The 57,671-nt window shown below is 64.8% G+C and carries 49 protein-coding genes and 1 tRNA gene; 34 read left to right on the top strand and 16 right to left on the bottom strand.

Translation table 11 applies throughout. The annotated features are described in order from the left end of the window. Window positions 1-48 precede the first annotated feature (48 nt). The gene (rpoH, locus tag DV027_RS01235) at window positions 49-945 is read right to left on the bottom strand and encodes an RNA polymerase sigma factor RpoH (RefSeq protein ID WP_130730145.1); all 897 of its coding nucleotides are present in this window, start codon (window positions 943-945) and stop codon (window positions 49-51) included. A 243-nt stretch (window positions 946-1,188) separates the two neighbouring features. After that, window positions 1,189-2,160 (bottom strand): RluA family pseudouridine synthase, encoded by a 972-nt coding sequence (locus tag DV027_RS01230; protein ID WP_130730144.1) that lies wholly within the window; start codon window positions 2,158-2,160, stop codon window positions 1,189-1,191. A 48-nt stretch (window positions 2,161-2,208) separates the two neighbouring features. Between DV027_RS01230 and DV027_RS01225 the strand changes: the two genes are divergently transcribed. From DV027_RS01225 to DV027_RS01145, 17 genes are all read left to right on the top strand, one after another. After that, window positions 2,209-2,562 (top strand): hypothetical protein, encoded by a 354-nt coding sequence (locus DV027_RS01225; protein WP_130730143.1) that lies wholly within the window; start codon window positions 2,209-2,211, stop codon window positions 2,560-2,562. 76 nt (window positions 2,563-2,638) lie between these two features. Next, window positions 2,639-2,714 (top strand) — tRNA-Glu (locus DV027_RS01220). Between the two features lie 27 nt (window positions 2,715-2,741). Further along, window positions 2,742-2,951: a hypothetical protein gene (locus DV027_RS01215; protein ID WP_130730142.1), complete on the top strand. Its 210-nt coding sequence runs from the start codon at window positions 2,742-2,744 to the stop codon at window positions 2,949-2,951. A 446-nt stretch (window positions 2,952-3,397) separates the two neighbouring features. Then, complete coding sequence (locus DV027_RS01210; protein ID WP_242621678.1) at window positions 3,398-4,396, top strand: glycosyl hydrolase family 8; 999 nt, start codon at window positions 3,398-3,400, stop codon at window positions 4,394-4,396. Further along, window positions 4,393-5,388, top strand: coding sequence for an endoglucanase (locus tag DV027_RS01205; RefSeq protein ID WP_242621677.1), 996 nt, complete (start codon window positions 4,393-4,395; stop codon window positions 5,386-5,388). The genes DV027_RS01210 and DV027_RS01205 overlap by 4 nt, the downstream gene beginning before the upstream one ends. A gap of 177 nt (window positions 5,389-5,565) precedes the next feature. Further along, window positions 5,566-7,830 (top strand): UDP-forming cellulose synthase catalytic subunit, encoded by a 2,265-nt coding sequence (gene bcsA / locus DV027_RS01200; RefSeq protein WP_130730140.1) that lies wholly within the window; start codon window positions 5,566-5,568, stop codon window positions 7,828-7,830. Between the two features lie 7 nt (window positions 7,831-7,837). Then, complete coding sequence (locus tag DV027_RS01195) at window positions 7,838-10,240, top strand: cellulose biosynthesis cyclic di-GMP-binding regulatory protein BcsB (RefSeq protein WP_242621676.1); 2,403 nt, start codon at window positions 7,838-7,840, stop codon at window positions 10,238-10,240. A 2-nt stretch (window positions 10,241-10,242) separates the two neighbouring features. Further along, a complete protein-coding gene (locus DV027_RS01190) occupies window positions 10,243-14,205 on the top strand; it encodes a cellulose synthase subunit BcsC-related outer membrane protein (protein WP_130730138.1) in 3,963 nt (1,320 codons plus the stop codon). Beyond that, window positions 14,205-14,675 carry a cellulose biosynthesis protein BcsD gene (gene bcsD / locus DV027_RS01185; protein ID WP_130730137.1) on the top strand — a complete coding sequence of 157 codons (471 nt, stop codon included), beginning with the start codon at window positions 14,205-14,207 and terminating at the stop codon, window positions 14,673-14,675. The genes DV027_RS01190 and bcsD overlap by 1 nt, the downstream gene beginning before the upstream one ends. Window positions 14,676-14,892: 217 nt before the next feature. Beyond that, the gene (locus tag DV027_RS01180) at window positions 14,893-17,100 is read left to right on the top strand and encodes a beta-glucosidase family protein (protein ID WP_130730136.1); all 2,208 of its coding nucleotides are present in this window, start codon (window positions 14,893-14,895) and stop codon (window positions 17,098-17,100) included. Window positions 17,101-17,111: 11 nt separating this feature from the next. After that, window positions 17,112-17,783, top strand: coding sequence for a hypothetical protein (locus DV027_RS01175; RefSeq protein ID WP_130730135.1), 672 nt, complete (start codon window positions 17,112-17,114; stop codon window positions 17,781-17,783). A 205-nt stretch (window positions 17,784-17,988) separates the two neighbouring features. Beyond that, complete coding sequence (locus DV027_RS01170; protein WP_130730134.1) at window positions 17,989-18,447, top strand: cupin domain-containing protein; 459 nt, start codon at window positions 17,989-17,991, stop codon at window positions 18,445-18,447. Then, on the top strand, window positions 18,444-19,073 hold the full coding sequence (locus tag DV027_RS01165; protein ID WP_130730133.1) for an NUDIX hydrolase: 630 nt from the start codon (window positions 18,444-18,446) through the stop codon (window positions 19,071-19,073). Before DV027_RS01170 ends, DV027_RS01165 begins: the two co-directional genes overlap by 4 nt. A gap of 195 nt (window positions 19,074-19,268) precedes the next feature. Further along, on the top strand, window positions 19,269-21,155 hold the full coding sequence (htpG, locus tag DV027_RS01160) for a molecular chaperone HtpG (protein ID WP_130730132.1): 1,887 nt from the start codon (window positions 19,269-19,271) through the stop codon (window positions 21,153-21,155). Between the two features lie 282 nt (window positions 21,156-21,437). Further along, window positions 21,438-22,529, top strand: coding sequence for an S-methyl-5-thioribose-1-phosphate isomerase (gene mtnA, locus DV027_RS01155; protein ID WP_130730131.1), 1,092 nt, complete (start codon window positions 21,438-21,440; stop codon window positions 22,527-22,529). 134 nt (window positions 22,530-22,663) lie between these two features. Further along, window positions 22,664-24,460, top strand: coding sequence for an aspartate--tRNA ligase (gene aspS / locus DV027_RS01150; protein WP_130730130.1), 1,797 nt, complete (start codon window positions 22,664-22,666; stop codon window positions 24,458-24,460). Between the two features lie 5 nt (window positions 24,461-24,465). Further along, window positions 24,466-25,356, top strand: coding sequence for an EipB family protein (locus DV027_RS01145; RefSeq protein WP_242621675.1), 891 nt, complete (start codon window positions 24,466-24,468; stop codon window positions 25,354-25,356). Here the strand turns inward: DV027_RS01145 and DV027_RS01140 are convergent. Together DV027_RS01140 and DV027_RS01135 are read right to left on the bottom strand one after the other, a co-directional pair. Further along, on the bottom strand, window positions 25,331-26,116 hold the full coding sequence (locus tag DV027_RS01140; protein WP_130730129.1) for an exodeoxyribonuclease III: 786 nt from the start codon (window positions 26,114-26,116) through the stop codon (window positions 25,331-25,333). The genes DV027_RS01145 and DV027_RS01140 overlap by 26 nt on opposite strands. Continuing rightward, complete coding sequence (locus DV027_RS01135; protein WP_130730128.1) at window positions 26,113-26,478, bottom strand: HesB/IscA family protein; 366 nt, start codon at window positions 26,476-26,478, stop codon at window positions 26,113-26,115. The genes DV027_RS01140 and DV027_RS01135 overlap by 4 nt, the downstream gene beginning before the upstream one ends. Before the next feature lie 167 nt (window positions 26,479-26,645). On the opposite strand from DV027_RS01135, the gene DV027_RS01130 reads away from it, so the two are divergent. From DV027_RS01130 to serS, 8 genes are all read left to right on the top strand, one after another. Further along, window positions 26,646-27,152 carry a deoxyguanosinetriphosphate triphosphohydrolase family protein gene (locus DV027_RS01130; protein ID WP_242621674.1) on the top strand — a complete coding sequence of 169 codons (507 nt, stop codon included), beginning with the start codon at window positions 26,646-26,648 and terminating at the stop codon, window positions 27,150-27,152. Between the two features lie 111 nt (window positions 27,153-27,263). Next, window positions 27,264-29,069 carry an arginine--tRNA ligase gene (gene argS / locus DV027_RS01125; protein ID WP_130730126.1) on the top strand — a complete coding sequence of 602 codons (1,806 nt, stop codon included), beginning with the start codon at window positions 27,264-27,266 and terminating at the stop codon, window positions 29,067-29,069. Beyond that, complete coding sequence (locus DV027_RS01120) at window positions 29,066-30,037, top strand: SPOR domain-containing protein (protein WP_130730125.1); 972 nt, start codon at window positions 29,066-29,068, stop codon at window positions 30,035-30,037. The genes argS and DV027_RS01120 overlap by 4 nt, the downstream gene beginning before the upstream one ends. 9 nt (window positions 30,038-30,046) lie before the next feature. Then, window positions 30,047-30,907, top strand: coding sequence for a segregation and condensation protein A (locus DV027_RS01115; RefSeq protein WP_408884439.1), 861 nt, complete (start codon window positions 30,047-30,049; stop codon window positions 30,905-30,907). Beyond that, window positions 30,907-31,608 (top strand): SMC-Scp complex subunit ScpB, encoded by a 702-nt coding sequence (gene scpB / locus DV027_RS01110; protein WP_242621673.1) that lies wholly within the window; start codon window positions 30,907-30,909, stop codon window positions 31,606-31,608. Before DV027_RS01115 ends, scpB begins: the two co-directional genes overlap by 1 nt. A gap of 79 nt (window positions 31,609-31,687) precedes the next feature. Then, on the top strand, window positions 31,688-32,251 hold the full coding sequence (gene tatB / locus DV027_RS01105; protein ID WP_130730124.1) for a Sec-independent protein translocase protein TatB: 564 nt from the start codon (window positions 31,688-31,690) through the stop codon (window positions 32,249-32,251). Between the two features lie 7 nt (window positions 32,252-32,258). Then, window positions 32,259-33,068, top strand: coding sequence for a twin-arginine translocase subunit TatC (gene tatC, locus DV027_RS01100; RefSeq protein ID WP_207303390.1), 810 nt, complete (start codon window positions 32,259-32,261; stop codon window positions 33,066-33,068). After that, on the top strand, window positions 33,068-34,333 hold the full coding sequence (serS, locus tag DV027_RS01095) for a serine--tRNA ligase (RefSeq protein WP_130730123.1): 1,266 nt from the start codon (window positions 33,068-33,070) through the stop codon (window positions 34,331-34,333). Before tatC ends, serS begins: the two co-directional genes overlap by 1 nt. A gap of 97 nt (window positions 34,334-34,430) precedes the next feature. Here the strand turns inward: serS and DV027_RS01090 are convergent, their stop codons facing one another. Beyond that, a complete protein-coding gene (locus tag DV027_RS01090) occupies window positions 34,431-36,899 on the bottom strand; it encodes a helicase-related protein (RefSeq protein WP_130730122.1) in 2,469 nt (822 codons plus the stop codon). A 293-nt stretch (window positions 36,900-37,192) separates the two neighbouring features. On the opposite strand from DV027_RS01090, the gene DV027_RS01085 reads away from it, so the two are divergent. Both DV027_RS01085 and gorA read left to right on the top strand, forming a co-directional pair. Beyond that, window positions 37,193-38,071 (top strand): ferredoxin--NADP reductase, encoded by an 879-nt coding sequence (locus tag DV027_RS01085; RefSeq protein ID WP_130730121.1) that lies wholly within the window; start codon window positions 37,193-37,195, stop codon window positions 38,069-38,071. A 128-nt stretch (window positions 38,072-38,199) separates the two neighbouring features. Further along, on the top strand, window positions 38,200-39,600 hold the full coding sequence (gene gorA, locus DV027_RS01080) for a glutathione-disulfide reductase (protein WP_130730120.1): 1,401 nt from the start codon (window positions 38,200-38,202) through the stop codon (window positions 39,598-39,600). A 100-nt stretch (window positions 39,601-39,700) separates the two neighbouring features. Here the strand turns inward: gorA and DV027_RS01075 are convergent, their stop codons facing one another. After that, the gene (locus tag DV027_RS01075; RefSeq protein WP_110566743.1) at window positions 39,701-40,045 is read right to left on the bottom strand and encodes a hypothetical protein; all 345 of its coding nucleotides are present in this window, start codon (window positions 40,043-40,045) and stop codon (window positions 39,701-39,703) included. 309 nt (window positions 40,046-40,354) lie between these two features. Here DV027_RS01075 and DV027_RS01070 point away from each other — a divergent pair, with 309 nt between their 5' ends. From DV027_RS01070 to gltX, 4 genes are all read left to right on the top strand, one after another. Then, window positions 40,355-41,758 (top strand): class II 3-deoxy-7-phosphoheptulonate synthase, encoded by a 1,404-nt coding sequence (locus tag DV027_RS01070; protein ID WP_130730119.1) that lies wholly within the window; start codon window positions 40,355-40,357, stop codon window positions 41,756-41,758. Between the two features lie 29 nt (window positions 41,759-41,787). Beyond that, on the top strand, window positions 41,788-42,957 hold the full coding sequence (locus DV027_RS01065) for a beta/alpha barrel domain-containing protein (RefSeq protein WP_130730118.1): 1,170 nt from the start codon (window positions 41,788-41,790) through the stop codon (window positions 42,955-42,957). Window positions 42,958-42,971: 14 nt separating this feature from the next. Further along, window positions 42,972-43,337 (top strand): hypothetical protein, encoded by a 366-nt coding sequence (locus tag DV027_RS01060; protein WP_130730117.1) that lies wholly within the window; start codon window positions 42,972-42,974, stop codon window positions 43,335-43,337. 142 nt (window positions 43,338-43,479) lie between these two features. Then, entirely contained in the window at window positions 43,480-44,817 is a 1,338-nt protein-coding gene (gltX, locus tag DV027_RS01055) for a glutamate--tRNA ligase (RefSeq protein WP_130730116.1), read from the top strand. Window positions 44,818-44,939: 122 nt separating this feature from the next. Here gltX and DV027_RS01050 read toward each other — a convergent pair whose 3' ends face one another. The 4 genes from DV027_RS01050 to rpsD form a co-directional block, all read right to left on the bottom strand. Next, on the bottom strand, window positions 44,940-45,722 hold the full coding sequence (locus DV027_RS01050) for an RNA methyltransferase (protein ID WP_207303389.1): 783 nt from the start codon (window positions 45,720-45,722) through the stop codon (window positions 44,940-44,942). Then, a complete protein-coding gene (cysS, locus tag DV027_RS01045; RefSeq protein ID WP_130730114.1) occupies window positions 45,719-47,086 on the bottom strand; it encodes a cysteine--tRNA ligase in 1,368 nt (455 codons plus the stop codon). Before cysS ends, DV027_RS01050 begins: the two co-directional genes overlap by 4 nt. A gap of 65 nt (window positions 47,087-47,151) precedes the next feature. Continuing rightward, window positions 47,152-48,714 (bottom strand): peptide chain release factor 3, encoded by a 1,563-nt coding sequence (locus DV027_RS01040; RefSeq protein WP_061271594.1) that lies wholly within the window; start codon window positions 48,712-48,714, stop codon window positions 47,152-47,154. A gap of 118 nt (window positions 48,715-48,832) precedes the next feature. Then, entirely contained in the window at window positions 48,833-49,450 is a 618-nt protein-coding gene (gene rpsD / locus DV027_RS01035) for a 30S ribosomal protein S4 (RefSeq protein WP_025437534.1), read from the bottom strand. A gap of 306 nt (window positions 49,451-49,756) precedes the next feature. On the opposite strand from rpsD, the gene DV027_RS01030 reads away from it, so the two are divergent. Continuing rightward, complete coding sequence (locus DV027_RS01030) at window positions 49,757-50,305, top strand: HdeD family acid-resistance protein (protein WP_130730113.1); 549 nt, start codon at window positions 49,757-49,759, stop codon at window positions 50,303-50,305. On the opposite strand, the gene DV027_RS01025 is transcribed toward DV027_RS01030, so the two are convergent. Continuing rightward, complete coding sequence (locus tag DV027_RS01025) at window positions 50,284-51,057, bottom strand: NADPH-dependent F420 reductase (RefSeq protein ID WP_130730112.1); 774 nt, start codon at window positions 51,055-51,057, stop codon at window positions 50,284-50,286. The genes DV027_RS01030 and DV027_RS01025 overlap by 22 nt on opposite strands. Before the next feature lie 122 nt (window positions 51,058-51,179). Between DV027_RS01025 and DV027_RS01020 the strand changes: the two genes are divergently transcribed. Continuing rightward, on the top strand, window positions 51,180-51,527 hold the full coding sequence (locus DV027_RS01020) for a hypothetical protein (protein ID WP_130730111.1): 348 nt from the start codon (window positions 51,180-51,182) through the stop codon (window positions 51,525-51,527). Window positions 51,528-51,537: 10 nt separating this feature from the next. Here DV027_RS01020 and DV027_RS01015 read toward each other — a convergent pair whose 3' ends face one another. The 3 genes from DV027_RS01015 to alaS all read right to left on the bottom strand — a co-directional run bounded on the left by DV027_RS01015 (window position 51,538) and on the right by alaS (window position 56,048). Then, entirely contained in the window at window positions 51,538-52,371 is an 834-nt protein-coding gene (locus DV027_RS01015; RefSeq protein WP_242621689.1) for an endonuclease/exonuclease/phosphatase family protein, read from the bottom strand. Between the two features lie 40 nt (window positions 52,372-52,411). Next, window positions 52,412-53,101 (bottom strand): carbonic anhydrase, encoded by a 690-nt coding sequence (locus DV027_RS01010; RefSeq protein ID WP_130730110.1) that lies wholly within the window; start codon window positions 53,099-53,101, stop codon window positions 52,412-52,414. A gap of 295 nt (window positions 53,102-53,396) precedes the next feature. Next, a complete protein-coding gene (gene alaS / locus DV027_RS01005) occupies window positions 53,397-56,048 on the bottom strand; it encodes an alanine--tRNA ligase (protein WP_130730109.1) in 2,652 nt (883 codons plus the stop codon). 156 nt (window positions 56,049-56,204) lie between these two features. Here alaS and tenA point away from each other — a divergent pair, with 156 nt between their 5' ends. Beyond that, window positions 56,205-56,909, top strand: a complete 705-nt coding sequence (tenA, locus tag DV027_RS01000) for a thiaminase II (RefSeq protein WP_130730108.1) — start codon at window positions 56,205-56,207, stop codon at window positions 56,907-56,909. Here tenA and DV027_RS00995 read toward each other — a convergent pair. Together DV027_RS00995 and DV027_RS17805 are read right to left on the bottom strand one after the other, a co-directional pair. Next, on the bottom strand, window positions 56,831-57,328 hold the full coding sequence (locus tag DV027_RS00995) for a GtrA family protein (protein WP_130730107.1): 498 nt from the start codon (window positions 57,326-57,328) through the stop codon (window positions 56,831-56,833). The two genes, tenA and DV027_RS00995, sit on opposite strands and share 79 nt — an antisense overlap. Before the next feature lie 174 nt (window positions 57,329-57,502). Beyond that, window positions 57,503-57,671 (bottom strand): OmpA family protein (locus DV027_RS17805; protein WP_242621688.1); only part of this gene is annotated, 169 nt, incomplete at its 5' end.

The following is a 57,671-nucleotide window of genomic DNA, read 5'->3' as shown; positions in this document are numbered from 1 at the left end:
TCCTGGTCAAGCTTTTTTCAAAAAGCTTTAAAGAGCGCCACCTTTATTTCAGGCTTCCGCCTCTTCGGCATGCCGGGCGCGACGGGAGGCGACTTCGGCCTTCATCGCGGCCTGCACCTTTTCAAAGGCGCGGACCTCGATCTGGCGCACCCGCTCGCGCGAGATGTTGTAGACGTGCGAAAGTTCCTCCAGCGTGGCGGGTTCATCCTTGAGCCTGCGCTCGGTCAGGATGTGGCGCTCGCGCTCGTTGAGCGACTTCATGGCATTGGCCAGAAGCGCCTGGCGGCCGGAATATTCCTCGCTCTCGGCCAGGGTCTGTTCCTGGTTGTCGTTGTCATCCACCAGCCAGTCCTGCCACTCGCCTTCGCCATCCATGCGCAGGGGCGCGTTCAGGCTGTGGTCGGGGGCGGCGAGGCGGCGGTTCATGTTCACCACGTCCTGCTCGGGCACGCCGAGGGACTGGGCAATCTTGTTGACCTGCTCGGGCTGGAGGTCGCCATCGTCAATGGCCTGCATCTGGCCCTTGAGGCGACGCAGGTTGAAGAAAAGTTTTTTCTGGGCGGCGGTTGTGCCGATCTTCACCAGTGACCAGCTATGCAGGATGTATTCCTGTATCGCGGCACGGATCCACCACATGGCATATGTGGCCAGGCGGAAGCCCCGATCGGGGTCGAAGCGGCGCACGGCCTGCATCATCCCGATATTGCCTTCGCTGATCAACTCGCCCACCGGCAGGCCATAGCCACGATAGCCCATGGCGATCTTGGCCACGAGGCGCAGATGGGAGGTGACAAGCTTGTGGGCGGCTTCGGTGTCGCCCTTGTCCTTCCAGCGATGGGAAAGGCGGAGCTCCTCCTCGGGGGAGAGCATGGGGAATTTGCGGATATCCCGAAGGTATTTGGAGAGGTTGTTTTCGGGACCGGAAATAAGAGCAGAAGAGGCCATTGCAACGGACTCCTGTACCAGAGGGATGGATGCAGCTGTAATCCGGCTCAACGTCATTGTGACCGGGCGGGTTGCATCATCACTCTGCTAGACGCACGACTGGACTTCTCACGTCCCCGCACGCAACCCCCATCCTGGGCAGTTCCATGCAGGACGTCCAGTTAGCCTGGGGGCGTCGGCCCCGGCGAACAATCACCGAACATAGGCATTGTTCGTGCTCCTGTCAATGAATATGCCTGTTAATCAGGCAATATCGGCCAGTAGCTGGCGGAAGTCTTCCGGCGGCGCGCTTTCAAACAGCATCTCCTCGCCACTGCGCGGGTGGATGAAGCCCAGCCTGCGCGCATGCAGCGCCTGGCGGCCAAAGTCCAGCGCCGCGGTTTTTGCCGCGGGTGGGAGGGCGCGGGCGGCAGCGGGAATGCGGCGCAGATAGACCGGGTCGCCCACCAGCGCATGCCCGGCATGGGCAAAATGCACCCGGATCTGGTGCGTGCGCCCGGTGGCGAGCTTGCACTGCACATGCGCAAGGCCGCCGTGGAAGGTGTTCAGCACCCGGTAATGGGTGAGCGCGTGCTTGCCGCTGGTGCCGGTCACCACCGCCATGCGCTTGCGGTCGCGTTTGTCGCGCCCGATCGCACCATCAAACGACCCGCTGCCCGGTGTGGGGATGCCCCAGCACAGGGCCTCGTAAGCGCGGTCGATCCGCCGCTCGGCAAAGGCGAGGGACAGGGCCTGGTGTGCCATCTCGGTCTTGGCGGCAACCATGAGGCCCGATGTGTCCTTGTCCAGCCGGTGCACGATTCCGGGGCGCCTCTCGCCGCCAATGCCGGTCAGGCTCTCGCCGCAATGGGCGAGCAGGGCATTGACGAGCGTGCCATCCTCGTTGCCCGGTGCGGGGTGCACCACCATGCCGGCGGGCTTGTCGAGCACGATCAGGTCGCGGTCCTCATATAGTATGGTGAGTGCGATGTCCTGCCCCTGTGGCGTTGCGGGGATTGCGGGGGGGAGGTGAATTTCATAACACATGCCTGCCCGCACGGGTTCGGCCGGGTCGCGCAGCGGTTCGCCATTGCGTAGCAGGTGCCCGCTTTCCATGAGGGACTTGACGCGCGAGCGCGAAAGGCTTTCGACCGCGTTGGCAAGAAAGCGGTCGGTGCGCTGGCCTGCATCATCGGCAGTGGCGATGATCGGGGCAGGGGGGGCAGTGTCGTTCATGGCATGTGTCTATCGGAAAAAACGGTATTCGGGAACGGAAAGCACGGAATGGAAAAACAGGGATCGCGCGCGCTGCTCGCCGCAGTGATCGGCATGGGGGTTCTGCTGTTCCTCGGGTCGCTGGCGCTGGTGGGCGTGCTGGTGCATCGCATGATGCATCCGGCCCCCCCGGCAAAGCCCGCGCTGGCCGTGGCGGCGCCTATGGCGCCTGCGCCGGACATGGCGGCACAGCCAGCGCTTGTGGTTGACGAGCCGCCCGGCACGACCGTGCGTTCGGTCACGGCACGGGCGGACGGATTGCTGGCGGTGGCGCTGACGGGCGGCGGCGTGGCCGAGCGCATTATCGTGTGGGACCCGGCCACGCGCCGCATCACGGCGCGGCTTGTGCTGGGGCAGCCGTAAACAGGAATGCACGGCGGCATGATTATTTGCTTGCATGCCGCCGCGACATCGCCTAGAACGCGGCTACCGGCCTTTTGTCCCGTTCGTCTAGAGGCCTAGGACACTGCCCTCTCACGGCGGCAACAGGGGTTCGAATCCCCTACGGGACGCCAGCCTGCTATGGCTGGATAAAAGACTGATTGAATGAAAACCCGCCGCAAGGCGGGTTTTTCGTATGTACTGCATTTTTACAAATATCTTTGCGTGAAATGCTGACGGGCTATGGCAAGGCAACTTTTTTTATATTAATATATAATAAAGGCATCTTATATACTGCCGCCACCCATCCTCCAAAAAGCATTGATTCAGATCAAGCGGGTCTGAAATTTAAAATATTTTCCGTCTTTTAATTTTACGAAAGATGGCACCATAGTGAACGGCGATCATTTGCCATATTTCTCTTCTTTAATTTCTCTAGGAATTATCAACGGTTTTTGTAGGAGGGGCATCTGCCCCTGCGTGACAAAAATGCAACTTCTCCCTGCCTGTAACCAGTTGTGGCGCTGGTGGCGGTTTCGCCGCCGGGGGGAGAGACGTTATGGTCCTTTTCAGTAATAAAGTCTGTCCCGGAATGGTCACCTTCGACTTGCAGGATGGAGGAGTTTCCGATTAAGGCGTCATGGCACGGCAGGGTATCGAGGGCGCGGCAAGCGTTTCGCCAGGCAGTTGCATGGGTTCAGACTTCTTGAAGGTGTGGTGGTAGATGCTGTTGGATTTTATGAAGCTGCAAAAACATGTATCGGGAATGGGGCGTCGCTCCTTTCTGTCCGTCATGGCTGTGGCTGGCAGCTTTCCCATGATTTCTGGCGCCCAGGCCGATGACGCCATCGGCATGAACCCGCAGATCGCCCAGCAATGGGCCATTTTCCGCAACAAGTATTTCCATCCTGACGGGCGCATCGTCGATACGGGCAACAGCGGTGAATCCCACAGCGAGGGGCAGGGCTACGGCATGCTCTTCTCCGCCGCGGCGGGTGACCGGGCGGCGTTCGAGGCGATCTGGGCCTGGGCGCACACCAACCTGCAGCACAAGGATGACGCCCTGTTCTCCTGGCGTTACCTTGACGGGCACAACCCACCCGTAGCCGACAAGAACAACGCAACGGATGGCGACCTGCTGATCGCCCTCGGCCTGGCCTGGGCCGGCAAGCGCTGGAAGCGTGCCGACTATATCCAGGACGCCATGGCCATCTACAGAGATGTGCTGAAACTCATGACCAAGACTGTCGGCCCCTATACGGTGCTGCTGCCGGGCGCAGTCGGGTTCATGACCAAGGATACGGTCACCCTCAACCTGTCCTATTACGTCATGCCCTCGCTCATGCAGGCCTTCCAGCTGACAGGTGACGCGCAGTGGACAAAGGTGATGGGCGACGGGCTGCTCATCATCGCCAAGGGGCGATTCGGTGAGTGGAAGCTGCCGCCGGACTGGCTGTCGATCAACCTGCACACCAATGCCTTCTCCATCGCCAAGGGCTGGCCGCCGCGCTTCTCGTATGATGCGATTCGCGTGCCGCTCTACCTTGCCTGGGCGCATATGCTGACTCCGGAGCTGCAGGCGGATTTCAGCCGGTTCTGGAACCATTATGGCGCATCCGCCCTGCCGGGCTGGGTTGATCTGAACACTGGTGCGCGTTCGCCCTATAATGCACCGCCGGGCTATCTGGCCGTGGCATCATGCTCGGGCCTGGCCTCGGCGGGTGAACTGCCCACGCTCGATCATGCGCCCGATTATTATTCGGCCGCGTTGACGATGCTGGCCTATATCGCCCGGAACCAGGGAGATGGAATGTGAGCACACCTGAAAAGGAAGCGGGAACGCAGGTGAATATCGACAGCCAGCAGGATGTCGATCGTATGCTGACGGATGGCTACGGTATCAGCAGCGCAGGTTTTCATTACCGCCCTTTCAAGCAGAAGCGTCCACCCAAGCCTGAGGTCAGGCATGACGAGTCCGGCGCAGCGCAGGCTACGGCGACGGGGCATGCGGCTGAAGAAGCCTCCCAGCATCCGGTTTCGTCGTATGACGAGTCCTATTCCACACACTCCGCGCCTGAGACCGCACCCGCCGAGGTTGCGCAGCAGACACATGACTACGCGGAAACGACATATACGCCCGCTGCGCATGATGCCTATGCAGCGCAGCCGGAGCCTGAACAGGCCGCGCCCGAGGCTGATGTCACGCATGATGATACGCCCGCAGCCGAACCCGAGACATATGTGGCCACCCACGCCGAAACCGTAGCGGTTCCGAGCTACGCGCCTGCGCCACAGCCCGCTGCGGCTCCCGTTGCGCAGGCTGCGCCGCAGTCCGTTAGCCACGAGCCGCCCGCGCTATCGCCAGTGTCCCCCAAACCTGCGGTGTCTTCCTTCATGGCGCCCCGTCCTGCCCCGGTTTCCGGCATGGCTCCGGCCACGCCCCCCGTCGCGGCGGAGGACTGGGCCCCCGTGCCCAAGGCCCAGCAGCAGCGCGGGCAGCGTTTGACGGGGCCAGGCTTCTTTTTTGGTGCAGCCAGCGAGCGGGCGCCCGCAGCAAGGCTGTTCCAGTCGGCGCCGGTGTCCCGGTCTGTTTCAAAACCTGTTTCCAAGGTGACCACAATGACCAAAGTTGACAAGATTTCCCCGAATGGCAGTCAGGCTGGCCGCCCTGCGCCGACCGACAATTCTCCTACCCTGACCGAAGTGTTCATGACCCTTGGTGGTCGGGCCACGGACCGGTTGGTGCCCAAGCCCAGCCTGCGCGACGCCCTGTCGCGCAAGCGTGAAGACGCGAACGGCGAATCCTGAAACCGAGCCGGGGTCACCTGCTCCCGGCCTGCCAAAGGAAAGAAGGGGGAAGGTTTTCCCCCGCCCCGCGCTCGCTGCGGGCCGAAAGGCGACATGACGGACCGAATGCGTCTGACGGTTTTCTTTTGAATATATAACTACCTGTTTTATCAGTATTTATTATCGGACGAGCTATTGATGTCAGAGGTTCAGTCGCCAGTACCCGCGGAGAGTAGGCTAGACCGCTTTTCCAACAAGATACTGTCACTGCGTGGGGCCAGCTACATAGTTGGAGCGCTGGGGCTTTGTGCACTTATCGCCGCAACCACGGTTACGCTGTCCATTAATGAACAGCTTATTGTGGCACTTGTGTGTGTGCTCGTCTTTTTTATTGTCGGGCGTGGCAAGAGCAGGCGCACCCAGATCTTTCTCGAAGTGCTCTCGGCGCTGGTCTCGCTGCGTTACCTGACATGGCGCCTGACCGAGACGCTGGACTTCGACACCTGGATTCAGGGGGGCTTGGGCGTAACCCTGCTCATGGCCGAGCTGTATGCCCTGTACATGCTGTTTCTCAGCTATTTCCAGACCATCCAGCCGCTCCATCGTGCCCCGCTGCTCCTGCCTGACAATGTTGATGACTGGCCGACCGTCGATATCTTCATCCCGACCTATGATGAACAGCTGAGCATTGTGCGCCTGACCGTGCTGGGCGCTCTGGGCATCGACTGGCCGCCCGATAAAGTGAATGTCTATATTCTTGATGATGGCGTGCGCGATGAATTCAAGCAGTTCGCTGAGGAGTGCGGCTGTCTCTACATCGGGCGCGTAGAGAGTGCTCACGCCAAGGCCGGTAACCTCAACCACGCCATTAAGCAGACTTCCGGCGATTACATTCTCATCCTGGATTGTGACCATATTCCGACACGCGCGTTCCTGCAGATCGCCATGGGGTGGATGGTCGCTGACCGCAAGATTGCCCTGATGCAGACGCCGCATCACTTCTATTCCCCCGATCCGTTCCAGCGTAACCTGGCCGTGGGGTATCGCACCCCGCCGGAAGGCAACCTGTTCTACGGCGTCATTCAGGATGGCAACGACTTCTGGGATGCCACCTTCTTCTGCGGTTCGTGCGCCATCCTGCGGCGTGAAGCCATTGAATCGATTGGCGGCTTCGCGGTTGAAACCGTGACGGAAGATGCCCATACCGCCCTGCGCATGCAGCGCCGTGGCTGGTCCACCGCCTACCTGCGCATTCCCGTTGCCAGTGGCCTGGCCACCGAGCGCCTGACAACCCATATCGGCCAGCGCATGCGCTGGGCGCGTGGCATGATCCAGATCTTCCGCGTGGATAACCCGATGCTCGGGCGCGGCCTGAAGATGGGGCAGCGGCTGTGCTACCTCTCGGCCATGACGTCGTTCTTCTTCGCCATTCCGCGCGTCAGCTTCCTTGCCTCGCCGCTGGCGTTCCTGTTCTTCGGCCAGAACATCATCGCCGCCTCGGTGACGGCCGTGGCGGCCTACGCCCTTCCGCACATGTTCCACTCCATCGCAACCGCCGCCAAGGTGAACAAGGGCTGGCGCTATTCGTTCTGGAGTGAAGTGTACGAAACCACCATGGCGCTGTTCCTGGTACGCGTGACCATCATCACCCTGATGTTCCCCTCCAAGGGCAAGTTCAACGTGACGGAAAAGGGTGGCGTGCTGGAGGAGGAGGAATTCGACCTTGGCGCGACCTACCCCAACATCATTTTTGCCGGCATCATGACGTTGGGGCTGCTGATCGGTCTGTTCGAGCTGATCGTGCATTACAGCCAGCTCGATGGCATTGCCATGCGTGCTTACATACTCAACTGCATCTGGGCGATGATCAGTCTCATCATCCTCCTTGCGGCCATTGCCGTGGGGCGTGAGACGAAACAGGTCCGTTACAGCCATCGTATCGAGGCGCATATCCCGGTCACGGTCTATGAAGCACCGGCCGAGGGGCAGCCCAATACCTACCATAACGCGACGCCGGGCATGACCCAGGATGTTTCCATGGGTGGTGTCGCCGTCCACATGCCCTGGCCCGACATAACCACGGGGCCGATCAAGACACGCCTCCATGCCGTGCTTGATGGCGAGGAGATCGATATCCCCGCCACCATGCTGCGCTGCAAGGGCGGCAAGGCCGTGTTCACATGGGACAATAATGACCTTGATACGGAACGCGATATTGTCCGCTTCGTGTTCGGGCGGGCCGATGCCTGGCTGCAATGGAACAATTACGAGGAAGACCGGCCGCTACGCAGCCTGTGGAGTCTGCTGCTCAGCATCAAGGCGCTGTTCCGCAAAAAAGGCAAAATGATGGCCAATAGTCGTCCAAAAAATAAACCACTTGCACTACCGGTTGAGCGCAGGGAGCCCACAACCATCCAGAGTGGACAGACACAGGAAGGAAAGATCAGCCGTGCGGCCTCGTGATATGAAAATGGTGTCCCTGATCGCGCTGCTGGTCTTTGCAACGGGGGCACAGGCTGCGCCTGTTGCCTCCAAGGCGCCAGCCTCGCAGCCCGCAGGTTCCGACCTGCCGCCTCTCCCCGCCGCCGCACCGCAGGCTGCCACGCCCGCCGCCGCGAGCGCGGGCCAGCCCGCCACAACCGCCCCGGCGGCGGATGCCACGTCAGCCAGCGCGGCTGATGCGGTCGTGGATAATGCCGAGAACGCCATTGCCGCGTCTGACGTTGCAACGGTGCATACATACTCACTGCAGGAACTCGGTGCGCAGAGTGCCCTGAAAATGCAGGGCGCCGCCACGCTGCAGGGCCTGCAGTTCGGCATTCCGGCCGACCAGCTGGTCACGTCGGCGCGGCTTGTCGTGTCGGGTGCGATGTCGCCCAGCCTCCAGCCGGATACCAGCGCGGTTACGATCACGCTGAACGAGCAGTTCATCGGCACGCTGCGGCCTGACCCCACCCATCCTACATTTGGGCCGCTTTCGTTTGATATCAACCCCATCTTCTTCATCAGCGGCAACCGGCTGAACTTCAGCTTCGCTTCAAGCTCGAAGGGCTGCACGGACCCCAGCAACGGGTTGCTCTGGGCCAGCGTGTCCGAGCACTCCGAACTGCAGATCACCACCATACCGCTTCCCCCCCATCGCCAGCTGTCACGCCTGCCCCAGCCGTTCTTCGACAAGAACGTAAAGCAGAAGATCGTGATTCCGTTCGTTCTCGCACAGACATTTGATCCCGAAGTGCTGAAGGCGACGGGCATCCTGGCATCGTGGTTCGGTCAGCAGACCGATTTCCGTGGCGTGACCTTCCCGGTCTTCTCCACCATTCCGCAAACGGGCAATGCCGTTGTCGTTGGCGTGGCCGACGAGCTGCCTTCCGCCCTCGGGCGCCAGTCGGTCAATGGCCCCACGCTCATGGAAGTGGCCAACCCGTCCGATCCCAACGGCACGGTGCTGCTTGTGACGGGGCGCGACCGTGATGAGGTCATGACCGCGAGCAAGGGCATCGGTTTCGGCTCGAGCACCCTGCCAACAGCCAACCGCATGGACGTGGCGCCGATTGATGTGGGTGCCCGCGTGGCGAATGACGCGCCTTCCTTCATTCCCACCAACCGTCCGGTCCGCCTGGGTGAGCTGGTGCCAGACAGTTCCCTGCAGGCTGAAGGTTACGCGCCTGGCCCGCTATCGGTGCCGTTCCGTGTCTCGCCTGATCTGTATACGTGGCGCGATCGGCCGTACAAGCTGAACGTCCGTTTCCGCGCGCCGCCGGGGCCGATCGTCGATGTGTCGCGCTCATCGCTCAATATCGGTATCAACGACACCTATCTTGAGGCCTATCCGCTGCGTGAGCCGGATTCAACGCTGGACCAGATCCTGCGGCGCGTGGGCATTGGCCGTCGTAATGACAGCGTGCAGCAGCACACCATGGCCATCCCGCCCTACCGGGTCTTTGGCCAGAACCAGCTGCTGTTCTATTTCGAGATGGCGGCAATGGCCGAGCCGGGCTGCAAACCCGGCCCGAGCACCTTCCATATGGGCGTTGACCCGGATTCGACGATCGATCTGTCCAACTCCTATCACATCACCCAGATGCCCAACCTCGCCTTCATGGCCAGTGCCGGCTATCCGTTCACGACCTATGCCGACCTGTCGCGCTCGGCCGTGGTGCTGCCCGCGCACCCCAATGGCATGATAGTCAGCGCCTATCTCGACCTCATGGGCTTCATGGGGGCGACGACATGGTATCCGGTGTCCGGCGTGGATGTGGTCTCGAGCGACCATGTGAATGACGTGGCGGACCGGAACCTGATTGTCCTGTCCACGCTGGCCAATAGCGGTGACGTTTCGCAGTTGCTGAGCAATTCGGCCTATCAGATTTCGGATGGACGGCTGCACATGGCCCTGCGCTCGACGCTGAGCGGTGTGTGGAACCTGTTCCAGGATCCCATGTCGGCCATCAGCAAGACGGCTCCGACCGAGGTCGAGAGCACGCTGACCGGTGGCGTCGCCGCGATGGTCGAGGCGGAATCGCCGCTGGCATCGGGACGGACGGTGCTCGCGCTGCTTTCGGGTGACGGGCAGGGGCTCAACAACCTCGTGCAGATCCTGGCGCAACGCAAGAACCAGGCCAAGATCCAGGGTGACCTGGTGCTGGCGCATGGTGATGATCTGACATCCTACCGCAGTTCGCCGCTGTATACGGTTGGCACCGTGCCGCTGTGGCTCAAGCCTGACTGGTATATGCACAACCATCCCGGCCGCGTGATCTTGGTTGGCCTGTTCGGGTGCATTCTGGTGGTGGCTGTCCTGGTGCGCGCCCTGGCCAAGCATGCTCTGCGCCGCCGTCGTGAGTTGCAGGAAGAAAGGCAGGGAACGTGATCATGAACAGGCGATACGCCCTTTCGCTTTCAGGTGCCCTGCTGGCCAGCAGTTGCATGACGGTTCTGGTGGCGGTTCCTGTTGCGCGCGCGCAGCAGGCTTCCACTGCCATGACCACCGCCGCCGCCAGCCCTTCTGCCGCGGCACCACGGCAGATCCTGTTGCAGCAGGCACGCTTCTGGCTTCAGCAGCAGCAATATGAGAATGCCCGCCAGGCTCTGCAGAATGCGGAAGGCATCGCCCCCAATTCCCCTGACGTGCTGGAAGTAAAGGGTGAATACCAGACGGCCATTGGCAACCGCGAAGCGGCCGCCGATACGCTGCGCCACCTGCAGCAGGTGGCACCGGGCAGTGCTGCGGCCAGCAACCTGAGTGACCTGCTCAGCGAGCGGGCCATTTCCCAGGGCGACCTGACACAGATCCGCTCGCTGGCGGGTTCGGGCCAGAACGCGCAGGCGGTGGCGGGGTACCAGAAGCTGTTCCACGGTGGCAAGCCGCCCCGTTCGCTCGCGGTGGAATACTACCAGACCATGGCGGGCGTGCCGTCGCAGTGGGACCAGGCCCGCGCCGGGCTTGCCGGGATCGTTGCATCCAACCCGCAGGACTACCGCGCCCAGCTCGCCTTTGCCCAGACCCTGACCTATAACACCTCGACCCGCATGGAAGGCCTGACCCGGCTCAAGGACCTGCAATCCTTCCGCAGCCAGGCCCCGGTCGAGGCCGCCGCCGCGACGCAATCCTACCGCCAGACCCTGAGCTGGCTGCCGGTCAATGCGGATACGCAGCCCCTCATGGAGCAGTGGCTTTCAGCCCACCCCAATGATACCGCGCTGCGCGAGCATATGCTCCATCCCCCCGGCGGTCCGCCGGACAAGGCGGGCCTTGCGCGCCAGGCCGGTTACCAGCAGCTTAATGCGGGCCGTCTTTCCGCTGCCGAGCAGTCTTTCCAGTCGGCGTTGCAGATCAACTCCCATGATGCTGATTCGCTTGGCGGCATGGGGCTCGTGAGCATGCGGCAGGGCGATACCGCCGAGGCGCACCGCTATTTTGAAGAAGCGATGGCCGCCGACCCCAAGACCGCGGATCGCTGGCGCCCGGCGCTGGCGGGCATGGCGGTGAGCGGGGATTATGCCGCCGTTCGCCAGTTGATCGCAGCCCACCAGTATACCGAGGCCAAGCAGAAGCTCGCCACGCTGGCCCGCGAGCCCGGGCAGTACACCGGCGCGACGCTCATGCTGGCCGACCTGCAGCGCTCGACCGGGCAGGTCGCCGCCGCCGAGCAGGAATATCGTGGCATCCTGTCGCGTGAGCCCAATAACCAGCTGGCCCTGATGGGGCTGGCGCGGGTGGACATGGCGCAGGGCAACACGGCGGAAGCACGCCAGCTCCTCTCGCGTGTCAGCCCGCAATATGCCAGCCAGGTGGGCGAAATCGAGGTTTCCGGCCTGATGGCGGCTGCGTCCCAGACATCGGATTCAGCACGCAAGGTTTCCATCCTGCGCGAAGCGATGGCCCAGGCCCCGCGGGACCCGTGGGTACGAATCAACCTTGCCAATGCGCTGCAGCAGCAGGGTGACGTGGCTGAAGCAGGGCGCGTGATGCAGCCCATCCTGGCCAATCCCGTGACCGCGCAGGACCGTCAGGCTGGCATCCTGTACACCTATGGCAGTGGCAATGATGCGATGACCCGCCGGCTTCTGGCCGGCCTGTCGCCTGCGGACTATTCCCCCGCGATCCGCTCTATTGCCGAGGAAATGGAAATCAAGCAGGATCTGGCCAGCCGCCTGTCCATGGTGTCCAACCCGGTGCCGCTGATCCGCGAGGCCCTTTCCCAGCCTGATCCGACCGGCGCGCGTGGCGTGGCGGTGGCAGACCTGTTCCGCCAGCGTGGCGACATGGTGCATGCCCGCATGGCGCTACGTATCGCTTCGACGCGCACCATCGATCTTTCGCCCGACCAGCGCCTGTCCTACGCGACCGAATACATGAAGATCAGCAACCCTGTGGCGGCCGCGCGCCTGCTGGCCCCGCTGGGTGATGGCACGGGCTCGGCGGCGGGCAATGCGCTGCTGCCCGAGCAGGTACAGACGCTGCAGCAGCTGCGCATGGGCATCTCGGTGGCGCAGTCCGACCTGCTCAACCAGCGTGGCGACCAGGCGCAGGCCTATGATCATCTGGCACCCGCCCTGCAGGCCGACCCGGAGGCGACATCGCCCAAGCTGGCGCTCGCGCGGCTGTATAACGGCCACGGCAAGCCGGGCAAGGCGCTCGAGATCGACCTCGCGGTGCTGCGGCACAACCCGCAGGATCTTGATGCGCGGCAGGCTGCGGTGCAGGCCGCGGTCAACAGCGACCACAACAGCCTTGCCACCCGCCTCGCCATGGATGGCGTGCAGGAAAGCCCGATGGATGCACGTGCCTGGCTGGCCATGGCTGTGGCCGACCAGGCCGATGGCCATGGACAGCGCACCATCGAGGATCTGCGTCGGGCCTATGACCTGCGCCTGCAGCAGGTTGAGGGTACGCGGGCTTCGTCCAGCCCGGCCGTGGCGCAGGAAGAGGCGCTTGCCCCGCCGTCGACCAACCCGTTCCGCCCGCGTGGCTACGGGCACCAGACGGAACTCGGTGCGCCTGTGACCGGTGGCTCCTACAGCGCCGAGGCGGCATCGCCCGATACGTCGGACCAGATGCTCTCCTCCATTGCCGGGCAGATCCGTACGCTGCGTGAGAACCTTGCCCCCTCCATCGATGGTGGCCTCGGGTTCCGGTCACGTTCGGGCGAGCACGGCATGGGCCGCCTGACGGAAGCGAACATCCCCATTGTGGGCCGCCTGCCGCTGCAGGCCGGTGCTTCCGCCCTGACCTTCTCGATCACGCCAACGATGATCTGGTCGGGCAACCTCAACGCAGGCTCCGTCTATGATGTGCCGCGTTATGGCACGATGATGGGCGTGGAGGCGTATAACCAGTACGACAGCTATGCCAATGCGGGCAAGAACCAGCAGCGCATCGCCGCTGGCACGGCCGAGGCCGGGTTTGCGCCGGATGTGCAGTTTGGCAATAGCTGGGTGCGGGCCGATGTGGGTGCGTCGCCCATCGGCTTCCCCATCACCAACGTGCTGGGCGGTGTCGAGTTCTCGCCGCGCGTGGGGCCGGTCACGTTCCGTGTCAGTGCCGAGCGCCGGTCAATCACCAACAGCGTGCTGTCCTATGGTGGCCTGCGTGACACGAACTACAACAGCGCGCTTGGCCGGTATGCCCGCCAGGTCTATGGTCAGGCACTGTCCAAGCAGTGGGGCAGCGAATGGGGCGGCGTCGTGACCAACCACTTCCATGGGCAGGTCGAGGCGACACTGGGCAACACCATCCTGTATGGTGGCGGTGGCTACGCCATCCAGACCGGCAAGAACGTGCAGCGCAACAGCGAGCGTGAAGCGGGCATCGGCGCCAATACGCTGGTGTGGCATAACGCCAACATGCTGGTGCGCATTGGCGTGAGCCTGACCTATTTCGGTTATGCCAAGAACGAGGATTTCTACACCTACGGGCAGGGTGGTTACTTCTCGCCGCAATCCTATTACGCGGCGACCGTGCCGGTGCGCTATGCGGGCCAGCACAAGCGGCTGGACTGGGACGTGACGGGCAGCGTGGGCTACCAGGTGTTCCACGAGCACTCGGCACCCTTCTTCCCCACGTCATCGCTGCTGCAGTCCGGCGCCAATACCATCGCCTCGAATTACTCGGCGAGCGCCACGCCGGCGGAATATCTGTCGGAGGAAACGGTGAACAGCGCCTACTATCCTGGGGATAGTATTGCTGGTCTTACCGGTGGCTTTAATGCTAGGGTGGGCTATCGCTTTACACGCAATGTTCGTCTTGATCTGTCGGGGCGCTATCAGAAGGCCGGTAACTGGACTGAAAGCGGCGCCATGATTTCCGCACACTATCTTATTATGGACCAGTAATGACAACTTTGAACGCAAAACCGGACTTTTCGCTTTTCCTGCAGGCCCTGTCCTGGGAGATCGATGATCAGGCCGGGATCGAGGTCCGCAATGACCTGTTGCGCGAGGTCGGCCGGGGTATGGCTGGTCGTTTCCAGCCGCCGCTGTGCAACACCATCCACCAGCTTCAGATCGAGCTGAACGCCCTGCTGTCCATGATCAACTGGGGCTACGTGAAGCTGGACCTGCTGGCGGAAGAACAGGCCATGCGCATCGTGCATGAAGACCTGCCGCAGGTGGGCAGCGCCGGTGAGCCTGCCGGCACATGGCTCGCCCCGGTGCTGGAAGGGCTTTATGGCCGCTGGATCACGTCGCAGCCCGGCGCATTCGGTGATTATGTCGTGACGCGTGATATCGACGCGGAAGACCTGAACTCGGTCCCGGCCCAGACGGTTATCCTGTACATGCGCACCCGCAGCGCCGCGACCTGATCCCTGTCAGTCGCGCCATTTGCGTCAAAACCCTGCCCACAGGCGTGTTCATGCCCTGTAGGCAGGGTTTTTGCATATATGGCCCCCACTCTTTGCCCTGTTTTTGCGCTAGATCATGCGGCGCGGGGGCAGGGTGCTTCACAACTGGGTTGAGGAAATGACGGGTGCAGGCCGCCCGTGCCGCCACTGTCCAGCCCCTGAAGGAGGAGCCTGCCATATGAGACTGTCCCGCAAGATATTCCTGTTATCCGCCGTGGCGTGTGGCATGGCGCTGGCCCAGGCGCCTGCCTTCGCGCGGCATGCCCATGATAACGGGGGCGACCCGGCAGACACGCGGGCGCGGCAGATGCTCGCCTCGATGAGCCTTGAGGACAAGATGTCCCTGCTGTTCAGCGTTGATGGCGGAGGCTTCAACGGCAGCGTGGCACCGCCGGGGGGCCTGGGTTCGGCGGCTTACCTGCGCGCGCCCAAGGGCTCGGGCCTGCCTGACCTGCAGATTTCGGATGCGGGGCTTGGCGTGCGCAACCCGGCGCATATCCGCAAGAATGGTGCGGCGGTCTCGCTGCCGTCCGGCCTGTCCACGGCCAGCACGTGGGATATGGACATGGCGCGGCAGGCCGGTGTCATGATCGGGCGTGAGGCGTGGCAGAGCGGCTTTAACGTGTTGCTTGGCGGCGGGGCTGACCTGACGCGCGACCCGCGCGGCGGCCGCAACTTTGAATATGCGGGCGAGGATCCGCTGCAGACCGGGCGCATGGTGGGCAGCACCATTGCGGGCGTGCAGTCGCAGCATGTGATCTCCACGCTCAAGCATTATGCGATGAACGACCTCGAAACCTCGCGCATGACCATGAGTGCCGATATCGACCCCGTGGCCATGCGCGAGAGTGACCTGCTGGGCTTCGAGATCGCGCTTGAAACCGGTCATCCCGGTGCGGTCATGTGCTCGTACAACCGCGTCAATGACCTGTATGCGTGTGAAAACCCCTACCTGCTGACCAAGACGCTGAAGCAGGACTGGCATTATCCCGGCTTTGTCATGTCCGACTGGGGAGGCACGCATTCCTCCGCGCGCGCGGCGCTGGCGGGGCTGGACCAGGAATCGGCGGGCGATCATACCGATGCCCGACCCTATTTCCGCACCCTGCTTGCAGCCGATGTGAAGGCAGGCCGCGTGCCCCAGGCGCGCATTGATGACATGGCGCAGCGTATCGTGCGCTCGCTGCTTGCAGTCGGGCTTGTCGACCAGCCGCCGCAGCGCCAGCCGCTTGATGTGGTGACCGACACCCTCGTGGCCCAGAAGGACGAGGAGGAAGGCGCGGTCCTGTTGCGCAACCAGGGCAACATCCTGCCGCTTTCGCCTACCGCGCGCATTGCCGTCATTGGTGGCCATGCCGATGCGGGCGTGATTTCGGGCGGGGGCTCGAGCCAGGTCGAGCCCATCGGTGGCGAGGCGGTGAAGGGACCGGGCAAGAAGGAATGGCCGGGCGATCCGGTCTATTTCCCGTCCTCGCCGCTCAAGGCCATGAAGGCCGAGGCGCCGAACGCCCGGATCACCTATGATTCCGGCACCAATATCGCCTCTGCCGTGCGGGCGGCGCGGGCGGCCGACGTGGTGGTGGTGTACGCCACGCAGTTCACCTTCGAGGGGATGGACGCGCCGAGCATGCACCTTGATGACAATGCCGATGCGCTGATTACGGCGGTGGCCGCCGCCAACCCGCGCACGGTGGTGGTGATGGAAACCGGCGATCCGGTGCTGATGCCGTGGAACAACAGTGTTGCGGGCGTGCTCGAGGCATGGTTCCCCGGTTCTGGCGGTGGCCCGGCCATTGCCCGGCTGCTGTTTGGCAAGGTGGCCCCTTCGGGCCATCTGACCATGACCTTCCCGCAGGCGGAATCGCAGCTTGCCCACCCCGATATTGCAGGGGTGACGGCGGATAACGTGTTCGAGATGCAGTTCCACACCGATCAGGAACTGGTTTACGATGAAGGCAGCGATGTCGGTTACCGCTGGTTCGACCGCAACCACTTCAAGCCGCTCTATCCGTTCGGTTATGGCCTGACCTACACCACGTTCAGCACCGATGGGCTGAAGGTGGCCGAACGCCACGGGCAGGTGACGGCCACGTTCAACGTGCACAATACTGGCACGCGGCCGGGCGTGGATGTGCCACAGGTCTATGTCGGCCTGCCCGACGGCGGTGCGCGCCGCCTTGCGGGCTGGCAGCGCATCAGCCTGGCACCTGGCGAGAGCCGCCAAGTTTCGGTGCAGATTGACCCGCGCCTGCTGGCGCATTTCGATGGCAGGCATAACCGGTGGAGCGTACCCTCAGGCAGCTTCCGCGTGTGGCTTGCATCATGCGCTACTGATGACAGCCAGCAGGCCACCATGCACCTGCATGGCCGGACCATGGCGCCCTGAGGCGGAACGTGATGGGCAGGGGGCTGCTGGTAGCTGCGACCATGGGGGCTGGCCTGCTGGCTGCCAGCCCTGTACAGGCAGCCGGCCTTTCATGGCCCGATACGCCAGATCACCGCGCGCGCCTGATGATGAGCGTGCAGGAGCTGGAAATAACCCTGCTCACCCACCCCAGCGCCACGCTGGCGCTGGAGGACTGGTGTGCAACCCATCATATGGCTGCCCGCCCCGTGGTGGTGGCGCGCAAGGCAGCCCTGCCGCAGCCTGACCCCGTGCCCGCGCGGGTGCGGGCCGATCTGGGCGTGAGTGCCACGCAACCCGTGCGGCACCGACAGGTGCAGCTGGCCTGCGGCCCGTATGTGCTTTCGGTGGCGGATAACTGGTATGTGCCCGGCCTGCTGACCCCGCAGATGAATGCCACGCTCGAGCAGACCGATACATCCTTCGGCCATGTGGTGGCGCCCCTGCATTTTACCCGCGAGCGGCTGGAATTTACGCGGCTGTGGTCACCGTGGCCGGGAGGGGCCGCGGGGACAATGATCGTGGCCCCGACCGAGATCGTGCGCCAGCGCGCCGTGCTGCGCGACGGGCAGGGACGTGCCTTTAGCGAGGTGGTGGAAACCTATACCGACCAGACTCTCGCTTTTGCGCCAGAAGGGCAGGCAAGAGGGCCAGCCCGCCCTTAGAGACTGTTTGAAAAGCCAGCTCAGCAAACGTCCAGGAATCATAAGGAAGTTTTTGGTGAAGCTTTTTTCAAAAAGCTTCGAAGAACACTGCATTCTTGAAAAAAGGTGGCACCCAGAAACTTTCATTCTTTATTTCCCTGCCGTTTGCAGCCCGGCGGCAGGAGGGCTACGCCGGAGCATGCGATCATGACCGGAGCCACACCCCATGACAGATTTGCGAGACCCCAACATCCCTGCCGAGACCGTGCGGCACCTGCTGGGCCTGCGCCCCCACCCTGAAGGGGGAAGCTACCGCGAAATATGGCGTGACACCCCCGCCGATGGCCCGCGCGGCGCGGTCTCGACCATCAGCTTCCTGCTGGCAGCCGGCGAGCGCTCGCACTGGCACCGTGTTGATGCAGCCGAGATCTGGTGCTGGCAGGGTGGCAGCCCATTGCTGCTTGAAATTGCGGACGGGGAGGGGGGCCCGATCGAGCGGATCATGCTCGGCCCGCTGCCCACGCAAGGCCAGGTGCTGCAGGCGGTGGTGCCGCCGGGGGCATGGCAGGCGGCCCAAAGCGCGGGAGCGTGGAGCCTGATGGGCTGCCAGGTGGCGCCCGCCTTTGTTTTCAGCCAGTTTGAACTGGCTCCGCCCGGCTGGTCGCCACAAGGAGAAAACGCATGACAACCCCGCAATGGCTCATCTGGGCCCGTGACCTGCAGGCACTGGCCCAGAGTGGCCTGGCCTATGCCGAAAGCCCGTTTGATCGCGAGCGTTATGAAAGCATAAGGCAGATCGCAGCCGACATGATGGCCGCGGGCAGCGATGCCGACATAGCGCGCGTGCTTGACCTGTTCAGCGATCAGGACGGCTATGCCACACCCAAGCTGACGGTGCGCGCCGCCGTGTTCGATGCGCAGGGCCGCATGCTGCTGGTGCGCGAGGTGCTGGACCGTGACCGCTGGACCCTGCCGGGCGGCTGGGCGGATGTGAACCTGACCCCGGTGGAAAATACGGTGAAGGAAGTGCGCGAGGAGAGCGGGTTTAGCGTGCGCGTGACCAAGCTCGCCGCCGTGTGGGACCGCGACCGGCAGGGCCACCCGCCCGGACTGTTTTCATGCTGCACGCTGTATTTCATCTGCCAACTGACCGGCGGCAGCGCCGAGACCAGTATCGAAACATCGGAGATCGGCTGGTTTGCGGCAGACCAACTGCCCACCGACCTCTCGCTTGGCCGCGTGCTGCCCAGCCAGTTGACCCGCATGTTCGAGCATGCCGCCAACCCCGACCTGCCTACGGATTTTGACTGAAACCGTTTGAAAACAATAACTTGATAAAATGGAAAAGTTTCTGGGGGCCACCTTTTTTCAAAAAGGCGGCGTTTTGCAGGGCCGCTGGATCAAAAGCGCCAACCTAAAGGCAGGCCATTGAAAAACCGACCGGGCTTTCCATATCCAATACAAATTGTAACCCGACGACAACGCAACAGACAGACTGGATAAGCCATGACGGAACAGACCACCACGACCCCGCCCGAAGCCACGGGCGAACAGCATGAATTCAGCGCCGAGGTCGGCCGCCTGCTCGACCTTGTGGTGCATGCGCTCTATTCCGAGCGTGAAATCTTTTTGCGTGAGCTCGTCGCCAATGCGGCGGATGCGACTGACAAGCGCCGTTTCGAGGCCCTGACCGATGGCGCGCACGCCCTGCCTGAAGATGCCAAGATCCGCATCAACCCCGACAAGAACGCCCGCCTGCTGACCATCAGCGATGATGGCGCGGGCATGAGCAAGGAAGACCTGGGCCGCAACCTCGGCACCATCGCCCGCTCGGGCACCCGCGCCTTTGGCGAGGAACTGGCCAACGCCAAGCCTGAGGACAAGCCGAGCCTGATCGGCCAGTTCGGCGTGGGTTTCTATGCCGCCTTCATGGTGGCGGACCGGGTGGACGTGATCTCGCGCCGCGCAGGCAGTGACGAGGCATGGTGCTGGTCCTCCACCGGCAAGGGTAACTACACCATCAGCCCCGCCACGCGTGAGAAGGCAGGCACCGACATCATCCTGCACATCAAGGAAGATGCGAACGACTTCCTCGATTCGTGGCAGCTTGAAACCATCGTGCGCAAATGGGCCGACCACATTTCGTGGCCGATCACCATCGTCAAGGATGATGGCGAGGAAACTTCGGCCAACAAGGGCACCGCGCTGTGGCGCAAGCCGCGTGGCGGGATTGATGAAGAGCAGCTCAACGAGTTCTACCGCAACATAAGCCACAACTTCGATACGCCCTGGGCCACGTTGCACTGGCATGCCGAAGGCACGATGGCGTTCTCGGCACTGCTGTTCATTCCCGGCAGCAAGCCCTTCGAGTTTGCCGAGCCGGTGCGCGAGAGCCAGATCCGCCTGCATGTGCGCCGCATGTTCATTACCGATGATGCCGGCCTGCTGCCGCCGTGGCTGCGGTTCGTGACCGGCGTGGTCGATACCGAGGACCTGCCGCTCAACGTCTCGCGCGAGATGCTGCAGGCCACCCCGGTGCTTGCCCGCATCCGCAAGGTCGTGACCAGCCGCGTGATCTCGGAGCTCAAGACCCGCAGCAAGGACGAGGCGGATTTCGAGAAGTTCTGGGACAATTTCGGCCCCACCTTCAAGGAAGGCATCTGGGACGACGCGGTCCACCGCACGGAACTTGCTTCCATCGCCCGCTTCCGCTCCAGCACGCAGGAAGGCTGGACCACGCTCGATGCTTATCTGGAACGCAAGAAGCCCGAGCAGGAAGCCATTTACTACCTGACCGGCGACCGCACGGAAATGCTGCCCTCTTCGCCGCAGCTCGAGGGTTTCCGCGCACGCGGCATCGAGGTGCTGCTGCTGTCCGACCCGGTGGACTCGTTCTGGCCCGAGCGCCTGGGCGTGTACAAGGACGTGCCCATCCGCAATATCAGCCAGTTCCACACCGATCTTGAAAAGTTCGGCGCGCCGGAGGAAACGCAGGCTGAAAAGGACGCGCTGGAAGTCGTGATCCCCGCGCTGAAGGAAGCGCTGGGCGATGCGGTGTCCGACGTGAAGGGCACCAACCGCCTCGTCAACAGCGCCGTGGTGCTGGCCGCCCCCGAATCCGGTCCGGACCTGCAGATGATCCGCCTGATGAAGCGCAGCGGCCAGCAGGTGCCCGACACGGCGCCGGTGCTGCAGGTCAACCCGGCCCATCCGCTGATCGCCGACCTCGCCACCCGCGTGAAGAATGGCGACCCGGTGCAGGATATTGCGCTGACGCTGATGGACATGGCCCGGATCCAGGATGGCGAGAGCCCGAAGGACCCCACCGGCTTCGCCCGGCGCCTGACCACGATCCTGACGCGCCTGCCGCTGACGGACGGCCCGCAGGGCTGAACTGCCCCGCGCTGAATGATGCGTCACGACCATCCCGCCATGCGCCCTGCATGGCGGGATGTTCTTTTTTTCAGGCTTGAGGCGCGCGGCTAGCCCTGCGGGCTGACTGCCTGTATGATCCCAGCCCATGCGGGCACGGGTTACGCTGCCTTATGGCAGAAAAACCGCAACTGCGGCTTTATTCAAAGTATTCAGGCAACAGGGCCTTGAACGTGGTCCGGCTGGATGCTTCCCTATGCGCCCTTTTGTGTGTTCCGGTTTTTGAATGGCGGCAAATCTTATATGAAAATTGACAACGTCTCCTATCGCAGTGTCTGGGTGGATGCGGATGATGGCTGGTCGGTCCATATCTTTGACCAGACCCGCCTGCCCTGGTCGCTCGACATCCTGCGCCTGACCGAGCGCGATCAGGTGGCCCATGCCATCCGCACCATGCAGGTGCGTGGCGCGCCGCTGATTGGCGCCGTGGCCGCCTACGGGCTGGCGCTGGCCCTGCGCCATGACAGCAGTGACGCGGCCATGGAGCGCGATGCCGCAGCCCTTGCCGCCACCCGCCCCACCGCGGTCAACCTGGCGTGGGCGATCAAGCGCATGCTCACGCGCCTGCGCACCACGCCGCAGGCCGACCGCGTGGCCGCCGCCTATGACGAGGCCGGGCGCATCTGCGATGAAGACGTGATCCAGAACGAGGCCATCGGCCGGCAGGGGCTGGAACTGATCGAGGAGATTGCCGCCCGCCGCCCCGGCCCGGTCAACATCCTCACCCACTGCAACGCGGGCTGGATCGCAACCGTGGACTGGGGCACGGCCCTTGCGCCCATCTACATGGCGCATGATCGCGGCATCGAGGTGCATGTGTGGGTGGATGAAACCCGCCCGCGCAACCAGGGGGCCTCGCTCACCGCATGGGAGCTGGGCCGCCACGGCGTGAAGCACACCGTCATTGCCGATAATGCCGGTGGCCACCTGATGCAGCATGGCCAGGTGGACCTCGTGATCGTGGGCACCGACCGCGTGACCCGCACGGGCGATGTGGCCAACAAGATCGGCACCTACCTCAAGGCGCTGGCGGCGCGTGACAATAACGTGCCCTTCTGGGTGGCGCTGCCATCGACCACCATCGACTGGTCGATCAGTGACGGGGTCAGCGAAATCCCCATCGAGGAGCGTAATGGCCGCGAAGTCACCCATATCCAGGGCCGTGACGCGGCAGGCCACGTGAGCAGCGTGCAGCTCGTGCCCGATGGCAGCAAGGCCGCCAACCCGGCCTTTGACGTGACCCCCGCGCGCCTCGTGACCGGCCTGATTACCGAGCGTGGCCGCTGCCCCGCCACGGCGGACGGGCTGTGCGATCTCTTCCCCGAATACGTGTGAGCATGGCCCCGCAGGCCGGGGCTGCTTACCTATGACCTTGACAGGCGCGGGCGGGATTGGCTTTGTCGCGCCTGCAACCGGGTGCGGCCCCTTGTGGCCGTGCCCCCCAAATCTGGTAGAATCAGGACAAGAGCATGCATCCCTATCGTACCCATAGCTGCGCGGCCCTGCGGGCTGCCGATGCCGGGCAGACGGCCCGCCTTTCCGGATGGGTACACTCCAAGCGCGACCATGGCGGCCTGCTGTTCATTGACCTGCGCGACCATTTCGGCATGACGCAGATCGTGATCCCCGCGGGCTCCCCCGTGCTGGAAACCGCCGAGCGCGTGCGCGTGGAAAGCGTGCTGACCGTGACGGGCGAGGTGGTGCTGCGCGATGGCGCCACCAAGAACCCCAACCTGCCCACGGGCGAGATCGAGCTGCGCGCGAAAGAGATCGAGGTCCAGTCCAGCGCCGACGTGCTGCCGCTGCAGGTGGCGGGCAACGAGCACTACCCCGAAGACCTGCGCCTGACCTACCGCTACATCGACCTGCGGCGCGAGAAGGTGCACCGCAACATCATGCTGCGCGCGCAGGTGATCGCGAGCCTGCGCAAGCGCATGACGGACCTTGGCTTTGTCGAGTTCCAGACCCCCATCCTGACCGCCTCCTCGCCCGAGGGCGCGCGCGACTTCCTCGTGCCTGCGCGCATGCATCCGGGCAAGTTCTACGCCCTGCCGCAGGCCCCGCAGCAGTTCAAGCAGCTGGCCATGGTGGCGGGGTTTGACCGCTATTTCCAGATCGCGCCCTGCTTCCGTGATGAAGCGGCGCGTGCCGACCGCTCGCCCGGTGAGTTCTACCAGCTCGATTTCGAGATGGCGTTCGCCACACAGGAAGATGTGTTCGCCACCCTCGAGCCGGTGATGGAAGGCGTGTTCCGTGAGTTCGGCGGTGGCCGTATCGTGAGCAAGGGCCCGTTCGAGCGCATTCCCTACGCCACGGCCATGGAAGTCTATGGCAGCGACAAGCCCGACCTGCGCAACCCGCTCAGGCTCTCGGATGTGACCGAGGCGTTTGCCGGTTCCGGCTTTGGCCTGTTTGCCCGCATCGCCGCCGATGGCGGCCAGATCCGCGCCATCCCCGCCCCCGGCGCGGGCGACCGCCCGCGTGCGTTCTTTGACAAGCTCAATAACTGGGCGCGTGAATCGGGTGCTGGCGGGCTGGGCTACATCATCTTCGCTGAAGAGGGCGGCAAGGGCCCGATCGCCAAGAACCTCGAGGCCGAACGCATCGAGGCCATCCGCGCCAAGACGGGGCTGAAGGCAGGCGATGCCGTGTTCTTCGTTGCGGGCAAGGGCGATGAGATGGTCAAGTTCTCGGGCGCCGTGCGCACCCGCGTTGCGACCGAACTCGACCTGATCGAACAGAACGCCTTCCGCTTCTGCTGGATCACGGATTTCCCGATGTACGAGCGCAATGAGGAAACGGGCGAGATCGACTTCTCGCACAATCCGTTCTCCATGCCGCAGGGTGGCATGGACGCGCTGCTCAACCAGGACCCGCTGACCATCAAGGCCTATCAGTACGATATCGTGTGCAACGGCATCGAACTCTCGTCAGGCGCGATCCGTAACCACCAGCCCGATGTGATGATCCGCGCGTTCGAGATCGCGGGCTACCCGGCCAGCGAGGTCGAGGCCCGCTTTGGCGGCATGCTCAACGCCTTCCGCTATGGCGCGCCGCCGCATGGTGGCTCGGCGCCGGGCGTGGACCGCATCGTGATGCTGCTGGCCGATGAGCCGAACATCCGCGAAGTCATCCTGTTCCCGCTCAACCAGCAGGGCGAGGACCTGATGATGGGCGCACCCGCCCCCGTCGAGCCGCAGCGGCTCAAGGAACTCTCGCTTGCCCTCGACCTGCCGCGCCCCAAGCCCGGCCAGAAGAAGGACTGAGCGCCATGCACGCCGTGATGGACCCCTCCCTCACGGCGCGCCGCATCAGGGTGCGGCGAGCGTTTCATCGCGGCATGATGGCGGGCATGGTGGCGGTGGGGCTGTGGCACGGCCAGGCGCTGGCCGCCCCGCCTGCGGGCATGGCCGCGCACCGGGCGGTGTATGACCTTGCCCTTTCCGCCGTGGGGAATGGCGATGTGGTGACGGCGGAGGGCAGGCTGACCTTCGTGCTGTCTGACATGTGCACGGCCTGGTCCACCCAGCAGCAGTTGCATGTGCGCACCGTGGGCCGGGGTGGTGATGAACACGACAGCGATTCCGATTACGCGGTGCTGGAGGACAAGGATGGCTCATCCCTCATCTTCCGCGCCGACCAGAGCGAAAACGGCCAGTCCAGCCCGCGCATAGCGGGCGAGGCCCATATGAGGCCCTCAGGCGGCAGGGTGCATTATACCGCGCCCAGCGTGCATGACGTGGCGCTGCCCGCGGGCACGCTGTTCCCCGTGGCGCACACCACCAGCGTGATTGCGGCAGGGCAGGCGGGCCGGACCGAAATCGCGCCGCCCCTGTTCGATGGCACGGTCGAGACCGGGGCGCTGAACACCTATGTGCTGCTGCTTGCGCGCGAGGTGCCGCCGGTGGCAACGCCTTTTGCAGCCCTCGCCCCCCTTGGGGCGCAGCGAGTGCATATTGCCTACTACAACCCCACCACGCGCGACATGGGGCCGATATTCGAGCAGGGCATGCGCTATTTCACCAACGGCGTGGCCGACCGGCTTGACCTTGATTTCGGGCAGTTCCGGCTGGCGGGCACGTTGCGCGAGTTCCGGCTGCTGCCGGTGCCCGACCACTGCCCGGCATCAGCCCCGCTCAGCCCGCAGCACCAGCCACTGTAACGGCCAGCGGCACGTGGTCCGATGGCTGGGCCTTGCCGCGTTCATCGCGCGCGGGCAGGGCGGTCAGCAGCCGTTCGGCCACGCGGGGCGAGAGCAGGGCATGGTCGATGCGCAGCCCGCTGTCACGCTGCCAGGCGGCGGCCTGGTAATCCCAGAACGTATAGAACCGCCCCGCCGGGTGCAGCGCGCGCAGCGCATCGGTCAGGCCCAGCCACAGCAGGCGGCGGAAGGCCGCACGGGTGGCCGGGCGCACCAGCGCATCATCCGGCGCAAGCGCGCCGGGCGCGCAGTCCTCATCGGTGGGGCAGACATTGTAGTCACCCAGCAGCACGAAGTCCTGCCCGGCCGCGAGCATGGCGTGGGCGTGCAGCGCAAGGGCATCCATGAAGGCAAGCTTGGAATCGTAGCCCGCACTGCCGCCTGAATTGCCGTTGGGCAGGTACAGATTGCCAAAGATCAGCCCGCCTGCGCGAATTTCCACATAGCGGGCCTGCGGCGGGTCGGTTTCCCAGCCGGGCAGGGCGGTGTGGGTGACCTCGTGGGGCAGGCGCGTGAGGATGGCCACGCCGTTATAGCTTTTCTGCCCCACCACGATGCTGTCATAGCCTGCCGCCCTGAACGCATCGGCGGGGAAGATCTCGGTGGCGCACTTGATCTCCTGCAGGGCCAGCACGTCGGGCTGCTCGCGGGCGAGGTAGTCAAGCACATGGTCGAGGCGCTGGCGGATGGAATTGACGTTCCAGGTAACGAATTTCATCATTCCACCGAGAAGCTGGTGCCACACCCGCACGAGGAGGCCGCATGCGGGTTGCGCACGGTGAAATGCGCGCCCATCAGGCTGTCATCAAAATCGAGCACGGCACCGCTCAGCAGGTCCATGCTGGCGGGGTCAACGAGCACGCGGGCGGTGCCTGCGGCAATGACGATATCATCGGGCCGGGTTTCAGGCTCGAGCGCGAATTTATACTGAAAGCCGTTGCAGCCCCCCGCCTCGACCGCCACCCGCAGCGCCGGTTCGCCCGTTGGGGTGGGGGGCTGTTCATCAAGGATCTCACGCAGGCGCTGTGCTGCCGAATCCGATACGCGGAACATCTCGGCCGGGGGGGAAGGGGGCGTGGACATCGGGTTTCACCATGATCTGTGCCCGCAGGCCGGGGCCACTTCATGTTGGCTGCGGGCTGCGGGCGGGTTATGGATGCACGGCGGTATGGCTTTTACCGTTTCATCCATGGCTTGGTCCTGATCCTATATGAGCACTGCACCCTATGCTGTCCAGACCGCTACGGTCCGTGGCAGGCTCCACCCCGTGGCTGGTGCGCCCACCCGCCGCCCGTGCGGCCGCCCCCGCGCATGATGCCGGCAATGCCGGCCCATGCCTGCGCCACGAGGCGATCCGCCACGTCATCAACACGCTGGCCATGGACCAGATCGGCGCAGCGCGGTCCGACCTTGGCCGTATGGCGGCGTGCTGCGCCGATGGCATCCGCCATGCCGCCCGCCCCGTGGTGGCCAGCAGCCCGGCCATCCGCCATTTCCTGTATGCCCGGCCGTACCGCCACTGGCGTGTCAACCGCATGGCGCGCAAGGCGCGGCTTAGGGTCGAATCGATCCTTGCCATCCCCGGCAGCGACATGACCCCGCTGCCCGATGTCACCAGCGCGCCTGCCCCTGCCGCCCGCGCGGGGGGTGATATGGCTGGTGCGTGCCGGGTGGTGGCCGATTATAGTGCCGGGATGACCGATCGCTGCGCGATGGAGGCATATCGACGGTTGACGGACCTGTCCCCGCCGGGGTGAAACACGCGCAGCACGATCATCCGCCTGCCACCGCTTTTGCGCGATGCCGGCGGGCCATACCATGCCGGGCCACCGGGCCTGTTACCGTTATCTGTTGGGAAACCAAGCCGCATGTCAGACAGTCTGTTCGCCCGTTACCTCACCCATGTGCGCGATGCGCTGCGCACCATCATGCCCGACCTGCCCCCAGCAGCCCTTGAGCGCGTCGAGGTCACGCCCACCCGCGACCCCGCCCATGGCGACCTGGCCACCAATGCGGCGCTGGTCATCTCCAAGGCGGCCCGCCGCCGCCCCGCCGAGATCGCGGGTGAACTGGTCACGGCGCTGGCCTCCGTGCCCGGCATTGCGCAGGCCGAGGTAGCGGGCCCGGGCTTTGTCAACATGCGCCTTGCCCCCGCCGTGTGGCAGGCCGTGGCGCGTGACGTGCTGCGCACGGGCGAGGCCTACGGCACGAGCAGCGCGGGCCGGGGCGTGAAGGTGAATGTGGAATATGTCTCGGCCAACCCCACGGGGCCGATGCATGTGGGCCATTGCCGTGGCGCCGTGGTGGGTGACGTGCTGGCCAACCTGCTGGCCAAGGCGGGTTATGAAGTCACCAAGGAATATTACATCAACGATGCGGGCGCGCAGGTGATCGCGCTGGCCTGGGCCACGTACTGGCGCTACCTGCAGGCGCTGCACACCACCATGACACAGGAGGAATTCGCAGCCGTGGTGCCCGGCGGCGCCATCCAGTACGGCGGCGACTATCTGGTGCCCGTGGGCGAGGCGCTGGCCCGCAAACATGGCGAAAGCCTCGCCGCCCCCGGCCTGAAGCCCGCCGACCCCGCCCTGTGGCTCGAGACCGTGAAGAAAGAGGCGGTCGATACCATGATGGGCATGATCCGCGAGGATCTGGCCGCCCTTGGCGTGCATCATGACGTGTTCACCAGCGAGGCGAAGATCCTGGCTGATGGCGAGACCGACCGCGCCATCAAAAAGCTTGAGGAAAAGGGCCTGATCTACGAAGGCGTGCTCGCCCCCCCCAAGGGCAAGCTGCCCGATGACTGGGAAGCCCGCCCCCAGACCCTGTTCCGCTCGACCGAATTTGGCGATGATGTCGATCGCCCCCTGCGCAAGTCCGATGGCTCGAACACCTATTTCGCCAACGATATCGGCTACCATGCCGATAAGATCCGCCGGGGCGCTGACGTGCTGGTCGATGTATGGGGCGCGGATCATGGCGGCTACGTCACGCGCATGAAGGCTGCTGTTGCGGCGCTGGCCACCGATGGCCGCCCGGTGCTTGACGTGCTTTTGTGCCAGATCGTGCGCATCGTGCGCGATGGCCAGCCGGTGCGCATGTCCAAGCGCGCGGGCACGTTCGTGACCCTGCGCGACCTGATTGACGAGGTGGGGCGTGACGCGGTGCGCTTTACCATGCTCACCCGCAAGGCCGATGCGCAGATGGAATTCGACCTCGACCAGGTTGTGGCCCAGAGCCGCGACAACCCGGTGTTCTACGTGCAGTACGCCCATGCGCGCTGCTGCTCGGTGCTGCGGGCGGCGGCAGGCCTTGCCAATGCGGGCAAACTGCCCGGCGGCCTCACGCCTGCCGAACTTGCTACCGCCGACCTGTCGGGGCTGGGCTCGGATGCGGAACTGGCGCTTTTGCAGCGCATGGCGCAGTGGCCGCGCATGGTCGAGTCGGCCGCAAGCGCGCATGAGCCGCACCGCATTGCGTTCTATCTCAATGAACTGGCCTCCGATTTCCATGCATTGTGGAACCGGGGCAAGGATGACACGACCCTGCGCTTCGTGCAGGAAGATGACGTGGCCGCAACCCGTACGAAACTTGCCCTTGTCGAGGCGACGGCAACCGTGCTGCGTTCGGGCCTGAACGTGCTCGGCGTGCAGCCGGTCGAGGAGATGCGATGAGTCCTGACGATACGCCGCGTAATGGTGGTCCCGATGATCTTCGGAACAACCCCGCCGCACCCGATCCCTATGCCGAGCGCCCGACCGCGCGCGAGCGCATGGGCACGGATTCCAATCCCGACCTGAACGCGCGCGCGCCCATGGAGCCAGCCGATGACATCGGCCCGCGTGCCACGCCCCCCCGTGGCGGCAGGGGCGGCACCGATTTCAGGGCCCTGCTGGCGCGCTTTGCCGGCAGCAGCCTGCTGGGCGATGACCCGCTCACGCGCAAGCTGGTCTATGGCGCGGCGGGGCTTGGCGGCATTCTGGTCATCGCGATTGGCGGCTGGTCACTGTTTGGCCATCATGAAGGCGGCATCGCGGTGCTCGGCCCCCCGCCGGGGCCGGTGCGCGTCAAGCCCGCCGATCCGGGGGGCATGCAGATTCTGGGCGCGGGCGATGGCATGGCCGCCGATGGTGGCGTGATGCGTCTCTCGCCCCCGCCCGAGCAGCCCCAGCCCGATGCCATGGCCCGGCAGTATGCCCCGCCACCGGGTAGCGACAGCGCTGATGGCGGCAATGCTTCCCCGCCGCCTGCCACTGCCCCGGCTCCGGCTGAAACGCCCGCCCCGTCCGGCCCTGCCCCGCAGGAGCCCGCCCAGAAGCCCGCGGAACCGGCAAGGCAGGCCGAGGAATCGCCCGCCACCCTGCCGCCGCCGGTGCCGCGCGCGCTCAATGAGGGCAGTGGCGCCTACGGCGTGCAGCTGGCCGCCCTTGATTCGCAGGAGGCGGCACTCAAGAGCTGGAGCCAGCTGCTCAGCCGTTACCCCGGCGTGTTCGGTTCCTACCAGCCTGCCGTCATCAAGGCGGAGCGGGGCGGCAAGACGTTCTACCGCCTGCGCATCAAGGGGCTGAGCAAGGCGCAGGCCGCATCGGTGTGCGAGAAGGTCAAGGCCAAAAGCCTGCCGTGCGAACCGGTCCATTCCTGAGCGCATTCCATGACCCAGCCAGAGGAGGCAGGGTGGGCGGCTGGCACGCCCGCCCCCATGGCTGAAGGGCAGCCGACCTCGCCCATCGTGCATCTTGACGGGTTTGACGGGCCGATGGACCTGCTGCTTGAACTCGCCCGGGCGCAGAAGGTGGATCTGTGGCGCATTTCCATCCTGCAGCTTGTCGAGCAGTTCCTGGCGGTGGTCCGCGCCATTCCCGCCGTGCGGCTGGAGCAGGCGGCGGACTGGCTGGTCATGGCGGCATGGCTTGCATGGCTCAAGTCGCGCCTGCTGCTGCCCGAGGATGATGGCGCGGACACCGATGCCGAGGATGCGGCAGCCCTCCTGCACGAGCGCCTGCTCGAGCTTGAGCGCATGATGCAGCTTGGGCGGTGGCTTGGCGCGCGCGACCAGCTTGGCCATGAGGTGTTTGAACGCGGGCAGCCCGAAAGCCTCGTGGCCATCGACCGCTCGGGGCTGGCGGTGGATGTGCCGCAGCTCATGCGCGGTTACATGGCGGCCATGCGGCGGCGCGCGCGCAAGGCCACCTACCAGCCGCGCCCGCCACGGTTCTGGACCGTGCAGGACGCGCTGGCGCGGCTGCGGCGCATGCTGGGCACGCTCATGCCCGCGGGCTGGTGTGGGCTTGAGGCCTTCCTGCCCCCCGCCACGGCGGCGGACAGTGCCGGCCCCCAGGCCGAGACCGGCCGGAGGGCCGCCGTGGCGGGCACGCTGCTGGCCAGCCTGGAGATGGCGCGCAATGGCACGATCGAACTGCGGCAGGCGGAACAGTTTGGCCGCATCCTGCTGCGTGAGCGGATGGGGCAAGACCCCGCCGCCCCAATGCAACCTGAAGGGGAGAGGACCTGATGAACGACCCCGAGCAGCCTGACCTCATTGCGCCCGCGCCAGGGGCGGTGGAAGACATTACGGTGCGGGACTTTTCGCTCCGCCTTGTCGAGGCGCTGATCTTCGCCCGGGCCGACCCACTCAGTACCCGCGCCATTGCCGAGGTGCTCGGCGCGCAGGGCGGCATCCCGCATGATACCGCCGACCGCGATGCCTATGTGGCGGCAACGCTGGCCGCCCTTGGCGCGCAGTATGCCGGGCGCGGGGTGGAACTTGTGGAGGTGGCGGGGGGCTGGCAGTTCCGCACCGCTCCTGACCTTGCCCCGCGCCTGACCCGCGTCATGCCGCGCCCGCGCAGGCTGGCGCGCTCGACCATGGAAACGCTGGCCATCATCGCCTATCACCAGCCCTGCACGCGTGCCGAGATCGAGGACATTCGCGGCGTGAGCCTGAGCCAGCAGGTGCTCGACACCCTGCTCGAGGCCGAGCTCATCATGCCGCTGGGCCGCAAGGAAGTGCCGGGGCGGCCGATCCTGTGGGGCACGTCAAACGGCTTCCTGCGCCATTTTGGCCTCAAGGACCTGGGCGACCTGCCCCGGCGCGAGGAGCTGCTGGTGGATGTGCCCGATGCAGCTCCTGCGCCCGAACCGCCCGATGGCCTGCCCGTGGCGGAGGGCAGGGATGATGCGCCGGATGAGGTTCCTGACGCGCCCGGGGCGTGATAGGTGTGCGGGGGCAGGATGATGGTGTACGGTCTTGCGCGGGCCGCAGGGAGCGGGCGCGGTAGGGAAGGAACGGCTGATGTTCGATTTCGCATGGTCTGAATTTGCCCTGATCGGGGTGGTGGGCCTGCTGCTGATCGGGCCGAAGGACATGCCCGTCGCCATCCGCACCGTAACCGGGCTGATCAAGAAGGCCCGCGGGCTCGCCACCGAGTTCCAGTCGCATGTGGATGAAATGGTGCGCGAGGCCGACCTGACCGAGGCCCGCGACCAGCTTGGCAAGCTCAAGCGCATGAACGTGCGCGACAAGATCATGAACGCGATTGACGGGGATGGCGCGCTGCGCCGCTCGCTTGATGATACGCATGAGGCCGCGCAGTCCGCCATGTCGGCAACTGCGGCAATGCCTGCTGCATCATCGCTGCCCGAACAGGCCATCCCCTCGCGCCATTACATCCCCCCGCTTGTGGATGCCGGCCCTGCGGAGGTTGACGCACCCGATGCGCCCGATTTCCTGCCGCCGCGCACCGCCCGGCGCATCGCCGCCGAACTGCCGCGCCTTACCCCCCCCGCCTTCCTGCCGCCGGTGCGGGTCATTCATAATGGCCAGCGCGTTGGCGTGACCCATGCAGGGCAGGAATAGGAACACGATGGACGCCCAAGACGAAAACCCCAACCCGGACGCCATTGATGACCAGCCCATGCCGCTGCTCGAACACCTTGTTGAACTGCGGCGCAGGCTGCTGTGGTCGATGGTGTCGTTCGTGGCGTGCTTTGCGGTCTGCTACTACTATTCCGAGCAGATCTATTTCTTCCTCGCCAAGCCGCTTGGCGACATCATGCGCCAGAAGGGCGAGCAGCCGCACCTGATCTATACCGCGCTGTACGAGGCCTTCTTCACCTACATGAAGGTCGCCTTTTTTGGCGCGGCCTGCCTGTCGTTTCCCATGGTGGCGGTGCAGGCATGGATCTTCATCGCACCCGGCCTGTACAAGAGCGAGAAGCGGGCTTTCGCACCCTTCCTTGTCGCAACGCCCATCATGTTCGCCATGGGTGCGGCGCTGGCCTACTACTTCATCTTCCCCGCCGCGTGGAAGTTCTTCCTGTCGTTCCAGACGGCGGACGGGCAGGACGGGCTGCAGATCGAACTCCAGGCCAAGGTGTCGGAATACCTGTCGCTGGTCATGAAGCTGATCCTGGCGTTCGGCATGGCGTTCGAGCTGCCGGTGGTGCTGACGCTGATGGCCCGCGTGGGGCTGGTCACGTCAAAGGGACTGGCGAAGGTGCGGCGCTACGCCTATGTGGGCGCGTTCGTGGCCGCCGCCATCCTGACCCCGCCCGATGTCATTACCCAGACCGGCCTGGCCGTGCCGCTGATCGGGCTGTACGAAATTTCCATTTTCTGCGCCCGCCTTGTCGAGCCGCGCAGACTGCCTGAAGAAACCGAGGAGACCCCCTGATGCACGACCTGCGTGCCCTACGCGCCGACCCCGCAGGCTTTGACGCCGCCCTGAAACGGCGCGGGGCGCCCGCCGTGGCCGATGGCGTGCTGCTGCTGGACACGGAGCGCCGCGCCGCCGAGACCGAACTGCAGGAGCTTCAGGCCAGCCGCAAGAAGATCTCCAAGGAAATCGGGGGCCTGCGCAAATCCGGCGCGGATACCTCGGCGCTGGAAGAGCGCGTGGCCCACGGCAAGGCCCGGATGGAAGAACTCCAGACCCGCGTTGCCGAGCTCGATGGCCAGATCCGCGGCACGCTCGAGCGCCTGCCCAACCAGCTTGACGCCTCCGTGCCCGATGGGGCGGATGAAAGTGCCAATGTGGAAGTGCACCGCAACGGCGTGGTGCGCGAATTCAGCTTTACCCCGCGCGAGCATTTCGAGCTTGGCGAAGCGCTGGGCCTGATGGATTTCGAGACCGCCTCGCGCCTGTCGGGCGCGCGCTTCGTGGTGCTGCGCGGCGCACTGGCCCGCATGGAGCGTGCCCTTGGCCAGTTCATGCTCGACCTGCACACCACCGATAACGGCTATGAGGAAACCGCCGTGCCGGTGCTGGTCAATAATGAGGCCATGTACGGCACCGACAAGCTGCCCAAATTCGCGGACCAGTCCTTCCGCACCGAAGATGGCCGCTGGCTCATCCCCACCGCCGAGGTGCCGCTGACGGCCAGCGTCTCGGGCCAGATCCTGCCCGCCAATGTGCTGCCGCGTCGTCTGGTGGCCCTTTCCTCGTGCTTTCGCAGCGAGGCGGGGGCGGCGGGGCGCGATACGCGCGGCATGCTGCGCCAGCACCAGTTCCAGAAGGTGGAGATGGTCAGCATCACCACGCCCGAGGAGAGTGACGCCGAGCACGAGCGCATGACCCGCTGCGCGGAGATGGTGCTGGAGAAGCTGGGCATTCCCTATCGCCGCCTGCTGCTGTGCGCGGGTGACACAGGCTTTGGCGCGGCAAAAACTTTCGACCTTGAAGCCTGGCTGCCCGGCCAGAAGGCATGGCGCGAGATCTCGTCATGCTCCACCACGCGCGACTTCCAGGCCCGGCGCATGAATGCCCGCTACCGCGCGGCCGATGGCAAGCCTGCCTTCGTGCACACGCTCAACGGGTCCGGCCTCGCCGTGGGCCGCACCCTGATCGCGGTAATGGAAAACTACCAGAACGAGGATGGCAGCATCACCGTGCCTGAGGTGCTGCGACCCTATATGGGCGGAATTGAAGTCATCCGTTAAAAACAGGATAGAAGTTTCCGGGGGCCGCCTTTTTTCAAAAAGGCGGCGTTCTTCTGAAGCTTTTTGAAGAAAGCTTCACCAAAAACTTCTGTTCTGCTTACCGCCTCTTGCGGTGCGGGCGTTTGCCCTTGGGTGGCCCGCCATCGCGGTTGGCTCCCCTGCGGCCCGGTGGGTTGGCGCGGCTGTCGGGGCGGAAGGGGGAGGCGGACGTGGCCCGCGCGCGCACGCTCTGCTGGCGCAGCACGTCCTCGATCCAGTCATTGAGCCGTGCGGTGGTTTCCTCCGCGTCCTCGCGGTTGACGTAGGCCTCGGGGAAGCGCAGGGCCAGCCACCGCCATGCCACCAGCCGCTTGTGGCGCTTTTCGGCGCGTTCAAGTTCCGTGCGCTCGGCGCGTTCGGCAGGCGGCAGGCGGCCCGTGCCCGGTGGCGGCACGCTGTTGCCCGCGGCGTGGTCCGCCGCCCAGTGCACGAGGCGCTGGATGCCGTTGTCACGGTCATCAACCGGGCACATGGCATAGACCCAGCGCTGGGCCAGTGTCAGATCCGGCACGCCTTCGAGCGCTGTGGCGATGGCGAAGGCCTGCTCCATGTTGGCCAGCCGGTAATTGGGGTCATCGCGCCGCAGCACCGCACGGCGGATGCGCACCAGCACGCCGAACAGGCTGTCGGACCCGATCTCGGCAGCGACGGCCTGCACGATATCGGCATCGGGCTGCACCTGCGGGCGCATGTCCTCGATCGGCTGGGGGGGCGCTGCCAGCATGGCGTGGATGAAGGACGGGCTGCCCACGCCCTCCAGCACGGCCACGATTCCCTGCTCATGCTTGCCAAAGCGCCCGGCGCGGCCACCGATCTGCTTGACCTCCTGCGGGTTGAGGTCGCGGGTCTGGTTGCCGTCATATTTGCGCAGGGCTGCAAACACCACGCGGCGGATGGTCAGGTTGAGCCCCATGCCGATGGCGTCGGTCGCGATCAGGATGTCGGCATCGCCATTATTGAAGCGCTGCGCCTCCGCCCGGCGCACCTCGGGGCTGAGCGCGCCATACACCACCGCCACCCGCTTGCCGTGGGCCAGCAGCAGGGCGCGCAGGTCGAGCACCTCGCGGCGCGAGAAGGCGATCAACGCATCATGCTTCTGCAATTCAGGCAGGCTGACCGCGCGCTCGGCGGCGACCAGCGGGCTTTTGCGCTCAAGGCGGATTTCATCCACCGGGTCGCCGCACAGTTCGGCAATGCGCCGGACCATGGGGATGCAGTCCGGTGCGCCAAGAATGAACAGGTGCCGCGCGGGGGCGCCCATGATGGCCGCCGTCCACGCAGCGCCCCGGTCGGGGTCGGTGAGCATCTGGGCCTCGTCGATGATGGCGACATCGACAGGGTTGTTCAGCGGGCACATCTCCACGGTGGCGGCAAGATGGCGGCTGCCGGGCACGTCGATGCGTTCCTCGCCCGTGGCGAGCGATGTCGGCACGCCGCGCGCGGTCAGCGACTCGCGGAACTCATGGGCCAGCAGCCGCAGTGGGGCCAGTGCCAGCCCGCTTTCGGCCCGCGCCAGCGCATCAAGCGCGGTGTGCGACTTGCCGCTATTGGTTGGCCCGGTCACCAGCGTGATGCGCCGGTTGAGCGCGCGCGCGGTGCGGAAGTGGGCTGCGTAGCGGTCAAGGGCGGCCACCTGCGCAATCACGGCATTGCCCACGCGCCTGTTGCCAAGGTCGGGGGCGAGGGGGGCGCGTTTATCGCTTTCCGGCCCTTCGCGCCGCCACTCAGGCAGGTTCTGGCGTAGGGCCATGAGTTCGGTGGGGTCGAACTCCCAGCGTTCCTGCCCGCCCGCCTGCGGCACGCGGCGGGCGACGGGCAGGCGGTTTTCCGCAATCCAGCGCAGGGCCTCGCGCTGCGAGCAGCGCAGCAGGCCGGGCACATCGCTGAAGGGCACGAGGCTCTTTTCCCAATCGCGCAGGCGCTGCACTTCCTCGCGCCGACGGGTCCGTGCGGTGTCTTCTATGCGGGCATCGCGGTCCTTGCGGCTGCTTTCCGCCGCATCGAGGCCTGCGGCAAAGGCGGCCGGGTCGGGCAGGGCGAACGCATCGGCCACGGCCAGGGCCAGGGTGTGCAGTTCACCGGGCGAGAGCATGCGCCCGGTGCCATCAAACAGGTCGGAGCGGATGTTCTCCACCGCCATTTGCGGGGTCTCGCCCTGGGCGCGCAGTTTTTCGTGCAGCACGGGGCTGAGGGCTGCGAGCAGGGTGGCGTCATCGGGTTCGGGGGTCTCGACCGTTCTGGCGGCAGCCTCCGTATCCGCGCGGGTGACCCAGACCTGGCCTGCCCGGCGGGTCAGGTCCATCAGGCGCGAGCCCCACGGCTTGCGGCGCACGGTGCACAATGCTGCGCGGAAGGTGGCGTCATCCACCCGGTCGGCGCCGGGGGCCAGCTTGCGGGCGATCACGCGCTCGAGCTTGGGGCGCTCGCGGGTTTCAACATGCAGGCCGGTGGCGGCGATGGCCGCATCAAGCGCCAGCGCGGCAGGGGCTGCGGTGGGCGCGTCGCGATCGGAAAATTCTGAACTCATGCTTCCTATGTGCGTCATCCATGCGGCGGGGACAATGGACTCCGGCTTGCATCGGCATGGGAAATCATTGAATAGAAGCGCGCATTGTACATGTGTGACGTGACAGGCGCGCCCCGGAATGGGCCTCATGCGGCGAATTCTGCCACCCATGGTGCGTGATATGTTTGTTTTGTGCTGGAAATCCACGTTGTGGATGGCCTAAACATGCCCGCCTTAGCCATATCGTTGTGGGCGGCGCATGTTTCAGGAAATCCTGTGTCTGCGTCATATCCAGCCGGGAGAGTGATAACCAGATGTCCGATACGTTGATTATGCCAACCAGTGAGACCATGCTCACCGGCCTCGCCCCGGTCGAGGGGCAGCCCGGCGTGTTCCACCTTGCCGAACCCACCAAGGAATACGGCCACCTGAATGCCGAGACCGTGCTGTCCGTGCATCACTGGACCGACCGGCTGTTCACCTTCACCACCACGCGCGACCCCGCGCTGCGCTTCGAGAACGGCCAGTTCACGATGATCGGCATCGAGGTCGAGGGCAAGCCGCTGCTGCGCGCCTACAGCATCGCCAGCGCCAATTACGAGGACCACCTCGAATTCCTGTCCATCGCCGTGCCCGATGGCCCGCTGACCTCGCGCCTGCGCCACGTCAAGGTGGGTGACAAGGTGCTGATCGGCCGCAAGCCCGTGGGCACGCTGCTGCTTGATAACCTGCGCCCGGGCCGCAACCTGTATTTCCTGTCCACCGGCACGGGGCTTGCGCCCTTCATGAGCCTGATCAAGGACCCGGAATGCTACGAGCGTTACGAGCACGTGATCCTAAGCCATACGGTGCGCATCTCGGGTGAGCTGGCCTATTCCAACCACATCCGCCACGAGCTGCCCGAGCATGAATTCCTGGGCGAGGACGTGAAGGGCAAGCTGCTGTACTACCCGGCCGTGACCCGTGAGGAATTTGCCGTAACCGACCGCATCACCAAGCTGATCGAGACCGGCAGGATCTTCACCGACCTCAACATCCCCGCACTCGACCCCGAGCATGACCGCGTGATGATCTGCGGTTCGCCCGAGATGCTGGCCGATACCGAGAAGATGCTCCAGGAGCGTGGCTTCGACGAGGGCAACAACTCCCACCCCGGCGCCTATGTGGTGGAAAAAGCGTTCGCCGAGCGCTGATCCCGCCCACGCCCCCGGCCATTCACCATGGCCGGGGTTTTTTATTGGCCCCGCCGCGCGCATGGCGGGTCAGTGCCGGAAGGCGGCGTGCTGTGTCCCGTCCGGCCGAGACAGGATGCACAACCAGCATGAGTTATGATTTTGATCTGTTCGTTATTGGCGCGGGCTCCGGCGGCGTGCGCTGCGCGCGCGTGGCCGCCAGCCACGGGGCGAAGGTTGCCGTAGCCGAAAGCCGCCACTGGGGTGGCACCTGCGTCAATCTGGGCTGCGTGCCCAAGAAGCTGATGGTGCAGGCCAGCGACTATGGCGACTGGGTGGATGACAGCCACGGCTTTGGCTGGAACACGCAGCGCGGCCAAAATGACTGGGCCGCCCTGATCGCCGCCAAGGACCGTGAGATTGCCCGGCTGAACGGCATTTATGTCTCGATGCTGGAAAAGGCCAGTGTGGCCCTGTTCACCGGCCATGCCACCATCGAGGATGCGCACACCCTGCGCATCGACCCCTCGCCACTCGCCCCGCATGAGGCCCCGCGCCGCGTGACTGCCGCGCGCATTGTCATTGCGGTCGGCTCCACGCCCACCCTGCCCAAATTGCCGGGCGTGGAATATGCCATCTCGTCCGACCAGGCCTTCCACCTTGAAGAGCGCCCCGCCCGCGTGTGCCTGGTGGGGGGTGGTTATATTGGCGTGGAGTTCGCCGGTATCTTCCGTGGGTTGGGCTCATCGGTTGATCTGGTCTACCGCCAGAACCTGCCGCTGCGTGGCTTCGATGCCGACCTGCGCCATGCCCTGCATGATGCGATCGACCTGCGTGGCATCCGCCAGCACGTCGCGGCCTCGCCCACCGCCATTGAAAAACAGGCTGATGGCAGCTTTATCGTCAATCTTGATAACGGCACCCGCATCGAGACCGACTGCGTGTTCTTCGCCACCGGCCGCCACCCCAAGGTGACCGGGCTGGGGCTGACGCAGCTTGGCGTGGCGATGGAGGAGAACGGGCGCATCATCGTTGATGACAATAGCGAGACGACGGTGCCCGGCATTTACGCCATAGGCGACGTGACCAACCGCCTCAACCTGACCCCCGTGGCCATTGCCGAGGGCCATAACCTGGCCGACCGCCTGTTTGGCAAGGCGCCGCCGCGGCAGTGGTGCTACGCCACTACGCCCAAGGCGGTGTTCTTCACGCCCACGCTGTCCAGCGTTGGCCTGACCGAGGCGGAGGCCGCGAAGGAAGGGGATGTGGATGTGTATGTCAGCCGCTTCCGCCCCATGCGCAACACGCTGAGCGGGCGCGAGCAGCGCACGTTGATGAAGCTGGTGGTCGATCAGGCCAGCCAGGTGGTGGTCGGTGCCCACATGCTGGGCGACGATGCACCCGAGATCATGCAGGGGCTGGCCGTGGCCGTGACGGCCAGGCTGAAAAAGACCGACTGGGACCGCACGATCGGCATCCACCCCACGGCTGCGGAGGAATTCGTAACCATGCGCACCCGCACGCGGGTCACGCCGCGCAGCGCGGGTTAAAAATAATAAAAGTTTCCGGATGCCGCCTTTTTTCAAAAAGGCGGCGTCTTGTGAAGCTTTTTGAAAAAAGCTTCACCAAAAACGTTTATCTGTATTCCGGTTAGCGCGGGGCCACCCAGCCATTGCCGGTGGAATCGCCAAGCTGCCCATCGCCGTTGATGCCGCTGCTCTGGTAGGCCGTGCCGAAGCGCGACAGGTCCGTGCCCGTGACCGAATCCCGATGCACATGCTCCAGATGGTCGGGGTCCGGGCCGTGATTGAGTTCCATCGACGGCGCTTCCTCATAGCCGGGCGGCAGGTGGCCGCGCTGGCCGTGAACGGTCATCCGGTCCTGGTCGGAGCTGCTGGTGTCGTCCTGGCTGGCCGGGGCGGCCATGGCCGTCACGCTCAACAGGCACAGCCCGGCCGAGAGGGCGGTTATGAGTTTCCCACGTGAGGTGGCCATGATCCGTAATCCTTTTACCTGAGGGAGCAGCATGCCAAGGCTTCCTTGCCAAGGGAAGCAGGGCCGTGGCAGGCCAACCATGCCTCTTTTACATATGGGCCGTCCTGCCGCGCAATACGACCCCCAGAGGGACGCGCGCAAGCCGGGTTGTGGCCGCCATGCAACATTTATGGGGCCTGCCTGGCCACCCATATCACAAAGCGCCGCGAACAGGCTTTGCCATATGCCGGTTTTTTCGACATAAAGGCGGCCCTTCCGCCCGTGGGCGGAAAGGAGTGTCTTGTATCAAGAGGAATTAGGATCCGACCCATGAGTGCGACGCACAGCCACAACAGTTCTTCCCGGCAGGCCTGGACGCCGGAGAGCTGGCGGTCGTTTCCCGCGCGGCAGATGCCGCGATACCCCGACGAGACAGCCCTGGGCGGCGTGGAAGCCCGCCTGCGCCGCTACCCGCCGCTGGTCTTCGCCGGTGAGGCCCGCCGCCTGCGCGCCCACCTGGCCAAGGCCGCCACGGGGCAGGCCTTCGTGCTGCAGGGCGGCGCGTGCGCCGAGAGCTTCAGCGAATTCACCGCCGATATCGTGCGCGACACCTTCCGCGTGCTGTTGCAGATGGCGGTGGTGCTGACCTTTGGCGCCAAAGTGCCGGTCATCAAGATCGGGCGCATGGCCGGCCAGTACGCCAAGCCGCGCTCATCGGATACCGAGACCAAGGACGGCGTGACCCTGCCATCCTATCGCGGCGACATCATCAACGGCTCCGACTTCACCGAGGCCGCGCGCATTCCCGACCCCAGGCGCATGGAAACCGGCTACTTCCAGTCGGTCGGCACCATGAATCTGCTGCGCGCCTTCGCCAGCGGCGGTTATGCCAACCTGCATGAGGTGCATCGCTGGAACCTCGGCTTTGTCGAGCGCTCGCCGCTGGCACAGCGTTATGGCGAACTGGCCGGGCGCATTGGCGAGACGCTGGACTTCATGGCGGCATGCGGCCTGAACGCCACCACCACGCCCCAGATCGACGAGACCGAGTTCTACACCTCGCACGAGGCGCTGCTGCTGCCCTACGAGCAGGCGCTGACCCGCATCGATTCGACATCGGGCGAATGGTATGACTGCTCGGCCCATTTCGTGTGGATCGGTGACCGCACCCGCCAGCCCGATGGCGCGCATGTCGAGTTCCTGCGCGGCGTGCGCAACCCCATTGGCATCAAGGTTGGCCCTTCCACCACCATCGGGGACCTCGAGCAGCTGCTCGACATTCTCAACCCCACCGATGAGGCCGGGCGCATCTCGCTCATCTCGCGCATGGGGGCGGGCAAGGTGCGCGACCACCTGCCGCCGCTGCTTGAGAAAGTGATGGCCACGGGCCGCACGGTCACGTGGCTGTGCGACCCCATGCACGGCAACACCAGCTCGACCTCGACGGGTGTGAAGACCCGCTCGTTTGATGCCATCCTCTCCGAGATCCATGGTTTCTTTGATGTGTTCGAGGCCGCGGGCGCCAGCCCCGGTGGCGTGCATTTTGAAATGACGGGCCAGAACGTGACCGAATGCATCGGTGGCGCCCACCGCCTGACGGAAGATGATCTGGGCGAGCGGTATGAAACCTTTTGCGATCCGCGCCTGAATGCGGAACAGTCGCTGGAGATGGCATTCCGTCTGGCCGAGGAACTGAAGACGCGGATGCACCGGATGGCTGGCGGGGCACGCTGACCCCGCCGGGAAGCGGGAAGAGAGGGGAAATGACCCAGGGTGAACCGGCGGGCCGTGACAGGCTGGCCAGTGCAGCGGATGATATGATCGCAGCTCGCACGGATGTGTATTTCAACCGCACGCGCGCCATCGTGGAGCATTTCGGCGACAGGAAGGTGACCTATGCCGTCTTCCTCCGCCGCCCCGCCATTTCCGCCCCCCGGCTCATGACCGAGTGGCTGCGCGCGGTCGGCAGCGCGCGTGGCATCGCCATTGACACCACGCTCCTCTACCCCGAGGGCACATGGGTGGGGGCGGGCGAGCCGCTGGCTTACATATCCGGCTCGTTCGCAGCCCTTGCCCCGCTCGAGACGCTGTTGCTCCAGCGCCTCGGCCCGGCCTGCGTCGCGGCCCATAATGCCTACCAGATGGCCATGGCGCTGCCCCATGTGCGTTTTCTGGCCATGGAGGCCCGCCATTGCGCGGGCTTTGGCATGCAGGAGCAGATGGCCTATGCCGCCTCCGTCGGCAGCCATGCCGCCCAGAAGGAAGGGGCGCATGGCTTCATTGGCGGCGCGAATGACGCCACGGCGCATTATTTCGGCACCACCCACGGCCTGGGCACCATGCCGCATGCGCTGGTGGGCTATGCGGGCTCGACCCTGCGGGCGGCCGAGATGTTCCATGAGGTCTATCCCGCAATGGACCTGGTGGTGCTGGTTGACTATTTTGGCCGCGAGGTGACGGATGCGCTGGAAGTGTGCCGGCACTTTCCCGAGCTTGCGGCGCAGGGGCGGCTGGCCGTGCGGCTCGATACGCATGGCGGCCGCTTCCTTGAAGGGCTGGACCCGCAATCCTCCTATGACGTGCTGGAGCGCTACACGCCGGGCACCATCCGGCGCTACCGCTCGGACAAGGAACTCAGCCACCTTGTCGGCACCGGGGTCTCGGCTGCGGCCATCTGGCGCATGCGCGAGGTGCTGGACGAGGCGGGATTCCCGCATGTGCGCATTATCGCTTCCTCGGGTTTCAGCGTTGAGAAATGCCTGAGCATGGCCGATGCCCATGCCCCGGTGGATGTGATCGGCACGGGCTCGTTCATCCCTGACCGCTGGTCCGAGACTTACGCCACGGCGGATATCGTGGCGTATGACGACGTGCCCCGGGTCAAGGTGGGGCGGGAGTTCCTGCTGCGCCGCGCGCCCCCCGCTCCCGAATAACGAAAGGCTTCATCTTGTCAGAAAACATCTTTGCCCCCGAGGGCGGCTGGCGCGTGCGCATCATCGACCTGTCCGGCGGCGCCGAGGACAATATCGTCGAGGAGGTGGGCGGCTTTCCCGACCTGATCCAGGCCAACGCCTTTGCGCGCGCCTATGTGCGCGACAGCATCGAGCGTTGCCGCATGGCTGGCCTTTCGGCAGCCGACATCCTCAAGGCCTGGTTCGCGTTTGGCGAGGATGCGGAGGTGCTTGAAGCGGGCGAGCAGGGCTGGCGTTCGGCCAATGAACTCGATGATTTCGCAGCCCACGCCGCCACCCCCATGGAGCGCGACTGGCGTGCCTTCGACCCCCGCCGGGGCGATGATGAGGAAGAGGCCTGAAAGCCCAGCAGGGCAGAGAAAAATTTCTGGTGAAGCTTTTTTCAGAAAGCTTCAGGGAACGCCGCCTTCCTGAAAAAAGGCGACACCCGTTTCATGCATGTGTTCTCTGGCGTTCGGGGCGTAATCGCCGCATATAAGGGGCATGAAACTCCGTTTTGCGCCTAGCCCGACCGGGCTGATCCATGTTGGCAATGCGCGTCAGGCCATTGCCAATGCCCTGTTCGCCCGCCGCCACAAGGCCCGCTTCCTGCTGCGGATTGACGATACCGATCGCGCCCGCTCGAAGGAGGAATACGTGCAGGCCCTGCAGGACGACCTGCACTGGCTGGGCATGGAGTGGGATGAATTCGTGCGCCAGTCCGACCGGCTGGACCGCTACGCGCTGGCCATCGAGGCGCTCAAGGCCAGCGGGCGGCTTTACCCGTGTTTCGAGAGCGAGCAGGAGCTGGCCTCAAAGCGCGAGGCGCGCATCCGCATGCGCAAGCCGCCGGTCTATGACCGCGCCATGCTGCGCATGACCCCCGCGCAGCGCGCGCAGGCCGAGGCCAATGGCAAGGTGCCGTACTGGCGCTTCAAGCTGTCCGATCACCGCACGGTGGAGTGGAATGACCTTGTCATGGGGTCTTGCCGGGTCAAGCTGCCCGCCATTTCCGACCCCGTTCTGGTGCGGGCCGATGGCACGGTGCTGTACACGCTGGCCTCGGTGGTGGATGACATGGAGCTGGGCATCACCCACATCATCCGTGGCGAGGACCATGTGACCAATACCGGCGTGCAGATCGACATTGCCGAGGCGCTGGGGGCGAAGCGCAACCGCTTCACCTTCGCGCACCTGCCGCTGCTGCTTGATGAGGGCGGCGGCAAGCTGTCCAAGCGGTTCGACGGGCTGTCGATTCGCGCATTGCGGCAGGATGGGGTCGAGCCTTCGGCCATCGTCTCCTACCTTGCCCGGCTGGGCAGCGCGGATGACCCGGCGCCACTTTCGTTTGATGAACTGGCCAGGACCTATGACCCCGGGCGTGTTTCCCGTTCAGCGGCGCGGTTTGACATGCGGCAACTGCTGGGGCTGAACCGGCGCATCATGCACGCCATGCCGTTTGAGGAAATCCGCGCCCGCCTGCCCGAAGGGGCGACCGAAGCCTTCTGGCTGGCCGTGCGGGGCAATGTGGATATGGCGGGCGAACTGCGCCACTGGTGGGATGTGGTGGCAGGCGACATCGTGCCGCCGGTGATCGAGGAGGCGGACCGCCCCTTCCTGCTGCACGCACTCGAGTCGCTGCCTGCCGAGCCGTGGGATGAAACCACGTGGAAGACGTGGACCGCCGCAGTGAAAGAGAGCACGGGCCGAACAGGCCGAGGCCTGTTCCACCCCCTGCGCCTGGCGCTGACGGGTGAGGAGAGCGGGCCGGAAATGCGCGACCTGCTGCCGCTGATGGGCCGCGCCCGGGTGGCCGACCGGCTCCAGATCGCCGCACGCTGATACGAAAAAGGCCCGGCATGAAAACCGGGCCTTTTTGGATTGAAAGTTTTTGGTGAAGCTTTTTTCAAAAAGCTTCGGGAAACACCGCCTTTTTGGAAAAAGGCGGCACCCGAAAGCTTTTGTTATTTCCTGTCCTGCCGCGCCTTGCGCCCGCGTGAAAGCTCGGTCACCACGCCATGCAGCGTGCGCAGTTCCTGCTCGGTGACCTCACCGCGCAGGAAGAAGTGCCGCAGGTTGCGCACCATGCCTGCCCGCTTCTGCTCATTGCGCAGGAAGCCGCATTCATCAAGGTCGCCAATCAGGTGGCGCATGAAGTTGTCGAGCTCGCCCCGGGTGGCCACATGCGTCTCGTTGGTCATGAGCGTGCGCGGCGGGGTGTCATCCTTCGCCATCCACCACTCATAGGCCATGATCATCACCGCCTGTGCCAGGTTGAGCGACATGAAGGCGGGGTTGAGCGGGTAACGGATCAGCGCATCGGCGCGGGCCATGTCCTCATTATCCAGCCCCGCGCGTTCGGGGCCGAACATCAACCCTACCTTCAGGCCGCGATCGGTCATCTCGCGCAATTCGGCAGCGCCGCCGCGTGCCGTCAGCACGGGCTTGACGATGTGGCGCGGGCGCGGGCAGGTGGCAAATACGTGGTGCAGGTCGGCCACCGCGTCATCCACGGTTTCGAATACCTGGGCGGATTCAAGGATGCGGTCGGCGCCGGAGGCGCTGCGCCATGCGCGCTCCAGCGGCCAGCCATCGCGCGGGGCGACGAGGCGCATGTGGAACAGCCCGCCATTGGCCATGGCGCGCGCGGTGGTGCCAATGTTCTCGGCCATCTGGGGCCGGACAAGGATCACGACAGGGCTGTTGCCAATGGGGCCGATATCCGCCCCGCCATCACGGCCGGTCATGCCTGCCTCCATGTCGTGCCCTGCGGGCCATCTTCAAGCACGATGCCCTGTGCCGCGAGGGTGTTGCGGATTTCATCCGCGCGGGCGAAGTCTCGCGCCTTGCGCGCGGCCAGCCGCTCGGCAATCAGCCGCTCGATTTCCGCCGGGTCGACGTTCGCTGCGCCACGGAACCACGCCTCCGGCGTGTCATGCAGCAGGCCGATCAGGTTGCCCGCTGCCTTGAGCTGCGCTGCGGCCATGCTGTCACCCGCCACGGCCCTGTCGGCCAGCGCGTGCATCTCGGCCAGCGCGCGGGGGGTGTTCAGGTCATCGCACAGAACGCTCACCACGCTCTCGGGCGGTGCTACAGGCTCCTGCGCGGGGTCAAGGGCCTCGAGCGCGCGGTAGAAGCGGTCGAGCATCTGCCTGGCCTCGCCCAGCCCTTCTTGCGTAAAGTTTAGCACCGAGCGGTACTGCGCGCGTAGCAGCAGAAGGCGCAGGGCCTCGGCGGGAGTGTCGCGCAGCACGTCGCGCACGGTCAGGAAGTTGCCGAGCGATTTCGACATCTTCTCCCCGTTCACCAGCAGCATGGCGTTGTGCACCCAGTGATTGGCGAAGTGCCCGTGCGGGTGGCAGCACATGCTCTGGGCGCGTTCGTTCTCGTGGTGCGGGAACAACAGGTCCGAGCCGCCGCCATGGATGTCAAAGCTCTCGCCCAGGTAGCGGTGCGACATGGCCGAGCATTCGATATGCCAGCCCGGACGGCCCCGGCCCCACGGGCTGTCCCAGCCCGGGGTTTCGGCATCGGATGGTTTCCACAGCACGAAGTCACCGGCATTGCGCTTGTAGGGGGCGACTTCGACGCGGGCGCCGGCAATCAGGTCATCAGGGCTGCGGCCTGACAGCGCGCCGTAGGAGGCGTAGGTGTCCACTGCAAACAGCACATGGCCCTCGGCCTCATAGGCATGGCCGCTTTCGATCAGGCGGGCGATCATGTCCTGCATCTCGCCAATATGGTGCGTGGCGCGGGGTTCGATATCGGGCGGCAGGATGCTGACGGCGGCCAGATCCTCATGGAAATCATGGATCGTGCGCGCGGTCAGGTCGGCAATCGACTCATTGTTGGCATGGGCACGGGCGTTGATCTTGTCATCCACGTCGGTGATGTTGCGCACGTAGGTGACGTGCGGATACAGGTGGCGCAGCAGGCGCACCAGCACATCGGCGGTCAGCATGGCGCGCAGGTTGCCGATATGCGCCAGGTCATAGACCGTGGGGCCGCAGTAATAGACCCGCACGTTATCAGGGGCGAGCGGCGTGAAGGGAACGGTGCTGCGCGTCCTGCTATCGTGCAGGTGCAGGCGGGGCTGTGTGGTGTCGGACATGATGCGCCTAGATGGGGCAGACAGGCAGGGATAGGCAAGACCCCATAAGGGCCTCGCCTGCGCGGTCAGCCGATTTCCTGGCCGATCTGCTTGATGTCGTGGAAGGTCAGCTCCGGGTTGCCCTCAGCCGTGCGCTTCATCATGAACGCCGATGAGGCGAGGAAGACCGGGTCGCCATCAATATCATCCGCCATGGCCGTGCGGTTGGCCATGCAGAAGGCCTCCAGCCTGTCACGCGGGCCGGTGACCCAGCGGGCGAGGTTATAGGGCGTCGACTCGAAGCCGATAGCCACCCCGTATTCGCCCTTGAGGCGTGATTGCAGCACATCAAGCTGCAGCGTGCCGACCACGCCCACGATCGGCGGTGCACCATCTTGCGGGCGGAAGAGCTGGACCACGCCTTCCTCAGCCAGTTCGGTCAGGGCCTGGCGCAGCTTCTTGGCCTTCATCGCATCATCAAGCCGCACGCGGCGCAGGATTTCAGGCGCGAAATAGGGCACGCCGGTAAAGCGCAGGTCCTCGCCCTCGGTCAGCGTGTCGCCAATGCGCAGCGTGCCGTGGTTGGGAATGCCCACCACGTCGCCCGCGAATGCTTCCTCGGCCAGTTGCCGGTCGCGGGCGAAGAAGAACTGCGGCGTGTGCAGCGCGAACTGCTTGCCAATGCGCACATGCTTGAGCCGCATGCCGCGCTGCAACTTGCCCGAGCAGATGCGCGCGAAGGCCATGCGGTCGCGGTGGTTGGGGTCCATGTTGGCCTGGATCTTGAACACCAGGGCGGTGAGTGCCGGTTCATCAGCGCGCACGTTGCGTGTTTCGGTGGCCTGGTCGCGCGGGGGCGGGCCGAAGGCGGCCAGCGCGTCGAGCAGGTCGGTCACACCGATTTCCTTCATCGCACTGCCGAAGAACACCGGGGTCAGGTGGCCCGCATTGAAGCTTTCAAGATCGAATTCCGGCAGGGCGGCCTCAACGAGTTCCAGTTCCTCGCCCAGCTGCACCATGCGCGGGTCGCTTTGGTCCAGCTCCTCGGTCACATGCAGTTCGCGCTTGTGGATATCGTAGGTGCCGACAAACTTGGCGGCACGGCCCACCGGCCATGTGGCAGGCGAGACATCAAGTGCGAGCGAGGACGAGATTTCATCAAGCAGGGCAAACGGATCCTGCGATTCGCGGTCCATCTTGTTGATGAAGGTGACGATGGGAATATCGCGCAGGCGGCAGATCTCGAACAGCTTGCGCGTGCGGGCCTCGATGCCCTTGGCGGCGTCGATCACCATCACGGCGGCGTCCACTGCCGTCAGCGTGCGGTAGGTATCTTCCGAGAAGTCTTCATGGCCCGGCGTGTCGAGCAGGTTGAAGATGCAGCCGCCATACTCGAACGTCATGACCGAGGTCACGACCGAAATGCCGCGGTCGCGCTCGATTCCCATCCAGTCCGAGCGCGTGCGCCGCCGCTCGCCCTTGGCCCGCACGTTGCCTGCCATCTGGATCGCGCCGCCCGCGCGCAGGATGCGCTCGGTCAGCGTGGTCTTGCCCGCATCAGGGTGCGAGATGATGGCGAATGTGCGCCGGCGGGTAATTTCGGCGGCAAGCGGGGTTTCGGCGGCGGTGGCGGTCACGGTCTTGTCCATTCCTGCGGCTGGCCTGGCGGAAGGGAGGCGGAAGCGGGCAGGGGCCAGAAACGCGGACGCCGGACGCAGGGAAAAATCCCCACGCCCGGCGTCACGCCTGCCCGGTTCCGGGACTTGATCAGCGAGAGTAGAATTCGATGACCAGGTTCGGTTCCATCTGCACCGGATAGGGCACATCCGACAGCTTGGGGCTGCGCAGGAAGGAGCCCTTCATCTGGCGGTGGTCCACTTCCATGTATTCCGGCACGTCACGCTCGCCGCTCTGGGCGGCATCGAGCACGATGGCGAGCTGCTTGGACTTCTCGCGCACTTCGATCACGTCGCCATCACGCACCAGGAAGGAGGGGATGTTGACCTTGCGGCCATTGACCGTGATGTGGCCGTGGCTGATGAACTGGCGCGCGGCAAACGGGGTGATCGCGAACTTCAGGCGGTACACCACCGCATCCAGCCGGCGCTCGAGCAGGTCGATCAGGTTCTCCGAGGTATCACCCTTGCGGCGCACGGCCTCATCGTAATACTTGCGGAACTGCTTCTCGCCGATGTTGCCGTAGTAGCCCTTGAGCTTCTGCTTGGCCATCAGCTGCACGGAGAAGTCAGAAGGCTTCTGCTTGCGGCGCTGGCCGTGCTGGCCGGGGCCATACTCGCGCTTGTTGACCGGCGACTTGGCGCGGCCCCACAGGTTTACGCCAAGGCGGCGGTTGATTTTATACTTGCTCTCAAGGCGCTTGCTCATGGTGCGCTCTCTTCTCTTCAATCTGCATGGCCTGCGGCGTGAGCCCTGGGCCATGGTGTGGCACCGGTAGGCCCTGTTCCCCATGAACAGGGCGGGCGCGATCCGTATTACCGGCACCGGGGAGCAATCACCCATGGGCACCAGCCGTATCGTCCACGTTCCCGGCAGTCGGGCGCGTATAGAAGTACCGGGGGGTGCGTGTCAATCATTGCCACAAAGCCTGTATCGCATATGGGGCGCGGCCTGTTATGAAACGGGCAGCATGCGGATGAACCACATCCATCAACAGACACGGGGATTCACTCAATGGATACGTCACTGACGCAGCGCTGGCCGCTCTTTGTGGGGCTGGGCGCGATCTCGTTCGGGCTGGGCATCATGGCATGGGTGGATGCGCTGGCCGTATCACTTGCCAGCACCATCCTGTTTGGCGTGCTCCTGTTCGTGGCGGGCACGGTGCAGCTTGTGCACGCCTTCGTGGTGCGCGACTGGAGCGGGCGGCTCATGTCGATTGCGGGCGGTGCGCTCTATATCCTTGCAGGCACGATGATGATGGAGGAGCCGAGCACCGGCTCCATGGTCATCACCCTCTTCATTTCCGCCTGCCTGGTGGTGTCGGGCATTGCGCGCATCATCATGGCGTTCCAGCAGCGCGGGCTGCAGGGGTGGTGGTTCATTCTGCTTGGCGGGCTGATCAGCCTGCTGGTGGGGGTGTGCCTGTACGTGACCCTGCCGTGGTCGGGGCTGTGGCTGATCGGTACGTTCATTGCCGTTGAACTGATTGCGGCGGGCATTGGCTGGGTGCAGTTCGGCTTCGCGCTACGGCAGGCGAATTACATCCCGCCCGCAAACTGAGTGGCAAGCGCGCGGTCAACGGGGTTGTTGGCCGTAACACCAAGCAGGTGGCGCAGGTCGGTGGCGTTCATCTGCGCCTCGAACGCCGGGCCGCCGGGCTGGAACAGGCTGGCCGTTGAAAGCGGGCCCGCCATGACCGGGTCAAACCCCGCGTCATGGATCAGCCAGCCCGCCACGTACAGCGCCTGGATCACGTCGCCCGCCATGGGCAGGGCCAGGCGCGGCGGCCGCCGCCAGGTCTGGGCGGCAAGCGTGGTCATGTCCTCGGAGTTGAAGGCCCGCACCACGGATGCGGCAGGGAAGAGCGACTGCGTGGTAATACCCGCCCCGTTGCGCAGTGCCAGCCGCCCGATCTTGCCATCGCGCCAGCCATAGGGGTTGGTCACGTCAATCAGCGGCTTCGCGCCCACGATGGAGCCAATGGTGTGGCCAAGCTGGGGCAGGGCGCCATAGGGCACGGCCAGCACCACGGCATCGCCAAACTTCGCGGCCTCCTGCACCGTGCCCGCGCGGGCGAGGGGATAGAACTCCGATGCCCGTTTTTCCGCCTCCTTGTGCTCGAGCGCGCTGAACATGACCTGATGGCCCGCCCGCGTCCATAACCGCCCCAGCGTGGTGCCGACATGCCCCGCCCCGATCATGCCGATGCGCAGCGGCCTGCCCGCATGGGCCATGCCGGGCACGGCCAGGGGCAGCAGGCTGGCAGCCAGGGCTGCGAGGCACTCCCGGCGGGTCGGTTTCAGGGCTGGCATGCGTCTCTCCTGTTCATGGGGCATGTGGCAGTATGGCACGGGATGTCCTATCGTGTGCCCTCGTTACCGTGCCGGGCTGCTATATATGGCACAGACTTGGCGAAAGCAGGAGTACAGCGTCGATGACCGATACCCCCGATCAGGATCCGGCCGTGGTGGCGCAGTCCGCTGTGCCCGTAGGGGTGGAACACCCGGTTGAGGCCCTGCATGAAGCCGTGCAGGAAGATGAAGCGGCCATGGCCGCGAGCACGACCCCCGATCCCGGCCCCGTGCCCGAGGCGCAGACGCAGGTTGTCGCCACCCCGCATGATGCCGTGGCCACCACGCAGGCGGCGGTTGATGCGGCGGGAGCCCCGCCATTCATGCCCTATAAGGAACTGTTCCAGCTCATGGGGGCGGTGGTGTTCGTGATGATCGTGGTGATGGTGGGGTGGAGCGCCCTGCACGCCTCGGGCATCTGGCCCGAATAAGGCCCGCCCCTCAGGGAAGCGAAAGCCGCACCGAGACCGGGCAGTGATCGGACAGGTGGGCGGTGCCGTCGGCCGCCCGGTCACGATAGAGCATCACGCGCAGGCTGCCCGGCTGCAGCCAGTCGCGCGCAGCACCCCCCATGATGATATGATCAATGAAATAGGTTCCCGCCCCGCACGGGCTGGCGTGCCCGGCCGTGGCCAGCGTGAGGGGGCCGTTTTCGCCTAAAATGTGCAGCATCGGGTCATCGGGGGCGAACAGGCGGTTGAAATCGCCCATTACGGCGAAGGGCTCGCCTTCATCCTGCCGCTCCATGATCCAGTCCTCCACCACGGCCACCTGCCGCCGCAGGGTGGCGCAGGCGGGCCTGCGGTCGGTGGGGCTGGAATCGCGGCATCCGGCCTTGAGGTGCACCACCAGCACGCGCAGGCTGTCAGCACCCGTGCCTATGGTCAGGTCCAGCCCCGCGCGCAGGTGGCGCGGCGCATCGGTGGCATAGACATCGAGCGCCGTGACATCGGGGTGGCGCATCACGGTCAGGTCGGCCCGCACGGCGGCGGCGACCCGCTGCACCACGGAATCCCCGGTTATGAAGAGATGATAGGCAGGTGCCGGGAAGAGGCTGGCGGCAAGGGCCGGGTCGTCCACTTCCTCAAGGGCTACGATATCGGGGGCAAGGCGGCTGGCATAATGCGCCAGCCGCGCCATGTCGGTGGGCGTGCGGGGCCTCACATCGGGCGGCAGGGCGGGATCACCCTGCGCGCGCGTGGTCAGCCATTCCAGGTTCCATGTCGTAACCTTCAGGCTGCCTGCCGCCCATGCGGGGCAGGCAGCCCAGATCATAGCCAGCCCGGCCAGGGCTACGGCGGCCCTGGGCCGCAGGTTACGCCGTGGCGCTGTCAGCCTGCTGGGCGCGCAGCTTGGCAATGGCTTCATCGACATGGATGAAGGTGCGCGAGGTTTCATCGAGCACCACCACTTCCCCGCTGGCAATATCATAGAACCATCCCTGCAATGTCAGGGTGCCGCGGGCAAGCCCTGCCGCCACGGCGGGGTGGGTGCGCAGGTGCGCGATCTGGAGCTGCACGTTCTGCTCGGACAGGCTGCGCACGGTGGCCGGCCCGGCATCGGTGGCCTCGAGCACGGCGCGCGCGGCCTCGGCATTGCGCAGCCAGCTTGCCACGGTGGGCATCTTGTCGAGGTGGCTGGCCTGCGGGTCGAGCAGGGCCTTCATCGCGCCGCAGTTGGAATGCCCGCAGACGATGATGTGCGACACCTTGAGCGCGCTGACCGCGTATTCGATGGCCGACGACACGCCGCCCAGCATCTCGCCATAGGCGGGCACGATGTTGCCGATATTACGCAGCACGAACAGGTCGCCCGGCTGGGTCTGGGTGATCATGCTGGGGTTCACCCGGCTGTCGGCGCAGGCGATGAACAGCGTATCGGGGGACTGGCTCTCGGCCAGGCTGGCGAAGAGGTCGCGGTTCTGGGGAAAGACTTCGGTATTGAAACGCTCCACCCCGTGCAGCAGTTCGATGAGGGTTTCCCGGGCAGTATTGGTATGGGCCATTGTAATATCCTGTCACCTGAATGTCCGGACCGGTGTGAAGTCATGTCCTGTCGTGGCATCAAGGGGCAATGCACCGGTCGGAGGCATGTCCCGCTTCATCTATATCATGGAAACATCTGGCAGTCCCATTTGTTTCGCTATGAAGTTATACGGAAATACTATGTTATCATAATATAGTTAATGAATATTAACTTTATGCATTGAAGTATTTCTGTCTTGCGGCAAGTGCCGTACAGCACAACGGCGCACCGAGATGCGCCGTTGCATTGATATATGAAAACGCCGGATGGCCCGTTCAGGCGCCAGCCGCCTGTGCCAGGGCGGCACGCACCGCCTCAAGGGCGGCATCGGCCTTGCTGATGTCGGGGCCGCCCGCCTGCGCCATGTCACGCCGGCCGCCGCCGCCCTTGCCATCCATGGCGGCACTGGCCGCGCGCACCAGGGTGACGGCATCGACCTTCTCGGCCAGGTCAGGCGTTGCGGCAACGACGATGCTGCCCTTGCCATCGGCGGTCGAGACGAGCGCAATCACGCCCGAGCCGATTTCCTTGCGCAGCGAATCCGCCAGCGGCTTGAGTTCCTTGGGCGGCAGTTCGCCCACGTTGCGGGCATCGAGCCTGATACCGCCGATCTCGGCAATGGTGGCCGCCGCCTGGCTGCCCGAGGCCAGCTTGCGCTGCAGGTCGGAAATCTGGCGCTCCATCGCCTTGCGTTCTTCCAGCACCACGGCCAGGCGCTCGGGCGCCTCGGCTGCGGGCACGCGCAGCATGGCGGCGATCTGGTTCAGGCGTTCCTCGGTGGCCAGTGTCGCGTTCTGCGCGGCAAGCCCGGTCACGGCCTCGATGCGGCGCACGCCGGAGGATACGCCACTTTCGGACGTGATGCGGAACAGCCCGATATCGCCCGTGCGGCGCACATGCGTGCCACCACACAGTTCGATCGACCAGCCCGCGCGGCCTTCTTCCGGGCCACCCATGGAAACAACGCGGACCTCATCGCCATATTTCTCGCCGAACAGGGCCATCGCACCCTGCTCGATGGCTTCTTCCGGCGTCATGCTCCGTGTGGTCACATCCGTGTTCTCGCGGATGCGGGCATTCACCTCGGCCTCGATCTCGGCCAGTTCCTCGGGCGTGATCGGGCGGGGCTGGCTTACGTCAAAGCGCAGGCGGTCGGGCGCGTTCAGGCTGCCCTTCTGGGTTACATGCGCGCCAAGCCTGCGGCGCAGGGCCTCGTGCAGCAGGTGCGTTGCCGAATGGTGGGCGCGGATGGCGCTGCGACGGTCGTGATCCACCTGCGCGGTCACGGCCATGCCGGGCCTGACCGTGCCTTCGATGACGGTGCCGTAATGCACCAGCAGGTCGCCCAGCTTCTTCTGGGTATCGGTTACGGCAATGTGCAGGCCGGGTGCCGTGATGGTGCCGGTATCGCCCACCTGGCCGCCGCTCTCGCCATAAAACGGGGTCTGGTTGAGCAGCAGGGCCACCTTGGTGCCGGGGCCTGCGGCTTCGACCTGCGCGTTATCCACCACCACGGTCTGCACCTCGGCATCCGAGGTCTCGGTGGTGTAGCCCAGGAACTCGGTTGCACCGAAGGTGTCGCGCGCCTCGAACCACACGGTCTCGGTCGCGCTGTCGCCCGAGCCGCTCCAGGCGGCGCGGGCGCGCTTGCGCTGCACGTCCATCGCCTCGTTGAAGCCTTCCACGTCCACGCCGTGGCTGGTGCCGCGCAGGGCGTCCTGTGTCAGGTCAAGCGGGAAGCCGAAGGTGTCATACAGCTTGAAGGCCACATCGCCGGGGAGCGGCGCGCCATCGCCCAGGCGCTCGGTTTCGTCGGCCAGCAGCGACAGGCCACGGTCGAGCATCGCCTTGAAGCGCAGTTCCTCGCCCTTCATCGTCTCCTCGATCAGGGCGCGGGCGTGGATCAGCTCGGGATAGGCCTCGCCCATCTGCCGGATCAGTGCGGGGACCAGCCGGTAGAAGGTCGGCTCCGTCGTGCCCATAAGGTGCAGGTGGCGCATGGCGCGGCGCATGATGCGGCGCAGCACGTAGCCACGACCGTCCTTGGATGGCAGCACGCCATCGGCAATCAGGAACGAGGTCGAGCGCAGGTGGTCGGCCACCACGCGGTGGCTGGCGTTGAACGGGCCATCGGGGTCCTGCCCCGTGACCTCGGCCGAGGCCAGGATCAGCGCGCGGAAGGTGTCGGTATCATAATTGTCGCGCTTGCCCTGCAGGATGGCGGCAAAGCGCTCCAGCCCCAGCCCGGTGTCAATCGAGGGGCGCGGCAGCGGCGAGCGCGTGCCGGGCGGGTTCTCGAAATACTGCATGAACACGAGGTTCCAGATCTCGGTAAACCGGTCGCCGTCCTCATCAGGCGAGCCGGGAGGGCCGCCCGCCACTTCGGGGCCGTGGTCGTAGAAGATTTCCGAGCACGGGCCGCAGGGGCCGGTATCGCCCATGCGCCAGAAATTGTCGGAGGTAGGGATGCGGATGATGCGGTCATCGGACAGGCCGGCAATCTTGCGCCACAGGCTGGCGGCTTCCTCATCATCGGCATAGACGGTGGTCAGCAGCTTTTCCTTGGGCAGGCCGAAGGTGCCGGTGACCAGCTTCCAGGCCAGTTCAATGGCTTCCGCCTTGAAATAGTCCCCGAACGAGAAATTCCCCATCATCTCGAAGAAGGTATGATGGCGGGCGGTGTAGCCCACATTGTCCAGGTCGTTGTGCTTGCCGCCTGCGCGCACGACCTTCTGGGCCGTGGTGGCGCGGGAATAGGGGCGCGTTTCCTGCCCTGTGAACACGTTCTTGAACTGCACCATACCCGCATTGGTAAAGAGCAGTGTCGGATCGTTATGCGGCACCAGTGACGAGGACGGCACGATCTGGTGCCCGTTCCCGGCAAAATAGTCGAGGAAGGTGGCACGAATGTCGTTTGTTGTGGGCATGGCGGGAAACAGACGATCCTGTATTGAAAGATATAGATGTAAAACCGGATTCATTCACCTAGCGCACGTAGCACCAGACCGGAAGTGCCAACATGCGCGTAAACCCCAGATGGCGAATGCGTGACATGCACGCCCCAGCACGAAAGGACACAACCAATGGATGATGAATGGCAGGCCGAACGCGACTGGCCCCTGCTGACCACGGGGCTTGCCGGCCGCCTGCGGCGTGACTGCATGGCGCAGTGGCTGGGCTTCGTGCGCCACCCCTTCGTGCGCGGTATTGCGGATGGCACATTACCGCCCGAGGCGTTTCGCAATTTCCTGATTCAGGACTACCTGTACCTCATCCAGTATGCCCGCGCCTGCGCGCTGGCGGTGTACAAGGCCGATACGGTGGCCAGCATGCGCCATGCGGCAGGGCTGATGGCGGGCATACTCGATACGGAACTGGCCATGCATGTGGGTTATTGCCGCCATTGGGGCATAGAAGAAACGGCACTGGAAAACGCCGAGGAATCGCTCGAATTACTTGCCTATAGTCGCTTTATACTTGATCGAGCCCAGACAGGCGACCTGCTTGACCTGATGGTGACCATGGCCCCATGCCTGATCGGCTATGCGGAAGTCGGCGCACGGCTGCATGCCAGTCCGCTGACCGTGCGGGAGGGCAATCCATACTGGTCATGGATCACGCTTTATGGGGGGGCTGAGTATACACAACTGGTGGAGGACGGCATTCGCCAGCTTGATGCGCTGGCCACCCCTTATGGGGCGCAGGCGCGTTATCCGACCTTGTTGCGTGTGTTCACTACGGCGGTGCGGCTCGAGACTGCTTTCTGGGGCACGGGGCGCTCGGGCTGAAAGGGCACGATTTCCGCTGTTTTCAGTTCCGCTGCGGGGTGTTCCTTATGGAAGACCAGCTTACGACTGATATGGAAGTTCGACATCATGCCGGCTAACGCACCGGCCGCGAGCGCCAGCACCGGATAGGCCTTGAACACGGGCGATGTGTGGAACAGCATGAACACGCAGCCGCGGTTCAGGAAAAAGCCCAGGGAGTTCGCCGCGAGAAAGCGGAGCCACTGGATAATGAAATGATGCTGGTTGCCCGCATTGCGGAAGGTCCAGAGCCGGTTGATCAGCCAGTTGATGGAGGCTGCGATGAAATACGCGGCAATGGTTGCGGTTGTCAGGCCGACAAAGGGGCGCAGCGAGTAAACGGTTGTCGTGTCCCACACCAGCCCCAATGCACCAACAATCCCGAATTTAAGGAATTGCATGATTTTTTGAGAGGAAGGTCTGGACAAAAGATAATCCTTATTCCCGAGTATGGGATCGTGCCAGGGCGCGCGACGGGCCTGTCATTAAGGTGAAGTGGTCATGTCATAGAATAGGTAGAGTAAGAATAAAAGTAAAAAAGGAAGCCTGTGCAGGCTTCCTTTTTTGAGTCGGGATCAGTGCAGGATGATCTCGACGCGACGGTTCTGGGGCTCACGGGTATCGGGACCGGTGGGCACCAGCGGGTGGGCTTCGCCGTAGCCATGGATGTCGATGGCGTTGGCGGGCACGCCGTCACGGATCAGTTCAGCCTTCACGCTGTCGGCACGACGCATGGACAGGCCA

The organism is Komagataeibacter xylinus (assembly GCF_004302915.1).
Lineage (GTDB): Bacteria > Pseudomonadota > Alphaproteobacteria > Acetobacterales > Acetobacteraceae > Komagataeibacter > Komagataeibacter xylinus_C.
The sequence above is the reverse complement of the archived record's forward strand: the minus strand, read 5'-3'. Positions and strand labels throughout refer to the sequence as shown.

Excerpts from the sequence above, each read along its gene's own strand:
- DV027_RS01040 (WP_061271594.1), bottom strand. The coding sequence starts at position 48,714 with ATGGACAAGACCGTGACCGCCACCGCCGCCGAAACCCCGCTTGCCGCC.
- DV027_RS01115 (WP_408884439.1), top strand. The coding sequence starts at position 30,047 with ATGACCCAGCCAGAGGAGGCAGGGTGGGCGGCTGGCACGCCCGCCCCC.
- DV027_RS01165 (WP_130730133.1), top strand. The coding sequence starts at position 18,444 with ATGACAACCCCGCAATGGCTCATCTGGGCCCGTGACCTGCAGGCACTG.
- mtnA (WP_130730131.1), top strand. The coding sequence starts at position 21,438 with ATGAAAATTGACAACGTCTCCTATCGCAGTGTCTGGGTGGATGCGGAT.
- DV027_RS01020 (WP_130730111.1), top strand. The coding sequence starts at position 51,180 with ATGACCGATACCCCCGATCAGGATCCGGCCGTGGTGGCGCAGTCCGCT.
- bcsD (WP_130730137.1), top strand. The coding sequence starts at position 14,205 with ATGACAACTTTGAACGCAAAACCGGACTTTTCGCTTTTCCTGCAGGCC.
- DV027_RS01225 (WP_130730143.1), top strand. The coding sequence starts at position 2,209 with ATGGAAAAACAGGGATCGCGCGCGCTGCTCGCCGCAGTGATCGGCATG.
- cysS (WP_130730114.1), bottom strand. The coding sequence starts at position 47,086 with ATGTCCGACACCACACAGCCCCGCCTGCACCTGCACGATAGCAGGACG.
- tenA (WP_130730108.1), top strand. The coding sequence starts at position 56,205 with ATGGATGATGAATGGCAGGCCGAACGCGACTGGCCCCTGCTGACCACG.
- DV027_RS01180 (WP_130730136.1), top strand. The coding sequence starts at position 14,893 with ATGAGACTGTCCCGCAAGATATTCCTGTTATCCGCCGTGGCGTGTGGC.
- DV027_RS01070 (WP_130730119.1), top strand. The coding sequence starts at position 40,355 with ATGAGTGCGACGCACAGCCACAACAGTTCTTCCCGGCAGGCCTGGACG.
- scpB (WP_242621673.1), top strand. The coding sequence starts at position 30,907 with ATGAACGACCCCGAGCAGCCTGACCTCATTGCGCCCGCGCCAGGGGCG.
- rpoH (WP_130730145.1), bottom strand. The coding sequence starts at position 945 with ATGGCCTCTTCTGCTCTTATTTCCGGTCCCGAAAACAACCTCTCCAAA.
- DV027_RS01195 (WP_242621676.1), top strand. The coding sequence starts at position 7,838 with ATGGTGTCCCTGATCGCGCTGCTGGTCTTTGCAACGGGGGCACAGGCT.
- serS (WP_130730123.1), top strand. The coding sequence starts at position 33,068 with ATGCACGACCTGCGTGCCCTACGCGCCGACCCCGCAGGCTTTGACGCC.
- DV027_RS01230 (WP_130730144.1), bottom strand. The coding sequence starts at position 2,160 with ATGAACGACACTGCCCCCCCTGCCCCGATCATCGCCACTGCCGATGAT.
- DV027_RS01210 (WP_242621678.1), top strand. The coding sequence starts at position 3,398 with ATGATTTCTGGCGCCCAGGCCGATGACGCCATCGGCATGAACCCGCAG.
- tatC (WP_207303390.1), top strand. The coding sequence starts at position 32,259 with ATGGACGCCCAAGACGAAAACCCCAACCCGGACGCCATTGATGACCAG.
- bcsA (WP_130730140.1), top strand. The coding sequence starts at position 5,566 with ATGTCAGAGGTTCAGTCGCCAGTACCCGCGGAGAGTAGGCTAGACCGC.
- aspS (WP_130730130.1), top strand. The coding sequence starts at position 22,664 with ATGCATCCCTATCGTACCCATAGCTGCGCGGCCCTGCGGGCTGCCGAT.
- DV027_RS01015 (WP_242621689.1), bottom strand. The coding sequence starts at position 52,371 with ATGATCTGGGCTGCCTGCCCCGCATGGGCGGCAGGCAGCCTGAAGGTT.
- gltX (WP_130730116.1), top strand. The coding sequence starts at position 43,480 with ATGAAACTCCGTTTTGCGCCTAGCCCGACCGGGCTGATCCATGTTGGC.
- argS (WP_130730126.1), top strand. The coding sequence starts at position 27,264 with ATGTCAGACAGTCTGTTCGCCCGTTACCTCACCCATGTGCGCGATGCG.
- DV027_RS01085 (WP_130730121.1), top strand. The coding sequence starts at position 37,193 with ATGTCCGATACGTTGATTATGCCAACCAGTGAGACCATGCTCACCGGC.
- DV027_RS01140 (WP_130730129.1), bottom strand. The coding sequence starts at position 26,116 with ATGATGAAATTCGTTACCTGGAACGTCAATTCCATCCGCCAGCGCCTC.
- DV027_RS01175 (WP_130730135.1), top strand. The coding sequence starts at position 17,112 with ATGGGCAGGGGGCTGCTGGTAGCTGCGACCATGGGGGCTGGCCTGCTG.
- DV027_RS01075 (WP_110566743.1), bottom strand. The coding sequence starts at position 40,045 with ATGGCCACCTCACGTGGGAAACTCATAACCGCCCTCTCGGCCGGGCTG.
- DV027_RS01190 (WP_130730138.1), top strand. The coding sequence starts at position 10,243 with ATGAACAGGCGATACGCCCTTTCGCTTTCAGGTGCCCTGCTGGCCAGC.
- htpG (WP_130730132.1), top strand. The coding sequence starts at position 19,269 with ATGACGGAACAGACCACCACGACCCCGCCCGAAGCCACGGGCGAACAG.
- rpsD (WP_025437534.1), bottom strand. The coding sequence starts at position 49,450 with ATGAGCAAGCGCCTTGAGAGCAAGTATAAAATCAACCGCCGCCTTGGC.
- DV027_RS01120 (WP_130730125.1), top strand. The coding sequence starts at position 29,066 with ATGAGTCCTGACGATACGCCGCGTAATGGTGGTCCCGATGATCTTCGG.
- DV027_RS01135 (WP_130730128.1), bottom strand. The coding sequence starts at position 26,478 with ATGTCCACGCCCCCTTCCCCCCCGGCCGAGATGTTCCGCGTATCGGAT.
- DV027_RS01145 (WP_242621675.1), top strand. The coding sequence starts at position 24,466 with ATGCACGCCGTGATGGACCCCTCCCTCACGGCGCGCCGCATCAGGGTG.
- DV027_RS00995 (WP_130730107.1), bottom strand. The coding sequence starts at position 57,328 with ATGCAATTCCTTAAATTCGGGATTGTTGGTGCATTGGGGCTGGTGTGG.
- DV027_RS01010 (WP_130730110.1), bottom strand. The coding sequence starts at position 53,101 with ATGGCCCATACCAATACTGCCCGGGAAACCCTCATCGAACTGCTGCAC.
- tatB (WP_130730124.1), top strand. The coding sequence starts at position 31,688 with ATGTTCGATTTCGCATGGTCTGAATTTGCCCTGATCGGGGTGGTGGGC.
- DV027_RS01050 (WP_207303389.1), bottom strand. The coding sequence starts at position 45,722 with ATGACCGGCCGTGATGGCGGGGCGGATATCGGCCCCATTGGCAACAGC.
- alaS (WP_130730109.1), bottom strand. The coding sequence starts at position 56,048 with ATGCCCACAACAAACGACATTCGTGCCACCTTCCTCGACTATTTTGCC.
- DV027_RS01090 (WP_130730122.1), bottom strand. The coding sequence starts at position 36,899 with ATGAGTTCAGAATTTTCCGATCGCGACGCGCCCACCGCAGCCCCTGCC.
- DV027_RS01065 (WP_130730118.1), top strand. The coding sequence starts at position 41,788 with ATGACCCAGGGTGAACCGGCGGGCCGTGACAGGCTGGCCAGTGCAGCG.
- DV027_RS01170 (WP_130730134.1), top strand. The coding sequence starts at position 17,989 with ATGACAGATTTGCGAGACCCCAACATCCCTGCCGAGACCGTGCGGCAC.
- DV027_RS01025 (WP_130730112.1), bottom strand. The coding sequence starts at position 51,057 with ATGCCAGCCCTGAAACCGACCCGCCGGGAGTGCCTCGCAGCCCTGGCT.
- DV027_RS01030 (WP_130730113.1), top strand. The coding sequence starts at position 49,757 with ATGGATACGTCACTGACGCAGCGCTGGCCGCTCTTTGTGGGGCTGGGC.
- gorA (WP_130730120.1), top strand. The coding sequence starts at position 38,200 with ATGAGTTATGATTTTGATCTGTTCGTTATTGGCGCGGGCTCCGGCGGC.